Genomic DNA, 57,270 nt, shown 5'->3' on the forward strand with positions numbered 1-57,270 from the left:
TGATGTGCAGGCGCGCGTAGTTCGACAGGTACAGCATGTCGTAGCGGTTATCGGGCGAGGTCAGGTGCACGACCATGGTGAGGTCGGGCGAGCTCTTCTGCGTGGTCACGCCCAGCCGCTGCACTTCCTGCGGCAGCTTGGTCAGGGCCTGCGCCACGCGGTTCTGCACCTGCACCTGGGCGTTATCCAGGTCGCTGCCCAGCGCGAAGGTGACGGTCAGTGTCATCGCGCCGTCGCTGGTGGACTGCGAGGACGTATAGAGCATGCCTTCCACGCCGTTGATCTGTTCTTCCAGCGGCGTGGCGACGGTTTCGGCGATCACCTTGGGGTTGGCGCCGGGATAGCTGGCGCGCACGACCACGGTGGGCGGCACTACTTCGGGGTATTCGGAGATCGGCAACTTGAACAGCGAGATGCCGCCCGCGATGACGATCAGTACGGATAGGACGCCAGCCAAAATAGGCCTGTCCACGAAGAATTGGGCGATTTTCATCGGATCGGTCCTGAGAGTTCTTTAGGACAAGCCGGCCCCGGGGCGCGCCGGTGGCGCGCCGAAAGGTACCGTTGCGTTCCTTGCCCTCCGCCGCGCGAACGGCGGAGGGTGTGGCGTTGGGTCAGTCCTTGGCGGCGACCTTGTCGGCGCTGCCGCCGCCGCTCTGTGCCAGCTGCTTGCCGCTGTCGAGGCTGCGGGTTTCCATCGCCACCTTGGTCGCGTTCACTTCGGCGCCGGGGCGCACGTGCTGCAGGCCGTTGACCACCACCACGTCGTCCTTGCCGAGGCCTTCGTCGACCACGCGCAAGCCATCGAGCAGCGGGCCGGTAACGATACGCCGGTATTCGACCTTGCGGTCCTTCAGCACCAGCACGTACTTGTTGCCCAGATCGGTAGCCACCGCGCGGTCGTCGATCAGCGCACGCGGACGCTGGCTGTCGCTGCGCAGCTGCACGCGCACGTACAGACCCGGCGTGTAGCTGCCGTCGGCGTTGTCGAACACCGCGCGCAGCCGGATCGTGCCGGAGCCCGGACGCAGCTGGTTGTCGACGAAGTCGATGCGGCCGGCGTGCGGGAAGCCCTGTTCATTGGACAGCGCCATCGCCACCTTCGGCGCCACGCCACGCTCGCGGCGCAGCTGCTCGAGCTTGAGGTAGCTGTGCTCGTCCACGTCGAAGTAGGCGTAGACCGGGTTCACGCTGACCACGCTGGTCAGCACGTCGTTGCTGGTGACCAGGTTGCCCGGGGTGACCAGGGCATTGCTCACCCGGCCGTCGATCGGCGCGCGCACTTCGGTGAAGCCGAGATTGAGCTTGGCCGCTTCGAGCGCCGCGCTGGTCGAAGCGAGCTGGGCCTTGGCGCTTTGCGCGCCGGTGGTCAGGCGATCGCTTTCCTCACGCGAGATGGCGTGCTGCTCGAGCAGCTTCTGCGCGCGGGCGGCGTTGGCGTCGGCCAGGCCCAGTTCCGAGCGGGCCTGGTTGAGATTGGCCTGCAGACGATCCACTTCGGCCTGGTAGGGACGCGGATCGATGCGGAACAGCAGCTGGCCTTTCTTGACGGCGGCGCCTTCGGTGAAATGCACCGAGTCGACATAGCCGCTCACGCGGGGCCGCAGCTGGATGGTGTCCACCGCCTGCAGGCGACCGGTGAATTCGTTGGAATCGCTGACCGGGCGGATCAGCACCTGGGCGACGGTCACTTCGGGCGGCCCGCCGGCAGCGGCCTGGGCGTGGGTTTCGCCGTGGCTGCCGAGCACCGCCCAGCTGCCGGCCACGGCAACCACGGCGAGGGTGGTGAAGATCCATCGTTTCTTCATGATGCGCTCCGAGAATTAGTGAACCGATTCGTTGGATCCGTTCGAGGCGCGAGAGAATAGGTGTACTTTCTGGTATAGAAAATACCTTTCTTGTGCAATGCAGTAGTGACTCTGAGTCACGAATCAGCAGAGAATCGTCCCTATGGAAGACTTTGCCGCAATATCAGCCTTCGTCCGGGTGGTAGAAGCCAAGAGCTTCGCCGCCGCCGCCACGCAGTTGGGCATGACCCCCTCCGGGGTCAGCCGCGCGGTATCGCGACTGGAAGAACGGCTCGGCGCCCGATTGTTGTTCCGGTCGACCCGTTCCTTGCGGTTAACCGACGATGGAGCTGCGTTCCATGCGCGTTGCAAGGAGATCCTTGCCGATCTGGCGGAGGCCACCGAGGCGCTGAACTACGCCAACCGCAAGCCGACTGGCCGGCTTCGGGTGGGCATTTCGACGGCCGTGGGCCGAGCCGCCATCATTCCGCGGCTGGACGATTTCGAGCGCCGCTACCCCGATATCCGGCTGGAACTGTCCATGAGCGACGGCCCGGCGGATCTCAACGAAGAAGGCATCGATTGCGCCGTCCGCGTGGGCGAGCTCGAGGATTCCAGCCTGATCGCCCGCAAGATCGGCTACCTGCGCAACGTGGTCTGCGCCTCGCCCGAGTACCTCGCCAAGTACGGCGCGCCGCGCAGCATCGAAGATCTCAAGCATCACCGCTGCATCAACTACGTCTATCCCAACGGCCGCCCCCGCCAGTGGCAGTTCGAGACGCCCAGCGGCCAGGTCGGCGTCGACATCGATGCCCATCTGCTGATCAACGACGGCGAATCGGTCATCCAGGCCGCTGCCGCCGGCCTCGGCATCACCCAGGCCCCGCACATGCTGGTCTGCTGCATGCTCGACAAAGGCATGCTCAAGCTGGTGATGACCGACACCATCTCCACCGGCAAGCCGGTGTGGATCGTCTATCCGCAGAAGAAGCATCTGTCGGCGCGCGTGCAGGCTTTCATCGAATGGGTGCGCGAGTTGTTCGAGCGCACCAACGAGCCTGGCTACAAGAAGGGGCCGGTGGCGGTCGAGAAAGCGGAATCGTCTGAGCGCTTGAGTGCCTGATTTCGCGCACGCACATCATTTCTCGAGCGTGGTGTAGTCCTCCACCGACAGACGTCATCTGGAGTGTTTGCTAAGTTCGCTGGCCGATGTGCTGGTGCGGCCCGCTGCGCCATGTGCTCGATTCTTTTTATCGTATGGGACGGCGATCATCGTGGTTATGAATTGCCTATCGCTCTTTCGAAAGGCGCGTATCAAGAGAATCAAAATGGAGAGAAGCGATGAAATCATTGGCCATCGCTGGCATTTCATTCGTTCTTCTATGCACTACTCTCAATCAAGCGGCAGACGCCCAGGGGGGAGTGGCCAGCATGATCAGGAAGAAGGCGCCTCCTGGCATCACCGCGACGTCTTACAAATGCATCGACAGAGCCGACTTGGACGCCCTGGCCTCTGGTGCGTGTCTTTCGGCCGAGCGTGACTATCAAGACAAGCGACTAAACCACGTCTATAAGAAGTTGCTTGGCGTCATCGACGAAAAAGCACGGCCTGCTTTGATCGCTGCGGAGCGTAGCTGGATCAAGTTGCAAGACGAGGATGTAGCGTTGGAAGAAGATCTGTATGGTGGCGAGCAGGTCGACAACCTGCAAATCTCGCAGAACGAGATATTCCGGATCTGTGAGAGAGCAAATGTCCTAGAACGATATCTGAAGTTGGCGAAAGACAAAATCTAGTGCAGGCAAGGGGGGAAGGCATCGAGAATTCAAAGATGAAGTCTTGTTCTCTCAAGAATTCCGAACTGGCCAAAGCAAAAGGATCAACCGATGAAATATCGGATGGAACCCAAAGTGAGGTAATGAGATGCGAACTTTTTGCTCGGTAATCCTGGGCGCAGCCGTGCTATGGGCAAACTCATCTGCAGCAGGGCGTGCGGAGAGCGAGGCTCCAACGAAGCCGGCTTCCGTAAGCGGTCTGGCGAAAAAAAAAGACGTTGTGAAAGTGTCCAGAGCAAAGCTCGGACCTGACTACAAGAAGATCGCATCCTTCGCGGATTTCAGGAAAAAGCTTATCGCTGATGGATGGCGGCCAGTTATCAATCCGAATTGCCGAGAGGATGTGCTTGGTGCCGATTACCAAGACCGCTGTGGCAAGAGCCAGAGTGATATCGAATGCAGAGTATGCGAGCTGGTCCCGGAGCTTTTCAGATCGACCTCCGATGGCTATAGCGTGATGCATTACGTCAAGAACGGCACGCCTCTTAGCGTGACTGTCTATGGGGACATGAGAGAGTTGGATGAGCCCGGTAGTGCTGGAGGCTTTGTTGTGTTGGGTTGGGAATATACGTCAAGCATTAATGTCATTCCTTTGGATTAATTAGGTAACTGACAAGGAGCGTCTTGCATGAGCAATCCCCTGCTGGAATTGATAGGGAGCGGTGAAGGTAACTACAACTCCTACAATCGTGGAACGACCAAGGACGAAAACGGGAAAACGAAGATCATTCCTGCTAATCAGGTGGTCGATTTCTCTCAGATGACGATTGAGGAAATCCGACGGCGTCAGAGCCTGACGAAAGACGACCAGGACGTCATGTTCGCTGTCGGCAAGCATCAGCTTATCCCGGGAACACTTAAGGGGGCAGTCGATAGCCTGGGTATCGATCCATCCGCAAAGTTCACTCCTGAACTACAAGACCAGGTGTTCAACGAGTATCTGTTGCCGCGGAAGCGACCGGATATCCAGGGCTACATCACTGGAAAGGAGGATGTGACGCTCCGCGATGCCCAAAAGGCAATCTGCTCTCGGACGTGGTGTAGTCCTCGGCCGACAGACGTCATCTGGAGTGTTTGCTAAGTTCGCTAGCCGATGTGCTGGCACAGCCAACTGCGCCGTGCGATATCACTCAACTACTACATGGGACGGCGATCATGTTGACGAGAGTCGTAGTGGCAGTTCTCCTTCTCTTGGGTGCGCATGGTGCAAGCGCGCGCTCAGCGACTGATGAAGGAAAGACCTTCCCTGGAGGGATGGCGGATCAAGACGTGCAGATGCTGGTCCAAGCGATCATGAGCGATCAGTACGGAAATCACTTTGACGAAAAGCATGGCTGCTGGGCATATGAAGCAAAGGATGCCCATGGCGAATCGATCGCATATTGCATGAAGGCGGGGAAGCCAGAACAGGTCGATGTCAATGGCGTCCGGACGGTTTATTTCATGTCATACAACCGGGATGACATTAGAGGCGATGCCGACTATCGCTATGCACATTACCAGTCGGGTTTGATGGGTGCTTTCAAGGCTACTCATGACGATGACACCAACCAGTGGGTACTTCGAGCCAGCAGCAAAGATATGGAATCCGGCTCCTTGGGCTCCTGCGGTTGCAGCGATGCGGAATTTACGAAGCTGGGTCCCCACAAATACGGGTGGATTTTTGCGACTGGCGGTGACTGGCAAGGAATTCTAGTAGGCAACTACGTCATCGTCGCGGACTTCGATGGTTTGTTTTCAAATGTCAGCGCTATTCCTGATATGGAGGAACGAAATCAGGACATCAGCTATGAGGTGAGTGTCACTCGTGATACTGCTGCTCGCGAGATGTATCCCTTGGTGGTGAAGAAGATGAAGGATGGCAAACAGATCAAGCAATTCTATGTGACGTTCGACGCGACAAGGAGGATTTACAAGCTTCCGTAGCTCGATCCGGTCACTACATAAGGACATGTGCCATGAGTCAGAACAGCAGGATAGATACGCGCTGGGAGCAGGCCAAAGCGGATCTCGTCGAGGCAGCGAACATAGCTGGCATTGATCCAGGCGTTATGGCGAAAATGGCTGGCTTGGAGTCTCAATATGACTCCACCGCTCGGCCGATCAGTTCAGACGCGACGAAGAATGCCGTCCGTCAGTATGACGGCGTACTCGCAATGTCCAGTGCATATGGCTATGGGCAGATAACCAATGACACATGGACCTCCCTGCTACGGAGACACGGTGAAAAATACGGTGTAACCGATGCGTCAAGCTTGACGTCGGATCAGGCCAACTCTGCACAGTATCGAGAAGATAAGAAATTGCAGGCAGGGATGTTCGCGGAGCTCACTCGAGAGAACATCGCTTCCGTTGCGGGGCGAGGCGGAGACGACGTCTCGACCAATATCTACGCGTATCACAATCTGGGTGCAGGGACCGGCAGAGTTTTTCTGGATGCCCTGCGGAATACACCCGATGAGCGAATAGATAAGATCCTCAGCAAAGCGGTGATCGCGCACAACCCAGGCCTTTATAAGAACGGAAGTATCTCCGTGTCCGACGCCTACCAGAGGATGACGGACATACTTTCCGATTACCAAAAATACTCGGATGAAGTTAAGTGGACACCGGAGCAGGCCCGCGAAGCGTTGGCGGCATCCACCGCCGTCTCTGGCGAAGTATCAAATCCTGCTGCCGTACTTCGGCAAGGTATGCAAGGCGAAAAGGTCGGCGAACTCCAGACGAAACTTGCCGATCTTGGTTATACCGATACCCATGGAAACCGCCTCGCTTCCGACAACGATTTCGGTAAATCCACCAAAGCCGCCGTAGAGGCCTTCCAACGCGATCACAACCTGAAAGCCGATGGCGTCGCCGGTTCTGACACGTTCAAAGCGCTCGACGAACAGACCAAGGCGTTGGCCCAGGCCAACAAGAATTCCTATGAATGGTCGTGTCCGGCCCGCCTGGACGATCCCGGCCACCCGGACAATGCGTTCTATCTGAGAACGCGCGAGCTGGTTTACCAGCTTGACCAGCAGAACGGCCGCACGCCGGACCAGCGCAGCGATCAGCTTGCGTCGGCTTTGACGGTGTCCGCTCGTGAGGCCGGCCTGCAGCGGATCGACCAGGTCGCCCTCAGCGAGGACGCCGGTGCCCTATGGGGTGCCCAGCGGCCGCCCGGCGCGCGCGACCACTTCTTCGACCAGCACTGCAAGGTCGATACGGTCCAAGCTTTGAACACGCCGATGGAGCAGAGCGGCGCGCAGTGGCCGCGGGCGATGCAGCAATTCCAGGAGCACCAGGAACAGGCGTCGCAACGGCAGCAGGCTCAGCAGCAAGAGCAGGCCGCTCCGTCGATGGCAAGGTGATCCGGCCATATCTAAGTCTTTGAAGCGCCGCGACTTCAGAATTCTTCATTCGCTCTTCCGCCCCTTCATTCGCCACTGCGCTGGACTCCGCGGCACCCGCTCATGGAGTTTTTCGATGCCTTGCTGCCCACGTCTTGCCCGGTGTCTCGTCCTCGCCATTCCGTTTGCCGTCTGCTCCCTCTCGCTGAGCGCGGCTGAGTATCAGCCGCCCGTTTCGCGCGATGACGGCTGGCGTGTCGCCGATGCCCGTGTCGAGCATCTCGATACCAGCCGCTTCGCCGCCCTGGAGGCCAAGCTCGCCGATGGTGGCTACAAAGGCATCACGAGCGTCCTCGTCGCCCGCGACGGCAAACTCGTCTACGAGGCCTACTTCAATGGCGGTACCGCGGACCAGCTCAACGACGTGCGCTCGGCGAGCAAGAGCGTGACCGCATTGCTGGTCGGCGCGGCGATCGACCGCGGGCTGATCCCGAGCGTGCAGGCGAAGGTCTATGGATACTTTCCCGACAAGCAGCCCATCCAGCACGAGGACCCGCGCAAGCAGGCGATCACGCTGGAAGATCTGCTGACCATGAGTTCGCTGTGGGAATGCAACGACGAGAACGAATTCTCTTCCGGCAACGAAGAGCGCATGTACGTCAGCGAGGACTGGCTGCAGTTCGCCCTGGATCTGCCCATCAAGGGTTTCGCGCCGTGGATGACGAAGCCGCAGGACAGCCCGCATGGTCGCGCATTCTCTTATTGCACGGCCGGTGCGTTCGTCGCGGGGGCCATCGTCGAGCGCGCGGCCCGCAAGCCGCTGGCGCGGTTCGCCGCCGAGTCGCTGGAGAAGCCGCTGGGAATCGTGCGCTCGCAATGGAACGCATCGCCGCTCGGCATCGGCATGGGCGGTGGCGGCACGCGCTATCGCAGCCGCGACTTGGCCAAGCTCGGCCAGCTCGTCCTGGACGAAGGCCGCTGGCAAGGGAGGCAGGTGATGTCCGCAAAGTGGATCGACGCCATGCTCACTGTGCGCGCTGAGGCCCGCGACGACGCCGACTACGGCTATCTGTGGTGGTGTTTCCGCAAGCCGATCACGGGCATCGATGCGCCGGTATGGGCAATGAGCGGCAATGGTGGCAACTACGTGTTCGTGGTGCCGTCGCGGCGGCTGGTCGCCGTAGTCACCAGCAGCGCCTATAACCAGCGCTATGCGCATCCCCAATCGCAGGAGATCTTGCGCGAATACCTGTTGAAGGCCGCGTCGGCACCTTGACGTGCGCTACCGAGCGTCGCGCAGGTCCGCAGGTCGCCAGTCGGCAGCCAGCACCTGCGCGCGCTGTGCCGCGACGCGTCGGCTCAGCGTATCGATTGCCGCGGCATAGGCCGGTTCGCCGGCGAGTCGATGTAGCAGCGGGGACGTTTGCAGATAGGCGCGATCGCTGTAGCCGGCTTGCACGGCTGCTTCCACCGAATGCAGGGCGTCGGCGCGCAGCCCGCGCGCATCCTGCAGCATCGCCAGTTCGAGCAGGTCGGAGGGATAGCCCGCGCCTGCGGCGAATCCTTGTTGCAACTCCGCGATGTGCGCGTCCAGCCAGGCGGCTGCGGGAGGTGTCGATGCATAAAGTGCCGCCAGCGTAGCGGGCAAGCTCATCTGAGGACGCAGCTCGCTTGCCTGATCGAACGCGTGGCGCGCCGCGTCGCGATCGCCGCGCAGCAAGGCAAGCTCGCCAGTCAGCACGTAGAGATCCACATGGGGCGTATGGCGTCCCGCCGCCTGATCGAGCGCTTCCTGCGCTTCCTTGAAACGTCCTTGCAGGAACAGGTGCCGCGGCCAGGCGATGTTGGAGAAGACATTGTCCGGATACAGCTGGAAGCTCTCGCGCAGTCGCCGTTCCGCGGCATCGTCGAAGCCCAGCAACTCCAGTTCGCGCGCGATCTGCACATCGCGGAACCGCACGCGGGCGGGATCGCCGCGTAGTTCGAGGTTGGCGCGCAGCGCTTCGGCCAGCCGGCCCTGCTCCTGATAGAGGTAGGCCGCCGAAGCGCGCGCCGCGTCATTGCCGGGATCCAGTGCCACCGCCTTCTCATAGGCGCGCAACGCCGCGCCCAGCTCGCCGCGGCAATCGTGGGCATAGGCCAGCGCGGTCCAGGCATCGGCATTGCGCGGCTCGGCCTCGGTGACCGCTTGGGCTTCGCGCTGGGCGGCTTGCGCCCACTCGTAAGGAAAGTTGTACAGGCAGACCCGCGCGCTATAGGCCCGGCTCAGGCCCAGGCGCGCCGCGGTATTGGCGGGAGCGCGCGCCAGTACTTGCTGGTACAGGTTGATCGCGCGTTCGTTGTTGTCCTTCTGGCCGATGCCGGCGTAATAAGCGGCGCGGCTCAACAGAGCGCGGGTGGGATCGGCGCGGCCGGCGTCCATCGTGGTGTGATGCCACCACCAACCACCGCCCGCCACCGCAGCCACGAGCGCGGCTGCACCGACGGCCCAGATGCCAGGCCGGCGTTGCCGCGCGACGGGTTCTTGCACGACCAGCGTCTCGGCGACCACCGGCGCCTCGCACAGCTGGTAGCCGCGCCCGCGGACGGAGCGGATGTAGCGCGGGTTGCGCCCGTCGTCGCCCAGCGCCTGGCGCAGCAGCTTCACGCGCTGAGTGACGGTTTCCTCATTGACGACAGCCGGCGCCCATACCTCGGCCATCAGCGTGTCGAAATCCACCACGGCATCGCCGTGGCGCAGCAGGCAGGCCAGCAGCTGAAAGTTCAGGCCCTGCACGTCCAGCCGCGCGCCATCGCGCGTCACGCGCTGGCGGGCCAGGTCGATGTGCAGATCGAGCAAGCGGTAGTGTTGCGGCAGATCCATGCGCGTCGTCGCCGGCGAAAGGCGCGGCGACTATGTCACGGATCGGACCGGTGCGGTCAGGCCCCGGCGGGCATCAGCAGCAGCAGCGCCACGCCCAGCGCGATGCGGTAGATCGCGAACGGCGTGAAGCGGTGCGTGCGGATATAGCCCAGCAGCCATTTCACCGCGACGAAAGCGACGATGGCCGACACCACGAAGCCCACCGCCAGCGCGGTCCAGTCCTCGTGCGCGGCGCCGCCGCTCTTGACCACCTTGAGCAGCTCGTAGCCGGTGGCGGCGTACATGGTGGGAATGCCGACCAGGAAAGCGAATTCCGTGGCGGCAGCACGGTTGCTGGTGCCGGCCAGCATGGCCGCGAAAATGGTCGCGGCCGAACGCGAGGTGCCGGGGAACACGCCGGCGACGATCTGCGCCACACCGACCAGGATCGCCACTGTCCAGGTGACCTTGGTGCGGTCGACCTGGCGCGCTGCCATCTGCTCGGCGCCGATCATCCAGAAACCGCCGATGACCAGGGCCCACGCTACCGGCGTGACCGCCTCGGGCAGCTTGAAGCCCATGTGGGTGACCACGAAGCCCAGCACGGCAGTGATCATGAAGGCTACGAACAGCTTGAGCAGGTAATCGCGATTGGCCGGATCGCGCCACTGCGTCAGCAGCTGCCAGATGCGCTTCCAATAGATGAAGGTGACCGCAAGGATCGCGCCGGCCTGGATGCCCACGTTGAACAGGTCCGAGCGCTCGCCCAGTCCCAGCTTCTCGGCGATCAGCAGATGGCCGGTGCTGGAGATGGGCAGGAACTCGGTGATGCCCTCGATGATGCCGAGCAGGACGACGTTGATCAGATCGTTCACGTACGAGACTCCGGGCCACAAAGCGCCATAGCTTAAGCGCTAGCTCTCGCCTTGGGGCACGGCCGAGGCCCGCTTGCTGGCGGCCGGTTCATGCGGAGGTTCTTGCGCCATGGACTCGCGCGCGCATCGCTGGCAATGCGGGATCGATGCGTGCTGCGCGCAAGCGTTCGCGCCATCGGGTCGAGGCGCGAAGAAGGCTGGGTGCCGCACGCGAGTGCGCGGATATGACGGTGATATGACGCGACGCGCCCAGCGTGGGTGAGCGGAGCGAATCCCGGCGTGACCGCAACGCCGGGGTTCGCCTTCGACTCATGCCGACCGGCGTTTACGCCGCGATCTTCAACGCCCCGAGCGCGTCCTCGAACGCAATCTCGCCCAGGAAGCCGCCCGTGCTCTTCGCCTCGCGCTGCTGCTCGATTGCATGCGCGAATTGCACGGCCGGTTCCGCTTCCACCTTCTCGAACAAGCGCTGCAGCCGCGGAAAGTCAGCGCGGTTCACCACGTCGTGGTACGCCGTCCAGCGCGCGAGGCCCGCGAAGTAGGCATCGACGATGCCCGGCCGACCGCCGACCAGCCACGGGCGATCGCCGAGCATGGTCTCGAGCAGCGCATGCGCGCGCTGCACGCGGGCGCGGCCGTAGTCGGTGAGTACGCGCTTGGCGTCGGCATCGGTGTCGTGTTCCAGCACGTACCACAGCGACGCGAACGAACTGAAGAACGTGGTGTTGAGGAAACCCAGCACCTGATTGAAGCGGTCGAAGTCCGCGCTGCCCTGCGCGAAGCCCAGGCCGCTTCCGATGCCCAGCGTGTTGATGTGGTGGAGGATCGCGGCGCTCTCGCTGAGCGCCCGCCCGTCGGCGGTGAGCAGGGCGGGTGTTTCGCCGGCGGGATTGATGCGCTTGAAGGCGTCGCCGGAGACCTCTTCGGGCATCTGGATGCGGCACAGCCGATAGGGCGCGCCGAGCCACTCCAGCGCGACGATGGAACCGAACGAGCAGCCCGAGGGCACGCCATAGAACAGGATAGGGGTCATGCGTTTTTCTCCATGCCGGCACATCCGGCGTGGCGGAAAAGCTAATGGCGTGGACTTCGAGCCGGTAGACGGTCATAAATGGACTTATCGTCCACATATGTCGCCTTTGCATGCTCAACCTCAATGATCTGAAGTTCTTCGTCGCCGCCGTGGAGCAGGGCGGCTTCGCCGCGGCGGGACGACGCCTGGGCGTGCCCAAGTCCACCGTGAGCAAGCGTGTTGCCGAGCTGGAGAGTGCGCTGGAAACGCGGCTGATCCTGCGCACCTCGCGCAGCTTCGCGCTCACCGAGCTGGGGCGCGACTTCCATGAACACGCGCGCGCCGCGCTGATCGAGGCGGAAGCCGCCGAGGACATCGTGCGCAGCCGCGCCAGTGAGCCCAGCGGCACGGTGCGCATCACCGCGTCGGTGCCTACCGCGCAGCTCGACCTGGCGCCACATCTGCCGAGGCTGGCCGTGCTGTATCCGCGCTTGCATCTGCAGTTGGATGTCACCGACCGCTTCGTCGACATGGTGCAGGAGGGCTACGACATCGCCGTGCGCAGCCATTTCGCCCCGCTGCCGGATTCGGGACTGGTGCAGCGGCAGGTGCGGGTCGATCCGGTCATTCTGGTTGCCGCGCCTGATTACCTGGCGCGGCGCGGCGTGCCGGAAACGCCGATGGACCTGCAACAGCACGACGGGCTGCTGGTCGGCGCCGGCGCGGATCAGTGGCAGCTCGCCAATGGCCACGGCGACACGATCCGCATGGCACCGCGACCACGCATGACCGCCAATGAATCCGTGGCGCTGCTGCATGGCGCGCAGGCCGGGCTGGGCATCGTCTGCGCACCCGCGCGCATGTGCCGCGAAGCGCTGGAGGCCGGCCGGCTGCGGCGCGTCCTGCCCGGTTGGACCGCCGGCAGCGTCGCTACCACGCTGGTGATGCCGCATCGCCGCGGGTTGCTGCCGGGCGTGCGTGCGGCCGTCGAGTTCCTGGTCACGTGTCTGGCTGAGGAATGACGGCTAGGATGGCGGCTTGTTTCCGCGCGGCGATGGTGCTGCGCTGCAATGGTGCAAAACTGGTTCCGAAAAAGCGCCGACGAGGTGCAATGCGTGCGGTCGGCTTCACGCCGCGCCGACGCAAGTGGCTGATGCGGCAGGTCTCCTTGCCTTGGCATGGAGCTTGCCAAAGAGTCTGTCGTTTTCCCACATCTCTACCCACCGAGGTTCGTCATGTCCGCCCAGAAAGTGCTCGACCTGATCCAGGAACACGATGTCGAGTTCGTCGACCTGCGTTTCGCCGACATGCTCGGCAAGCATCACCACGTCACGTTCCCGGCACATGCCATCGACGAGTCGACCTTCGAGGACGGCAAGATGTTCGACGGCTCCTCGATCGCCGGCTGGAAGGGCATCAACGAGTCGGACATGATCCTGCTGCCCGACCCGGACACGGCGTACCTCGATCCGTTCAGCGGCCACACCCAGCTGGTTCTGCACTGCGACGTGCTCGAGCCGAGCACCATGCAGGCCTATGGCCGCGACCCGCGATCCATCGCCAAGCGCGGCGAGGCCTTCCTGAAGTCCACCGGCATCGCCGACACCGCCTTCTTCGGTCCGGAGCCGGAATTCTTCATCTTCGACTCCGTGCGCTGGCAGAACGACATGGGCCGCGTGTTCTACGAAATCGGCTCCGAAGAAGCCGCGTGGTCCTCGCGCTACAAGTACGAAGACAACAACACCGGCCACCGCCCGGGCGTGAAGGGCGGCTACTTCCCGGTCAGCCCGGTCGACTCGCTGGGCGACCTGCGCGCGGACATGTGCAAAGTGCTCGAGTCGCTCGGCCAGGTGGTGGAAGTGCATCACCACGAAGTGGCCAACGCGGGCCAGTGCGAGATCGGCGTGAAGTTCAACACGCTGGTGAAGAAGGCCGACGAACTGCTGACGATGAAGTACGTCATCAAGAACGTCGCCCACCAGAACGGCAAGACCGTGACCTTCATGCCCAAGCCGATCGTCGGCGACAACGGCAGCGGCATGCACGTGCACCAGTCGCTGGCGAAGGACGGCAAGAACCTGTTCGCCGGCGACCTGTACGGCGGCCTGAGCCAGACCGCGCTGTGGTACATCGGCGGCATCTTCAAGCACGCCAAGGCCATCAACGCCTTCGCCAACTCCACCACCAACAGCTACAAGCGCCTGGTGCCGGGCTTCGAGGCGCCGGTGATGCTGGCCTACTCGGCCCGCAACCGCTCGGCCAGCTGCCGCATCCCGTACGTGTCCAATCCGAAGGGCCGCCGCATCGAAGTGCGCTTCCCCGATCCGATGAACTCCGGCTACCTGGTGTTCACCGCGCTGATGATGGCCGGCCTCGACGGCATTATTAACAAGATCGACCCGGGCGCGCCGGCCGACAAGGATCTGTACGACCTGCCGCCGGAAGAAGAGAAGAACATCCCGCAGGTGTGCTCCAGCCTCGACCAGGCGCTGGAAGCGCTGGACAAGGACCGCGACTTCCTCAAGGCCGGCGGCGTGTTCACCGACGACTTCATCGACGCATACATCGCGCTGAAGATGCAGGAAGTCACCCGCTATCGCGCCAGCACGCATCCGCTGGAGTTCCAGATGTACTACGCGCTCTGACGCGCGTCGGAACGTGGGAGGGACAGAACGGGCGCTTCGGCGCCCGTTCTGTTTTTGCGTGGACGATCAGGATGCGGTCGCGGCGGCCCGCACGCGGAAGCCGAACAGAATGATCAGCGCAGCCCCCGCCAGCACCAGCGCACTGCCGCCGAACACGCCGCGCGCGCCACTGACGTCGAAGATCGCGCCGCCCAGCGCCGCGCCCAGGCTGATCGCCAGCTGCACGCCGGCCACGATCAGGCCGCCGCCGCTCTCGGCCTGATCCGGCACCGTTCGTGTGATCCAGGTGGACCACGCCACCGGCACGCCGCCGAAGGCCATGCCCCACAGCGCCACTAGCACCGCATGCGCGGTTGGCATGCGTCCGATGGTGACCAGGGCGATGGCAATCGCGCTCATCAACAGCGGCATGGCCAGCAGCATCGTGCGCAGATTGCGCTCCAGCACCATGCCGGCCAGCGACGTACCGACAAAATTGGCGACGCCGAAGCCGAGCAGGATCGCCGACAGCCCGCTCACGCCCACGCCGGTGACGTTCTCCAGGAACGGGCGCAGGTACGTGAAGAAAGCGAAGTGGCCGGTGAATACCAGCGTGCAGGCCAGCATGCCGCGCGCCATGCCGGGCCGCTGCAGCACGTCCACCAGCGTACGCAGGCTGGTGGTGCCGCTAGGCGGCATGCGCGGCAGCGTGAGCAACTGCCACGCCAGGGCCACGACGCCAAGCGAGGTGGCGAGCAGGAACACATTGCGCCAGCCGATCAGCGCGCCGAAGTAGCTGCCCATCGGCGCCGCGGCGATGGTGGCCAGCGATACGCCGGCGAAGATCAACGACAGCGCGCGCGGCACGTGTGCCTCCGGTACCAGCCGCATGGCGGTTGCCGCGGACATGGTCCAGAAACCGCCGATGGCGATGCCCAGCAGCACGCGCCCGGCCAGCACCGCGACAAGGTTCGGCGCGAACACCACCAGCAGGTTGGACAGAATCAGCAGCACCGAGAAGGCGACGAGCACCCAGCGCCGGTCGATGTTCCGCGTCACGGTCGAGATCAGCAGGCTGGTGACCATCGCCACGACCGCGGTGGCGGTCACCGCCTGGCCGGCCAGGCCCTCGCTCACGCCCAGGCTGGCCGCCATCGGCGTGAGCAGGCTGGCCGGCAGAAATTCAGCCGTGACCAGGCCGAACACGCCCAGGGTCAGCGACCACACCGCTCCCCAGGCGGGCGTGTCCCGCGCCAGGCCCGGTTCTATCTTTCCTACCTGTGCATCCATCGGATTTTCACTCCGGCTATGTTGCGATGCAGCGCAGAGTAGGAAGCTTGGCTCGGACGGTCTATGATGTGGGCTCTTTGATATTTGATCGATCGTCCGATACAGCGATGGATGCTCCGCTTCCCCCTTCCGCGCCGCACGACTTGGCCAGCGAGCTGCTGCTGGGCATGCGTCTGGTGGGCGTGCAGTACAGGCGCATCGAAGTCGCCGCGCCGTTCGGCCTGAACTTCGGCGAGGCGCCCGGCCGGGCGCAGTTCCATTTCATCGGGCGCGGCCCGGTTTATCTGCGCAGTCCGGGCGGCACCCTGCACCGCCTGGACACGGGCACCGCGGCCTTGCTGCCGCGCGGCGGCGCGCATCGGCTGCTGTCGGCGCCGGAAGCCGAAGCCGCCTGCAAGGACGTCGGCGCGCTGCACAGCACCGATCTGTGCGCGACAGTCCGCGCCTGTGCCGACGCCGAGGCACCGAGCGGCGACAGCGCGCTGATCTTCGCCGGCTGCATGGAATTCGACCTGGGCGGCATGCAATCGCTGGTTGCCGCGATGCCCGAAGTCATGCTGGTCGGCACGCTGCTGGAGCGAAATCCAGAACTGCGCGCCATGCTCGACGCGATGGAGCGCGAATCGCAGGCGCCGCGCGCCGGCTCGGCCGGCATCCTCGCGCGCCTGGCCGACGTGGTTTCGGCTTTCATCGTGCGCGGCTGGGTGGAATGCGGTTGTGGCGATGCCACCGGTTGGGTGGAAGCCTTGCGCGATCCGCGCCTGGGCAAAGTGCTGCTGGCGCTGCACCGCGAGCCGGGCCGGAACTGGACCGTGGCCGAGCTGGCCGCGCAGATGGACAGCTCTCGCTCGGTCTTCGCCGAGCGCTTCCTCGCCGTCACCGGCATGACCCCGGTGCGCTATCTCACCGAGCTGCGCATGCGTCTGGCCGCGCAGTGGATCGCGCGCGACTGCGAGCCCATCGAAAGCGTGGCCTATCGCCTCGGCTACGGTTCGATCGCCGCTTTCAGCCGCGCATTCAAGCGCACCGTGGGGCATCCGCCTGGCGCGGTGCGCGCACGCGCGCAGGCCGGCACCGCGGCGCCTTGATGCGGCACTTTCTTCACGCGCGGCGCGCGGCGAAGAAGCGCGCCGGCGCTTCGCCGAAAGCGCGCCGGAACATCGCAATGAAATTGCTCGGCGAGGCATAGCCGAGCGCATCGGCGACCTGCGTTACGCGTTCGCCGCGCGCGAGCATCGCCAGCGCGCGCGCCAGCTGCGCCTGCTGGCGCCATTGCGCGAAGGACAGGCCGGTTTCCGCCATGAAACGCCGGCGCAGCGTGCTGGCCGACATGGCGCCCCACGCCGCCCAGGCCTCGAGCGTGCGCGGATCGCCCGGATCCTCCATCAGCGCCTGCGTCACGCGTCGCAGTCGCGCATCGCTCGGCATCGGCAGGTGCAGCGGTTCGTGCGGCGCGCGACGGATCTCGTCGAGAATCACTGCCGCGATGCGCGCCTGCTCGCGCGACAGCGACGCTTGCTTGTCCCAATCCTCGGCGCGCAGCACCAGCGCGCGCAGCACATCGGACACACCGATCACACAGGGTTCGCGCGGCAGCCGCCGGGCCGGGCCGGGTGCTACCAGCAGGCTCCAGCCGGCGAGCGCGCCGCTCACCCGTACCTGGTGCGGCACACCCGGCGGCATCCAGCCCGCCCGGTGCGGCGGCAGCAGCCAGGCGCCGTGCGGCGTGCGCACGTCGAGAAAGCCGCTCTCCACGCAGAACACCTGGCCGCGCGCGTGGCGGTGCCAGTCGTATTCGCGGCTGCCGAGCCGGTATTCGCTGCCGGGCTCGTCGCCGCCGCGCAGGGCGATCAGCGCAGGGCCGGCCAGCCACTCGCTCAGGTCGGCAGGAGCGAGTGGCGAAAGAGCGTGGAGAGAAGGCGCGTCCATGATGAACAGATTTCACCATTTTTCGGTCGTTTGCCGTTACTCCGTCGCGCCCGCTCGAGCCGACCATGGACGCATCGCATCCTCAGGAGACAAGCCATGCGCCAGTTGCATATCGGCATCGCGGGCGCCGGACTCGGCGGCCTGTGTCTCGCCCAGGGTCTGGCCCGGGCAGGCCATCGAGTGGAGATTTTCGAGCGCGATCCGGCGTCCGATGGGCGCGGGCAGGGCTATCGCCTGCGCATCGATGCCGACGGTCAGCGCGCGCTGACCGCCTGTCTCGCGCCCGAAGCCGCCCGCCTGTTCCGCCACAGCTGCGCGACGCGCAACGCGACCAGCCGCTTTGTCGACCGGGATTTCCGCGTGCTCGACGAGCGGCGCCCAATCCATTGGCAACCCACGCGCGACGCGGGCGACGACGACAGCGATGGCGGCGGCGACCTCAGCGCGAACCGCCAGACCCTGCGCGAGATTCTCGGCCACGGGCTCGAGCGCGCGATCCACCATGGCGCGCCGGTGCTGGACGTCGATACCGACGCCGATAGCGCGACGGCCTTCTTCGCCGATGGCGAGCGCCGTCGCTTCGATCTGCTGGTCGCCGCCGACGGCGTGTCCTCCCGCCTGCGCGAGCGCTGGCTTCCCGCATCGGCGCCGGTCGATACGGGCACCATCACGCTCTACGGCAAGACGCCGCTGACCGCCGTGACGCTGGCGCAGCTCGATCCGGCCCTGTTCGACGGTCCGACGGTAGTGTTCGCCGACGCCGCGAGTTTGATCGCCGAGCCCATGCGCTTTCGCCGCGCGCTGCCGGAGCTGGCGGCCGAGCTCTTTCCCGGATGCCGCCTCAGCCCGGTGGACGACTATTTCTACTGGGCGTTTATCGGTCGCGCGGACCGGCTCGGCGGCACGTTGTCGCGCGAGGTCGCCGCCTCGGAGCTGGCGCGGCGCGTCGACGCCGCGGTGCGCGACTGGCATCCGGCCATCGGCCGGCTCGTTGCCCTGGCCGATCCGGCCAGCTTGAGCGCGCGGCCCGTGCTGATGGCGGAGGTGGTCCCCGTTTGGGCATCCGGCCGCTTCACGCTGCTTGGCGACGCCATCCATGCGATGAGCCCGGCGGGCGGGCTCGGTGCGAACACGGCCCTGAGCGACGCGGCGCGGCTCACTGCGTTGCTGGCGCGCGTGGAGCACCCCGACCGGGTGATCGACGCGGTTCGCACCTACGAAAACGACATGCGCGGACGCGCCGAACTGGCGCTTCGAGCCACGCGCGATGCCGCGGCGCGATTGCTGCGACCGGACGACAGCCGCTGAAAGAGATGCGGAGATCGCGGTGGTACGGGCGGTGCCCGGTCGTCTAAGGTGCACGGATTGCACACGCGATTCACCGCAGCGATCACCCGAGGAACCTGCCTGCATGACCCGCACCGCCCTGGTCATCCGCCACGTCGCTTTCGAAGATCTGGGCCTGCTGGCGCCCTTGCTCGCCGGGCGCGGCTACGAAGCGCGTTACGTCGAGGCCGGCGTCGACGCCATCGATGCCTCCATGGCCGTCGCACCGGACCTGCTGGTGGTGCTGGGCGGCCCGATCGGCGTCTACGAAACCGAGCGCTATCCCTTCCTCGTCGGCGAAAGCGCAGTGATCGCCGCACGACTGGCGGCGGGCAAGCCGACGCTCGGCATCTGCCTCGGCGCGCAGCTGATCGCACAGGCGCTCGGCGCGGACGTAGCCGCCACCGGCAAGGTGGAGATCGGATTCGCGCCGCTGACGCTCACCGAAGAAGGCCGCGCTTCCGTGCTGAAGCCCATCGACGGCGTGCCGGTGCTGCATTGGCATGGCGATCAATTCGCGATTCCCGCCTGCGCGCAGCGCCTGGCGCAGACGCCGGGCTTTCCCAACCAGGCGTTCGCGATCGGGCGGCACGTGCTGGGCCTGCAGTTCCATCTGGAAGTCGAACCCGCGCAACTGGAGCGCTGGCTGATCGGCCATGCGCACGAGCTGGCGGCGCATCGCATCGACCCGGCCACCATTCGCCGGGACGCCGCATTGCACGGCGATGCGCTGACCCGCGCCGCACGCGCCATCTTCGGCGCATGGCTGGATGGCTGCGAGGCCGGCGAGTGACGATTTTCGCCAGAGAGCTTGATGATTTCGCCCACCGGCGGTTGGCCTCCACGGACATGGCATCGCCCGCCGTGCATACTCCGCCCCTTCAGTGACTGCATCGGCGCGAGCCTATACAGGCCGTGCCAGCTCCGAGGGAGGACGAGGGATGAAACGCAAAGCCGGCAACGCACTGCGGTGCGCGATCGTATTCGGACTGGCCACCTGGGCGGGCTTCGCCCTGGCGCAGCAGGCGCCGGCGGCGCATCCCTGGAGCGACGCGAAACTCTCGCCCGACAAGCGCGCCGACCTGTTGCTGGCGCAGCTCACCCAGGACGAGAAATTCCACCTCATCCGCAGCTACTTCGCCGGCCCGCGCAAGCCGGAAGACAAGCCGGCGCCGCCGGGCTACATCGGTTCGGCCGGCTATATTCCCGCGATCGAACGCCTGGGCATTCCTGCGCTGCAGGAAAGCGACGCGGGCCTGGGCGTGGCCACCTCCGACCGCATGCGCCCCGGCGATTACGCCACGCCGCTGCCGGCCGGCCCTGTCACAGCTGCTAGCTGGGACCCGAAAGTCGCCTTCCGCGGCGGCGCGATGATCGGCGGCGAAGCGCACGCCAAGGGCTTCAACGTGCTGCTGGCCGGCGGCACCAACCTGATGCGCGAGCCGCGCAACGGCCGCAACTTCGAATACGCCGGCGAAGACCCGCTGCTGGCCGGCACCATCGTCGGCGAAGCCATTCGCGGCATCGAGAGCCAGCACGTCGTCTCCACCATCAAGCACTACGCGCTCAACGACCAGGAAACGGGTCGCACCACCATTAGCGCGCAGATCGGCGAACAGGCCATGCGCGAATCCGACTTGCTCGCGTTCGAACTGGCGATCGAGCGCGGCAAGCCCGGTTCGGTGATGTGCTCGTACAACAAGATCAACGGCGAGTGGGCCTGCGAGAACGACTACCTGCTCAACCAGGTGCTCAAGCGCGATTGGAAGTATCCCGGCTTCGTGATGTCCGACTGGGGCGGCGTGCACAGCGCGGCCAAGGCGGTGAATGCCGGCCTGGACCAGGAATCGGCGGCGGAAATCTTCGACACGCAGATCTTCTTCGATGCGCCGCTGAAGGAGGCGCTCGCCAAGGGCGAGGTCAAGCAGGCGCGCATCGACGACATGGCCCGCCGCGTGCTGCGCAGCCTGTTCGCCGCCGGTGTGTTCGAGCATCCGGCCAAGAAGGCGCCGATCGACGAGAAGGCCAACCTCGCCGTCGCGCGCGAGACGCTGGAAGCCGGCGCTGTGCTCCTGCGCAACGAGAACGGCCTGCTGCCGCTCGATGCGTCGAAGCTCGAATCCATCGCCGTGATCGGCGCGCACGCGGACAAGGGCGTGCTGGCCGGCGGCGGCTCTTCGCTGGTGAACGCCAAGGGCGGCAATGCCGTGCCGGGTCTGAAGCCCACGGACTGGCCGGGGCCGGTGATGTATCACCCCTATGCACCGCTGAAGGCGCTGCAGGCGATGGCGCCGAAAGCGAACGTGCAGTTCGCGAGCGGCGATGACGTCGCCGCCGCCACTGCCTTGGCGTCCAAGTCCAAGGTCGCCGTGGTGTTCGTGCAGAAGTGGGCCGGCGAGGCGTTCGACGCACCCGACCTGTCACTGCCGGATGGCCAGGACGCGCTCGTCGTCGCGGTAGCGAAAGCCAATCCGCACACCATCGTCGTACTGGAAAACGGCAGCCCCGTCGCCATGCCCTGGCTCGACCAGGTCGGCGCCGTGCTGGAAGTCTGGTACCCCGGCGGCGACGCCGGCACCGGCATCGCCAATCTGCTTTCGGGCAAGATCAACCCCTCCGGCCGCCTGCCCATCAGCTGGCCACGCGATGTCTCGCAACTCCCGCGCCCCGAACTGCCCGCCGCCGCGGGCGGCACGCCGCCGGACACGGTGGACTATGCGATCGAAGGCGCGAACGTCGGCTACCGCTGGTACGAGATGAAAGGCATCCAGCCGCTGTTTCCCTTCGGCTACGGCCTCTCGTACACCACGTTCGAACACGGCCCGCTCAAGGTCGACGCGAAGGGCGACAAGGTGACGGCCACGGTGACCGTGAGCAACACCGGCAAGCGCGCCGGCGCCGACGTGGCCCAGGTCTACGTGCAGGTGCCGGGCGCGAAGGCGAAGCGTCTCGCCGGTTTCACCAAGGTGTTCCTCAAGCCGGGTGAGAAGCGCGAGGTGAGCATTCCGTTGGAGCGCAAGCTGCTGGCGGATTTCGACACGGCAAAGCACGGCTGGGTAGTGCGCGGGGGCGAATACGTCGTGGTCGAAGGCGCATCGTCGGAAACGCTGGGCAAGCCCGTCAGCGTGAAGCTTCCGGCCGCCTCGTTCTGATCGCACCGTAGGTTGGGGTGAGCCGCAGGCGAACTCCAACTCCGCGCCGATGCTAGGCACCGCCCGATGGACTACACGCAATGAGATGGTTTCACGCCTCCGCTGCGGCCGTAGCGATGGTCTTGTCGGTGGCATGCAGCGCTACAAGACCGGACGACGCCAAGGTGCCGGCTAAATTCAAGCTTGTGACCAGCGTCAATGATGCTTTGGCGAGGTTTGATCTGCGCCTGGTATCCAGGGACTACAGGCCGCTGTGCTTGACAGCTGAGCAATGGCCGAGCCGGCAAGGAAAGGTCGAGTCAGGAGGAACAAGGGCTGTTCTGAGAGTGAAAGATCAAGATCTGCCAGCGAAGGACACAAATTTTGGCTACTGCCCAGGTGGATGCGGAGAATTACGCATAGAGCCGGGAAAGGACTTGTCCGGTTTCATCGGATATGCCGAGTTCGGAGACGAGAAAGCAATTGCGTCCATGACGGACAAGACATTGAAATTTGACGTCGAACCGTATGTCTGCCCCTGACGTCGGCGAGACATCGTCACGGTTGATCGCTCTGTTTGCCAGCTCCGTCGAAGAGTCGTCGTTCCGCCGCACCCGGCATCGTGCGGCGGAACGAAAAAACTTCAGAACGAATACTTCGCCGTCAGCAAGGTCGTCATGCCCGAATCCACCACGTCGGAGATCGCCAGGCTGTTGCGGCCCACGTGCGACCAGTACGTGTAGTTCTTGGTGAGGTTGGAGATCGACAGGTCGACCTGGAAGCCGTGCGGGAAGGCGTAGCCGGCGTGCAGGTCCACGCGCGTCACCGGGCGGATCCACAGGTTGTCCCACGCGGCGTTCTGGCCGAAGTAGTCGTAGGTGGCGATGTACGAGCCGGCGTAGTGGTAGCTGAGGTTCACCGAGAAGCCGTTCTTCTCGTAGAACAGTTCGGCGTTGCCCATCAGCTCCGGTGCGTTCTGGATGCGCTGGTGGCGGAAGCCGTCCATGCCCAGATCCACGCTCGTCCACTGGCGCGTGGCATTGAGGCCCACGCCGAAGCCGTCGAACGGTGCCGGCATGTCCTGGAACTTCTGCCGCCCCGCGGCTTCCACGCCGTACACCTTGCCGTCGCCGCCATTCTGCGGGCGCACGTACTGGATCGAACCGGCGTCGGCCGTGCCGGCGTTGACCGGGTTGCTGCCGGATTCGTAGATGTAGTTGGAGAGCTTCTTGTAGAACAGCGCCGCCATCGCGTGGCCGCCGTGCTGGTTGCTCCATTCGCCGGAGAGGTCGAGGTTGAGCGATTTGATCGGCTTGAGGTTGGGGTTGCCCTCGGTGATCGTGGTCAGGCCATCGGCCGACACGCTCACCTGCGAACCGCCGCCGAGCTGCACGAAGGCCGGACGCGTGTAGCTGCTCCAGATCGAGCCGCGATACACCGCGTTGTCGCCGTCGCGATAATTGACGAAAAGGCTGGGCAGCGGTTCGTCGTAATGCGTGAAGTTGCGCGCGAAGTAGCCCACCTGTTCCTTGCCGGCGGCATCGCGCGGCGTCACCCAGAAGGTGTTGCGGATGTCGGTGTGTTCGAAGCGCAGGCCCGGGATCACTTCCAGGTCGCCCCACTTGAAGTTGGCCATGGCGTAGGCGGCGCTCACCGTCTCGCGGGCGCGCTGCGTGTTGCAGTTCCAGTTGTTGATGTACAGATCGCTGCACGTATCCAGGTTGGCGTCGGTGACGTGCGAGGCGATCAGGCGCTTGAGCGCGCTCTGGTCGATGGTGGGCACGTTGTAGTCGTACACGCCCGGGAACACCGAGGAATAGCCGCCGTCGATCAGGCCCAGCGAGCCGAAGCTGCGGCCGTCGTTGAACTTGGCCGTGGTCCAGTCGCGGTTGGTGAACTCGCGGTGGGCGTCGCTGTACTTCACGCCCATCTGCACCGAGCGCAGCGGGCCGCCGTCGTCGAAGTCGTAGCGGGCGTCGAACTTCAGGCCGCCCTTCTCCTGGCCGCTGTACGACTTGGTCAGCTGGCCCGCACGGCGCGCGTACAGGGTGGCGACGCTGTTGAGCTGCGCGTTCATCGCCGGCGTCAGCATCGGGTAGGGCAGGTTGTCCGCGCCGTAGCTCATGACCATGCTGGCGCCGTACTGGAAATTGGCGGAGCTGTACTGGTCGTTGCGCGCGGAGATCTCGACGTGGTCCGGGCGATCGTTATCGCCGAAGCTGTAGAACAGGCTGGGCGAGAGCGTCCAGCCGCCGAGCGTCTTGTCGCCGCCGACCTGGAAGGTGGCCAGGTCCGCCTTCTCCGGGTTGGTCTCGTACCAGAAGCGGGTAGCGATGCGGCCGATCATCGGCTGGTAGAAGCCCGTGCTGCCCACCGGCACGTATTTGACGTTAGCCGGGATGATCTGCAGGTACGTGGTGTTCTGCGCGGTCTTGGCGTAGCCGTAGGTGGCGCGCGCGTAGGCGGTGAGGGTGTCATCCACCTTCCAGTCCAGCGAGATGTTGCCGCCGTAGCGCTTGGTGTCGCCGGACGAGGTACCGATGTTCATGCCGGTGCTCATCAGGTTGCGCACGGGGTCGAAGCCCGGCGCGTTGTCGCCCGATGCGGTGGTGCGCGCGAATTCCCACGCGCCATCGTTCAACGCAGACGAGGCGGCGGCCGCTTCGCTGTTCACGTAGTTGCGCTTGTCGTAATACGCGCTGGCGTAGACGCCGAACTGCTTTTCCTGGCCGAACTTGGTCTGGAACTCGCCGGCCAGGCCGCCGCCCAGGCCGTTGTCGCCGTAGTCACGCGCGCGGCTTTCCATGCGCCCGCTGGCGGTGACGCTGCCGCTCATCGGCGCGCTGAAATCGAACGCGGTGGGCGTGCGGAAATCGATCGTGCCGCCGATCGCGTCGCCGTCCATGTCGGCGGTGGAGGTCTTGTTGAGCACGATGGTCTGCAGGCCCGACGGCGGCAGCAGGCTCAGCTGCACGCCGCGGCTGTAGGCCATGCCTTGCGCGACGTTCACGCCGTTGATCAGGTTGACGTTGTATTCGGCATTGAGGCCGCGCACCGAGGTGAACATGCCTTCGCCGCGCGAGGCGCCGTCGATGCCGCCGAAGTAGGACTGTCCGGTATTGAACACGTTGACGCCAGGCAGCAGGCCCAGCGCTTCAGCCACGTTGTGTACAGCGGTGTACTTCAGGTCGTCCGCCGAAAGCACGTTGACTGTGTTGACCGCATCCATCTGCAGCTGGCTGGCGTCGTAGCGGTTGGCCGCCACCGTGATCTTGCCCAGCGTGGTCGCGGGAGCGGGCGCGGCGGCGCCGTCCTGCGGCGCGGCCGCGGGGACATCGCCGGCGAAGGCCGTGCCGGCCAGGGCAAGACTGGCGAGGGCAGTCGCGATCGCTCGCGACAGCAGGTGATGATTCGTCGGACGCATGCAGCGCAACTCCAGAAAGGCTCGAGTGTGGAAGGCGATCGGCCATGGAGGGGCCGAAAGGAGCCGGCGAAACTAGTGGGCGTGCGTGAAGATTACGTGGCGATCGCGTGAAAATCCCACACCAAGCTGACGCGTCCAGACGTCTAAATGACATATTGGCGATGCGCGCGTGACGTCATACGCGCGAAACATGGAATCGCAAAAATACCCCTAGATAGATCGATCAAAATCCACTGGCGGTACGACTACCCTCAAGTGACCGTGGCGGTTGCTTTCGCCGTCGACGGCGATGCGGTCGCGTCCATCGCGTTTGGCTTGGTAAAGCGCCGCGTCGGCGGCGCGGCACAGGCTCTGCAGCGCATGGCCCGAGGTGTCCGTGCAGGTCAGGCCGACGCTGACGGAAAGTGCGATGGTCAGATTGTCTTCGTGCTGCGGCGATGCCTTGATCGTGCGGCGGATGCGCTCCGCGACGACTTTGCCCTGTTCGCGCGGGCAATCGATAAGCAACACGCCGAATTCCTCGCCGCCCAGTCGCCCGAAGAGCGCACCGGCGGGCAACGCCTGCTGGCACAACGCCACGGTGTGGCGCAAGACGGCGTCCCCCCGGGCGTGGCCATGAGTGTCGTTGATCCGCTTGAAATGATCGAGGTCGATGAAGATCAGGCAGGCGGTGCCGGATCGTCGCTCCAGCGATCGCAAGGCCTGCCCGGCTTCGGCGATGAAGTGCTGGTGATTGAGGATGCCGGTAAGGCCATCCTGGCTGGAGAGCTTCTTGAAGCGCTGCTGCGAGCGGCGCAGCCGCAGCAGCCAGATCGCGAACCAGGCCAGGGCCAGCAGCAGCAAGGCGATGTAGAGCCTGCCGGTTTCGATCGTCTTGACGTCCAGCGCCTGTTGCAGGCGCAGAATGCTGTTCTGCTGGCTTAGCTTTTCCGTCTCCAAGTTCTGCAGCAGCGTGTGTTGCCGGGCTGTCTCGTATGCCACCGCTCTGGCGCTGATGTCGTCGAGATATCCCTTGTCCTGTGCTGCGTAGCGCTCGTAGTAGGCCAGCGCGGCGGTGGTGTTGCCGCGCTTCTTCTCGACCCGATAGAGCACCTCGTAGACATCCCTGAGCCACTCGTTGACGTCGCCCGGATCGCTCATCGCCACTGCGGCAAGTGCGGCTTTTCTCGCTTCGTCATCGCGACCGAGCTTTTCGTAGGCCTGGGCTCTTTGCAGTTGTGCTGACAGCATCTGCAGGTGGTACTGGTTGGCGTGGATGCTCGGTCCGATACGATCCAGCAGGGCCAGGACATCGGTCGGGCGGTTCGCATCCAGGTACAGCGTGCCCAGGATGAGCCAGAGCGCATTACCGAACACCGGCTGGCGTGCACTTTCGCAGGCATCGAGCGCGCGTTGCAGGATCGGATCGCCCAAGGCCAGGCGCTTGCCGTTGTAGAGCGCGGCAGCCTGCATGTAGAGCGGACGGCACAGCGTTTCGCCGGGCGGGATGTCGTGCTCGGCCATCTGCGCATATTGGATGGCAAGGTCGGTCTGCCCCGCGAAGTTCAGCATCTGCGAGAGATTGGTGAGCAAGGCGAAGCGCGCTCCGGGGTCCTTGACTCTCGGCAGATCGGCGGTCACGCGGTTGGCCAGCGCGAAAGCCTCCGCGTAGCGGCGGTTGGCGGCCAGGTTGCTGAGGAGCAGGGCCGACGCCTTCGCGGCGAGCGTCTCGTCGCCGCCGTGCGCGATGATGTCTTTCAGTTCGCTCTCGGCCTTGGCATGGTTGCCTTCGAACATGGTCTGCCACGCATCGAGATAGCGCAGCTGCCATTGCTCCGACGTAGTGAGGCGCGGCGCTTCGCGATGGATCTGGTCGAGCATGCGGACGAAGCGCGGATGGTCTTCGGTGCGCAGGCTTTCGGTACGGGCGAGAAACGCCGATGGATTCCCGATGGTGTCGGCGAGGGCATGGCCCGTCAGCGCAAACGCGCATGAGGCCAGTATTCCCGCGGCCCACGGTGCAATGCGTCGGTGCCGGCGGCTCATGCGATGCGCGCTACCGCATGGACGACAGCGAAGGCACAGCCGCGCCCGCAGGGCTGCGGCGGCGCATGTCGACCGTTCGCGGTGACGATGTGTACATGGCGTGATGGTAGGACACTTCCGCCCGCGCCGCGGGGCGGCAAGGGGCGTCAGTGCGGATGAGGTGGTGCTTAGCGTCGACTTAGCCCGGCCGATGCCGGCCGGGCGCGCGATGCGGCCATGGGGCGCGCGGTTCGCGTCAGATCTTCAGCGTCGTCGTGACGGGCTTGGCGAGATCGACCGTGACGCCCTTCGGGCAGGTCAGGCTTTCCTTGGTGCAGCCTTTGTCTCTTGCGCCCTGCGCGTCGTCGGCCGACATGCCGAAGAAGATCAGCGCCTCGCCGGCGGTATCGCGGGTCAGCACGAAGAACTGGTCCGTGCCGCGGTCGCCGCCTTTCGGCACCGCTTCGCAACGTGTCTTGCTCTCGCTTTCGCACAGGGCGACGGCAGCCTGCTGGGCGGCTTCGCGGCTGGCGCGGCCGGTGGCCAGCGCGCGCCGGCCCCAGGTTTTCTCGGCGGCTTGGTCGGCTGGCCGGGCCAGCGAGAAGAAGCCGCGGGCCGGGGCGTCGGACCGGCTCACTTCGAGCGTCGCCGTGCGTTGCGCATGCGCATCGAAGGTATCGATCACGCGGCAGTCGTGATCCTTCGGGCAATTGATGCGGACCTGCTTGGCCAAGGCAGCGGGATTGGAGATGTTGAGCCATAGGACACGACCGGTGTCGTCCGCGACGCGGGCGATCTGGCCGTTGCCGACGGAAACGCGCAGTTCGCACTCCGCGCCGGTATCGCGACGGCATTGAGAAAGCACCGCGTCTTCGGCGGCCTTGAAGCCGGCCTGGCCGCTGCTCAGCCAGGCGGTGTCGTCCCACTTTTCCGGCGGCGTGCCTTTCGGGCGGGCGATCGCGGCGAACGGCCGGCGTTCCGGCGACCCGGTGGGGAAAGCCTGCTTCGGAATGACGCTGTTGTCGACCACGGCCAACGTGTGGCAGCCGGAGGAGTATTTCTCGCAGGTCTTGCGCGCGTTCTTCTCGGCCCGGCCGCCGGTGCGCTCGCCTTCCACGTAGAGATTGCCGGCCGCGTCCTCGACCACGGCGATCTGCGAGAAGTTGGACCATGCCGCGGCCACTTCGCAGCCCTCGCCCATGACCTCGGTGCAGGCGTGCAGCGCATCCTTCGTGGCCGCTTCGTTGCTGCCGTAACCGGTGGCCGCCCAGAACTTGGAGGTATCCGGATGGATGATCACCGCCATGTACGTGTCCGGCAGCTTTATCTGCGGCATGTAACCCTGCGGCGCCTGCTGCGGGCTGCCGTTGTCGACCTGCTGACACAGCGGCATGGAGGCGATGCCGTTGCCGCCCTGCGACATGCCCACCACTATTTCGCCGGGGGCGCCATTGCAGTAATAGGCCTGCGCACGCGCCGGTCCCGCGGCCGACAACAGGCAGAGGCCGAGAAAGGCCAGCAGCGGAACCACGAAATGCCGGGGATGGCGTCCTTGCAGACGGCTGATTCTTTCAACACTCATTCCTTTCACTCCCTGTGGTTTGTGGCGAGCCGGTCGACCAGCCGCGCGCGATTGTAGATCCCACGTTCGACCTGGAGAAAACCGGATCAGATGAAAGCATTGCACCAATACAATGCATTGCCCATGATGGTGCAATGGACACGACATCCTGGCGCGCCTGGGCGGAGCAGATGTCGACCGGGCTGGCCCTGGTCGATGCGCGGCTGCGCGTGGCCTGGATCAATCCGGCGCTGGCCGAGTGGCTGGATACCGGGCCGCGCAGTGCGGCCGGGCAGCCGCTGGGGTTGTTGCTGCACGAGCCGGACTGGCTGGCGCAGGTCGAGCGCGCGGTGGCCGAGCAGCGGCCGGTGCAATGGCGCGGCGTGAACCTGCTGGCGGGGCGTGGCCGCGAGCTGGCGGTGGACCTCGGGCTGCAGCCGGTGGACGGGCAATGGTTGCTGGAGGTGCATGCGTTGGCGCAGCTGCCGGCGGCGACCTCGCCGTTGTCGGCAACGCTGCGCGGCTTCGCGCACGAGGTGAAGAACCCGCTGGCCGGGCTGCGCGGCGCGGCGCAGCTGTTGCAGCGCCGCGTGAGCGACGACGATCTCAAGGCGCTGGCCGGCCTGGTGATCGCCGAGGCCGACCGGCTGGCCTCGCTGGCCAATCGCCTGCTGCATCACGACGGCGCGCCGCGGCTGGGGCCGGTGAACATCCACGAGCAGCTGGAATGGTTGTGCGACCTGCTGCATGCCGAGGCGGACGCACCGCAGTTGCGCCAGGACTACGACCCGAGCCTGCCCGACGTGACCGGCGATGCCGAACGCCTGCAGCAGGTATTGCTCAACCTCGCGCGCAATGCCATCGAAGCCGGCGCGCACACGCTCACCTTGCGCACACGTGTCGAGCACGGCCTGCGCGTCGGCGAGCGCGTGCTGCGCACGGCGCTACGCGTGGATGTGATCGACGACGGTCCGGGCGTGCCCGCCGCCTTGCGCGACACTTTGTTCGAACCGCTGGTCTCCGGCCGTGCCGACGGCAGCGGCCTGGGGCTGGCGCTGGCGCGCGAAATCGCGCGCGAGCATGGCGGCGAACTGCGTTTCGCCAGCCGGCCGGGCGACACCGTGTTTTCGCTGTACCTGCCGCTGGAGCGCCCGCATGAGTGAAGAGATCTGGATCGCCGACGACGATCGCAACGTGCGCTTCGTGCTGGCCGAAGCGCTGCGCGACGCCGGCCTGGCGGTGCGCGAGTTCGGCGATGCCGCCGCGGTACGCGAAGCGCTGCGCACGATGCGGCCCGCGCTGCTGCTGACCGACGTGCGCATGCCCGGCGAAGACGGCCTGGCCCTGCTGAGTGAGCTGAAGGCGCGCGGGCTAGGGCCGGTGATCGTGATGAGCGCGTTCACCGACGTCGCCACCACGGCGGCGGCCTATCGCGCCGGCGCTGCCGATTACCTCGCCAAGCCGTTCGACCTGGACCAGGCGGTCGCCGCGGTGCAGCGCGCACTGGCCGATGTGCCGGCCGCGGCGGCACCTCCTCCTGTGCCGGTGGCACCACCGCACGCGCTGCTGGGCGAAAGCCCGGCGATGCGCGAAGTGTTCCGCCTGATCGGTCGCGTCGCGGCGAGCGAGTTGAATGTGCTGATCACCGGCGAGACCGGTACCGGCAAGGAACTGGTGGCGCGCGCGCTGCATGAGGAAAGCGCGCGCCGCGACAAACCATTCGTGGCACTCAATACCGCGGCCATTCCCAGCGAATTGCTGGAAAGCGAGTTGTTCGGCCATGAAGCCGGCGCGTTCACCGGCGCGACGCGGCGTCATGCGGGTCGCTTCGAGCAGGCCGAGGGCGGCACGCTGTTCCTGGACGAGATCGGCGACATGCCGCTGGCGCTGCAGACGCGCCTGCTGCGCGTGCTGGCCGGCGGCGAGTTCTACCGCGTCGGCGGGCGCGAGCTGATCCGCTGCAACGTGCGCATCGTCGCGGCGACGCACCAGGATCTGGATGCACGCGTGGCGGCGGGGCTGTTCCGTGCCGATCTCAAGCACCGCCTCGACGTGGTGCGCATCGAGCTGCCGCCGCTGCGCCAGCGGCGCGCCGACGTTCCGCTGCTGGCGCAGCACTTCCTTGCCGCCGCGGCGCAAGAGTTGAAACTGCCGCCGAAGCGTTTCTCCAAGGCCGCACTGAAGGCAGTCGCCCAGCGGGATTTTCCCGGCAACGTGCGCGAGCTGGAAAATCTGTGCCGACGCCTGGCGGTGATCGCGCCCGGCGCGGAAATCCTGCCGGCGGACCTCGGCGGCGCCGCGGCCGCGCCGGCGCTTGGCGACTGGACCGATGCGCTGCGCGAATGGGCGGCGCAGGCGCTGGCCGATGGCGAGAGCGATATCCACACCCGCGCCCGCGAAGCGCTCGACCATACCTTGCTGCAGGCCGCACTGGCGGCGCACGGCGGCCACCGCCAGCATGCGGCACAGGCGCTGGGCGTGGGGCGCAACACGCTGACCCGCAAGCTCGGCGCATCGCGCGTGCGTCGGCCGACCAAGCAACCCTGAAGAACGATCCGGAGCCGATCCATGTCCGTTGCCGTACGAGCCGCCGACCGCGGCGACATCGCCCACATTGCCGCGTGGAACCTGGCCATGGCCTGGGAGACCGAGCGCAAGCGCCTCGACCCGGGAGTCCTGGAGCGCGGCGTGACGGCGGTCTTCGACGAACCGCGCCGCGGCTTCTATCTGGTGGCCGAACGCGCTGGCGTTCCGGTGGGCTGCCTGCTGGTGACGTTCGAATGGAGCGACTGGCGCGGCGGAGATTTCTACTGGATACAGAGCGTGTACGTGGTGGAAGAGGCGCGCCGCGGCGGCGTATTCCGCGCGCTGTACGACGCGGTCACCGAACGCGCGCGCAGCGCCGGCGCGGTCGGCGTGCGGCTCTACGTGGAAACCGAGAACGAGCGCGCGCAGCGAACGTATGCGGGACTGGGCATGGAACGTTGCCACTACTTCATGTACGAAGTGGCGCTGTAGCTTGCAGCCGGGGGCTCTGCGCCCATCTCGCTCTATGCGGTCAGGCTGACATTTCCGGTTGCAGCAGCCGTTCGAACTCGACCGCCGGCATCGGCGCGCCGTAGAGAAAACCTTGCAGCAGCCGGCAGCCGGCCTGGCGCAGGTAGTCCGCCTGCTCGAGCGTTTCCACGCCTTCGGCCACCACGCTCATTTCCAGGTTCTGTGCCATGGTGATGATGGCGTCGGCGATGGCGGCGCTGTCCGTGTCGGTGGCCACGTCGCGCACGAAGGTGCGCGGGATCTTCAGCACGTCGATTGGGAAGTGCTTGAGATAGGACAGGCTGCTGTAGCCGGTGCCGAAATCGTCCAGCGCCAGGCTGATGCCCAGTTCCTTCAGCTGCTGCATCAGCGCGCGGCTGTGGTCGCCGCCGGACATCACCATACGTTCGGTCAGCTCCAGCTCGATCAGCCCGGGCGGCAGGCCGCTTTCGCGCAGGATGTCGCGCAGCGCGTCGTGGAAGCCGGGCTGCAGGAACTGCGGCGGCGCCACGTTCACGGCGATCGATACGCCGCGTCCGGCGCGGTGCCAGGCGGCGGCCTGGCGGCAAGCCTCCTGCAGCGCCCATTTGCCCAGGGGGCCGATCAGGCCGCTCTCTTCGGCGACCGGCACGAACTGGTCGGGCCGGTAGATCTCGCGGCCGTCCACCTGCCAGCGCAGCAGCGCCTCGGCGCCCACGACCGCGCCGGTGAGCGCATCCACCTTGGGCTGGTAATGCAGCTGCAGTTCGCCGCGACGCATCGCCGCGCGCAGGTCGCGCTCGATGCGCATCTGCGCGGCGGGACGTTCGGTCATCGCGGGAGTAAAGAGCCGGTAGCTGTTGCGGCCTTGCATCTTAGCCTCGTACATCGCCGTGTCGGCGTGCCGGATCAGGCCTTCGGCGTCTTCGGCGTTGTCAGGATAGAGGCTGATGCCGGCGCTGAAGCTCATCGCGAACTCGGCCAGCTCGGGCGGCGGCTGTTCGTGCCAGCGGCGCATCAGCAGTTCGCAGGTCTTGGCTGCCTCCAGTGCGTTGTCCACATGGGGCAGCACCACCATGAACTCGTCGCCCGCGGTGCGGCTGACGATGTGGTCGCCGCCCAGCAGGCCGCGCAGATGCGCGGCGAACAGGCGCAGCAGCTGGTCGCCGGTCTGGTGGCCGAGCGAATCGTTGATTTGCTTGAAGTGATCGAGATTGATGAAGACCAGCGCGGCGCGTCCCTGCCGCCGCCGTGCCGCGGCGATCACTTGCGCCAGCCGCGATTGCAGCAACTGCCGGTTGGGCAGGCCGGTCAGCGTGTCGTGCTGGGCCATGTGCGCCATCTTCAGCACCAGCGCGCGGGTGGCGCTGACGTCATGGAACACCAGCACGCCGCCGATCACATTGCCGGCGTGATCATGGATGGAGGCGGCGGAATCCTCAATCGGCGTGCGGAAGCCGTTGCGATGCTCCAGCATCGCGTTGCCGCGCAGCTCGACGATGGTGTCGCGCCCGATCGCTTCGCGCAGCGGATTGCGCAGCAGTTCGTCGGCGTCGCCGTCGAGCAGGCGGAACACCTCTTCGATCGGCCGGCCCAATGCCTCGTGATGGCGCCAACCAGTCATCGCCTCGGCGATGGGGTTGAGGGAGGTGACGCATAGCTGCAGATCGGTGGTGATCACCGCGTCGCCGATCGAGCGCAGGGTGACCTCGGCCAGCTCACGCTCGCGGAACAGCGCTTCTTCGTAGGCCTTGCGCTGGCTGATGTCCTGGATCTGCGCCACCGCATGGAATGGCGTGCCGTCCGGCGCGCGCACCAGCGATACGCTCAGCAGCACGTGCACCACGCCGCCGTCGCGGTGGAAGTAGCGTTTCTCCAGCTGATAGGAGTCGCGCTTGCCTTCCATCAGTTCGCTCGCCAGTTCCGCGCTCTTGGCCACGTCGTCCGGGTGCGTGAGTTCGCGGATATTGAGTTGCAGCAGCTCGGACTCGCGGTAGCCGAGCATGTGGCACAGCGCGGCGTTGACGCGCAGCAGGCGCCCGTCCGGCGCCACCAGCCCCATGCCGATGGCGGCGTGCTGGAAGGCGCCGAAGAAGCGCTGCTCGCTCTCGCGCAGGCGCGTTTCCAGCGCATGGCGTTCGGTGATGTCGATAAGCACGGCAAAGACGCCGCAGACCTCGCCGTTGGCGTCGAAGTCGGGCTGGAAACTGCCGTGTACGTAGCAGCGCGAGTGGCCGCTGAACATCTCGCCCTCGTAGACCGAAGGGTGACCGCGCAAGGCCTGCTCCAGGCAAGGCCCGGCCTGGAGCAGGCTGGTCTCGTCCAGCAGCTCGGTGACGCGGCGGCCGATCAGGCGGTCCGGGTCTACGTCCAGCCAGGACTGGTGCGCGGCGTTGGCGAAGCGGATGCGGTGCTCGCGGTCGATGTAGGTGATCAGCGCCGGTGCGCCGTGCACGACACGAACGGGCCAGTCGGGCTCGGTCGACACCGTCCCGGCCTGCAGTCCGGATTGGAACCGCTGGATGCCCATACCGTCCTTCCGTCACCCCTGTAGGACGCTAGAGCCCGCATCATGCGCCAACTCGCGCCATGCGGGCAGGGGCAATGCGTGAAGGAATCGTCAGTGCAGCGCCTGGGCCGGCGCGGCCAGGCGGCCCTGTTCATCGAGCACGATACGGCCCAGTGCATGCAGCTCGGCCGGGATGCCGGATCGCTCAGCCAGCGCGGCTACCAGGGGGCCCAGCGCGCGCGGTTGCAGCGGATAGCCATGGGCCAGCACCCGGGCGCGGCCGCCCTCGCCACGCTGGGCCAGGGTGACCGCGACCACGCCCAGCCCGGGCGCTTCGTGCGCATGCAGGCGCGCCTCTCCGTAAGCGGGGTCGAGGGTGCCGAGTACTTCCACCAGGTAACCGGGTTCGGCCGCGGTGGCGGTGGCGTAGGCCGAATCCAGTGCCAGGCCGATGCGGTGCGCATCCAGCAGGGCGGCGTACTGGCGCAGTTCGAACAGCACGCCGGCCAGCTCGTGGGCGCGCTCGGCCGGCGTGCCGGGATGCGCGGCGATCCAGTCCGACGGGGATTGCACGGCCACCTTGCCGTCCGCGTAGCGCAGCGCGAGGCCGCGAGCGGTCAGCGTGTCTTCCGTGCGGTACGGCGTCAGCAGCGCGCATTCCAGCAGGCTCCACAGCGCGGCGAGATTGACGTGCTCGTACTGCACGCAGGTCATCGCGAGCAGGTCGTTGCGGCTGAGATAGCGTGCATGTTCCAGGTGTGCGCCCAGCGTGCGCATCAGCCAGTCTGCGGTGCGCGCGCCGGCTTCGCCGCGGCCGACCAGTTCCACTTCCAGCCGCTCGGCCAGCGTGTCGGCCAGGGATTCCGGCGCGAGCAGGCTCAGTGGCAGCAGGCGCATCGGGCCGTCGGCGTAGGCGGGGTCCGGCTCCAGCGGTTGCGCCGGCATGCGACCGTCGTGCGTGCCGAAGGCGACGACGTTGTCCAGGTGGCCGCGCGGTACGCGGCGCGCGAGTTCGTCCAAGGTCGCCCATGCGGGAAAGCCGGGGCGCAACAGTTCCACCGCGTCGAACAGCGCGCCCGCCACGGCAAGGCGGCATTGCTCCACCTCGGGCACCAGGGCGTGAAGGTCGGCGGCGGCCAGCGCGGCCAGTTCGGCCGCTTCGTCGCGGCTCAGGGTGGCTCGGTTCGGCGCTTCGCCGGGAGACAGTTCCAGCGCCAGCACGATGGGCAGGGCGACCAGCGACGAGGCTTCCACGTATGCGAACCCGAACGGCAAAGAACCGAAAGTCTAGCATCCGATCCGGCGGGCTTTCGCCGGGTAGCGCCGCGCGCTAGCCTTGACGGCTCAGGCCTCGCTGGACCCTCTAGGACATGGAAAACCCCCAGAAGCGCGTCGGTGTGATCGGCGGCATCCGCATTCCTTTCTGCCGCAACAACACCGCGTACGCCGACGTCGGCAACTTCGGCATGTCGGTCAAGGTGCTCGGCTCGCTCGTCGAGCGCTTCCGCCTGCATGGCGAGGAGCTGGGCGAGGTGGCCATGGGCGCGGTGATCAAGCATTCCTCGGAATGGAATCTGGCGCGCGAAGCGGTGCTTTCCTCCGGCCTGGCGCCGACCACGCCCGGCATCACCACCGCGCGTGCCTGCGGCACGTCGCTGGATAACGCCATCATCATCGCCAACAAGATCGCCACCGGCCAGATCGAGGCGGGCATCGCCGGCGGCTCGGATACCACCAGCGACGTGCCGATCGTGCTGGGCGAGCGCTTCCGCAAGCGCCTGCTGGCGATCAACCGCGCCAAGGGCTGGCAGGACAAGATGGCCGCGTTCACCCGCGGCTTCTCGCTGCGCGAACTGAAGCCCTCGTTCCCCGGCGTGGCCGAGCCGCGCACCGGCATGTCGATGGGCGACCACTGCGAGCGCATGGCCAAGGAGTGGCACATCGGCCGTGAGGCGCAGGACCAGCTCGCGCTGGACAGCCACAAGAAGCTGGCGGCAGCCTACGAGGCCGGCTTCTTCGAGGATCTGGTCGTACCGTTCCGCGGCCTGAAGCGCGACGGCTTCCTGCGTCCGGACTCCACCATGGAGAAGCTGGCTGCGCTGAAGCCGGCATTCGACAAGATCTCCGGCCATGGCACGCTCACGGCGGGCAACTCCACCGGCCTCTCCGACGGCGCCGCCGCGGTGCTGCTGGCGAGCGACGAATGGGCGGCCAAGCGTGGCCTCAAGGTGCAGGCATACTTCCGCGACGCCGAAGTGGCCGCGGTCGACTTCGTGCACGGCGAGGGCCTGCTGATGGCGCCCACCGTGGCGGTGCCGCGCATGCTGGCGCGCCATGGGCTGACCTTGCAGGACTTCGATTTCTACGAGATTCACGAGGCTTTTGCCGCACAGGTGCTGTGCACGCTGCGCGCCTGGGAAAGCGAGACCTACTGCCGCGATCGCCTGGGTCTGGACAAGCCGCTGGGCAGCATCGATCCCGCCAAGTTGAACGTGCACGGCTCCAGCCTCGCGGCCGGCCACCCGTTCGCCGCCACGGGTGCGCGCATCGTCGCCACGCTGGCCAAGCTGCTGGAACAGAAGGGTTCGGGCCGTGGCCTGATCTCCATCTGCACCGCCGGCGGCATGGGCGTCACCGCCATCCTCGAGCGCTGAGGCGCCCACGCCAAGCCATGTTCCGCCTGCGCACCACCACGGGGTTGAGCCTGCTCGCGCTGGCCATCGGCGTGGTGGGCACCGCGTGGCTGAGCGACCTGACCGCCGGCTGGACCGGGCCGGACCGCGTCGCCGCCAAAGTCCGCGCCGAGGTGCCGGCGCCTCGGCGCGCCCGCGCGGCGAGTCCCGTACCCGTCCGGCTACCGGCACCGGCCCACGTCACGCACCTGCCGCCGGTGGAATCGGCGCAGGCGGCTACCGCGCCGGCCGAAGATGAAACACCTACGCTGACGCCGATCGAGATGCCCTCGGCGCCGGCGTCGTTCTTCGCGCGACGCGTGGCGCGCGAGGGGCGCGTGGTGCTGCGCCTGTCGGTGGACGGCCAGGGCAAGGTGATGCATGCCGCAGTGGATCAGTCCAGCGGCGATCCGGCGCTCGACCAGGAAGCCGTGCAGACCGTGCAGAGCTGGCGCTTCGCCGTGCCGGCCGGTCATCCGGAAGGCATCAGCGGAAATCTGCCGATGCGCTTCGACGCCGGGGCCTGAGCGTCAAGGCGTCGCCTTAAAGAATCCCGTTGGCGCCCGAGCCGAACGCGGTGATCAGCCGCGTATAGATCAGCTTGGGCGAGATCGCGACTTCGGGGAAGTCGCCCACCGGCTGATAGCAGCTGAAGAAGTTCGGATCGCTGGGCCGCATCGGCGTGCAGCCTTGCTTGAGCTCGTAGCTGGTGGCGTAGCGGTACGGCCAGAAATCGAACAGTGGCAGCGCGGCCGAGAGATCGCCGATGGCCGCGTTCAGATCCGACAACAACGGGATCGAGCGCTGGCGCGGCGCGATCACCCAGGCGTTCTCCGGCTGCGTGTCGCGCATGATCGCCATGCGCAGCTGCTGCGCGAAGGCAGGGTCGTACACGATCACGCCGGCCTCGGTGTTGTAGTGGTCCGAGCGCGGATCGAAGTTGTGCGAGCCGACCATGGCGAAGCGATCGTCCACCACGATGGATTTGGCGTGCAGGCCGAAGCGCCGGCCGGGGCTGATCAGCGGCGCGGGCCGATTGCGCTTGCCGCCGCGACCCAGCAGAGCGCTGCGCGTTTCGGTACCGACGAAGCGGCGCTTGCTGGCCGGTCGCTCGCCGCCGGGGCCGTCGTCGGCGCTGGCGTAGGCGTTGTCCTGCGCCGGACCCAGGGCGCGCGGCTTCATCTCATAGATCTCGAAGCCGTAGCCGGTGAGATAGCGTTTGCGGTGCTTGTACGACATCGCGTACACCGCGAAGGCGTCGGTGGAAGCGAGGGAGTTGGTGGAGACCACGATGCGCGGCGGATCTTCACCCTTGTGCAGCCGATCGAAAATCTTCCGCGCGCGTTTGCTCATCACCAGGTAGGGCGTCTGCAGTACCACTTCCTGCTTGGCCGAGCCGACCATGCGCATCACGTTGGCGGTGAACTCGCGCGCCTGGCGCTCCTTCGGCTGCTCGGTCTTGGCAGGGAAATCGCTGAAGAACTCCACCGGTGACGTGGTGCGCAGGGTCGGCGCCACCAGATATTCGTCCAGCCAGTCCGGATCCTCGGCTTCTTCCTGCACGCGCGCCACGCGCTCGGGGTGCAGGTAAGTGGGATCGCGCCACGGCGTGGGCGTGCCGTCGGTCAGCAGGCGATAGATGTCGCGCAGGTGCGTCAGCGGTACCGAGCGCTTGTGTGTCCAGAAGCGCTCGAAGCTCTCGCCCATCGCCTGTGCGGCCGGGCCGCCGACCATGACGTCGCGATCGACATAATCGAAGTCGTTGTCCCAGTCGAAATAGCGGTCCTGATAGTTGCGCCCGCCGGTGATGCCGATCGCGTCGTCCACCAGCAGGACTTTGTTGTGCATGCGCTGGTTGAACTTGAAGAAGCAGCACATGATCCCGGCGGCGAACTCCACCGGCGAGGTCTCGGCCTCGTGGAAGGTCGGGTTGTAGAGGCGGATCTCGAGATTGGCGTGCGCGCGCGCCAGGCGGGTCAGCCAGACGTTGTCGTTGAAGGAGAACAGCTGGTCGGCCAGGATGCGGACCTTCACGCCGCGCCGCGCCGCGCGCACCAGCTCGTCGAGTACCAGCTGGCCGGCGTCGTCCTGGTCCCAGATGTAGGTCTGAATGTCGATCGAGCGCCGCGCCGCGCGGATGAGGTTGATGCGCGCGACCAGCGCGGGTTCGCTGTCGTTGAGCAGGGTGACCACGTGCACCGGCTGCTGCGGCGTGGAGGCGGCGATGGCGTTGCCGGCGGCCTCGAGCAGTGGCGAGGACTGGGCGCAGCGGTCGGCTCGGTCGCAATCGACGCGATGGTCGGTCTGCGCCGCCACCATGGCGTCAGCGCGCCGGATCTTGGCGGCCGACAGGGTGCATCCCGGCAGCAACGCCGCGGCAAGCATGAGTATGAGAACGCGGATCCGGCGCGATGGCATCGCGTGATGATACGGAGCACCAGCCTGCTTCGTCGCGGGGGCGGCTGGTATCCGCGCCCCGGACAGCCAGCGTCGATTCATGGCGCCGCGGCGTGCTCGATCGCGATGACCAGGCCGAGGCGGACCTGGTCGGACAACGCGGTGCGATGGCCGGTCATGCCGAAATCGCTTCGCTGGATGTCGCCGCGCACTTCGATGCGGCAGTCCTGCGGCCGCTCCAGCGGGCAGGGCGAGGGCAGCAGTTCGAAATGGGCCGGCCGCGATACGCCGCGCAAGGTGAGCGTGCCGAACAGCTTGCCGCCGCGCTCCAGCGCCGCTACCGGTACGGGTTCGGAGACGAAACGGATGCTGGGATAACGCTCCACGTCGAAGAACTCCGGCGCCAGGACCCAGCGGCGGAAGCGCTCGGAGGACATGTGGATGCTGTCCACGGCGATGCGCGCATCGACCACGGCCTGGTCGCGCTTTGCGCTCAAGGTCACGTCGCCGTCGATGCGCTCGAAGCTGCCGGTGACCTGGCTGAGCCATAGCAGACGCACACCGAACTCCGCATGCGAGCGCATGGGGTCGATGCGGTAGTCCGCGGCGTGGAGCGTGGATGCCGCGGCGAGGGCGAGAGCGAGGGGAACGGCGGCGCGCCAGCGTCGGCGCCCGCGATTCATGGCGACCAGAAGGCTTCCAGGCGGGCGTGGCCCGGTTCGAAACCCTCGTCCGAATGGAATACCGCGATGCCGGCGGGCGGCATGCCGCGGTATTCGTCGGAGCGTCCCTCGGCGAGCAGCGCGACGAGGCGCTCGATTCCGGGGTTGTGGCCGACCAGCAGGACCGAATCGGCGTCGCCGTGATCGTCGAGCAGAGCCAGCAGCTCGCCCTGCGTGGCCTCGTAGATGTCTTCGCAGAGTTCCGGTTCCGGCGCGCCCTGGACTTCGGCCAGCGCGAGCGTCGCGGTGGCGCGGGTGCGCTCGGAGGGCGAGCAGAGTACGCGGCCCGGCCGCTGCTGACCGTGCTTCTTCAACCATTGCTCGAGCCAGCGGCCCGCGGCGCGCGCCTCCTGTTCACCCCGTCCGCTCAGGCGGCGCCCCAGGTCGTCTCCGCCGGGCTGTGCAGGCAGGGCTTCGGCATGGCGCAACAGGATGAGTTCTCGCATGGACGGCTCCGAATGGCAGTTGCGCGCTAGGGTGGCTCAATGCTGGCGTTTGATCCAGCGCAGAAGTTGCTTCCAGTCCTCCTGGTGGTTGCGCACCTGCTCGGAGGAGTAGTCGAAGATGCCCTTGCCCAGGGCGGTCAGGAGCACATAGGCCTGGCTGTCGCGCAGCTGCGCCACCAGCGGGAACGGCGAATGGCCGGCCAGTTCGTCCATCGCGTCCTGGCTGGCGCGGGTCCACGGCTTGAGTCGATTGCCCACCACCGCGACCGGCAGCTTGCCGCGCTTGATGCGCGGGATCTCCTGCAGGTGCTGGAGGAAGGCCAGCGTGGCGTCCAGGTCGAAGGTCGAAGGCAGTGCCGGTACGAGCACCACGTCGGCCTTCTCCAGATACGGTTCCAGCTCGCGTTCGTGCGAGCCGGCCGGAGTGTCGATCAAGGTGCGCTGGGTGTCTTCGGGCAGTTTCTCCAGCGCCCTGCGCCCGCCCTCCACCGCCAGCACGCCCGGCACGTTGGTGTCGGCGCGGCGCGCGGCCCAGCGGAAACTCGAACCCTGGCGATCCGCGTCGACGATCGCCGTGTGTTTGCCGTCCTGCGCCCAATGCGAAGCCAGCTGGGTCACCAGCGTGCTCTTGCCGCAACCGCCTTTGCTGCTTGCTACCAGCACCGTCAGCATGCGTCGCCCCTGCGTCCAAGGTGGACCCAAGGGTACATGGGTTGGGGGAACGGGCAACAGGGACGGGAGGACGGAACGGGCGCCTCAGCCGTTCCCTGCGGAAGGCGCCGCGCTCGCGGCCGGATGAGGATCCCAGTCGGCCGGCGCATCGGTCGGCACCTTGTAGTCGCGCAGCGCGGCCAGCACCAGGCTCATCTCGGTGCCGCCACTGCGAGCCAGGGCGAGCAGGTGCTGGGTGAGCGCCAGGTCGCCCTGGGCACGGGCGGACAGCTGGGCGAAGTTCTGCACCTGCCAGACCAGATTGCGACGGGCGCGCCTGGCTTCTTCCTGCTGGGTCGCGTCGGCGGCCAGCACTTCGCGCAGATGCAGACCCAGCGAGCGGGCCAGCGGGCTGGAACCCCATTCGAGCAGGCGCCCGAGCTTGAGGCAGTCATCCTTGAGCGCGGCGTCATCGCCGGCCTGTTCGCACAGCTTGGAGGTGGCTTGCAGGCCCGGTTGCGGCTGGGTGGCGGCCAGGCCGAACACCAAGGTGAGCTGCACGCCGGCAGCGCCGGTGGGCGAGGCCGGATTGATGGTCGCCGGCGGCGGCGGCAGCACGCTCACATTGGCAGCCAGGGCCTTGAGGCTGGCGCCGGTGTAGTCGTCGTAGAGCTTGGCGGCGGCGGCCTTGGCCAGATCCTCGCGCGCCGCGTCCCGTTTGCCGTTGTGGCTGTCCTGGCCGAGCTTGAGCAGCCAGACGGCGGCATTGTCGGGAGCCTGTTCCACCAGCTTGGCGAGCGCGTCGGGGTTGGGGCAGGCATCGGCCTTGGCGTCGCAGTCGCTCAGGCGCAGCCACGTCACCGCCGGAGTGGCGTCGTCGGCTTTGGCCGCGCGCTCGATCAGGGCGTGGAAATCGCTGTACTTGGGCTGGTTCGGCAGGGGGCGTGACAGCAAGGCCGCGCCGAGCAGCGGCATCGCGTCGGCGCGCGGGGCCAGCACGCTGACCAGGTCGCGCTGGAAGGCGAGCAGGGCATCGTTGCGCGCATCGTCGTTCTTGCGGGCTTCGGTCTTGGCCTTGGCATCCGCCTTGGACGGCGACTTGGCGGCGAAGGCCGGCGTGATCGTCAAGGCGCCGGCGAGGGCCAGGGCGAAATAGCGCCATCCGCGCATGCTGTTCTCCGTCCGCAAGAAAGCGGCCAGCATACTTACTCCGCATTAAGCCTGCCTGATCTGCCGTGCGGGCACGGCAGGCACGGCGCGCCACGCTTGCTAGCATGGCCCCTTCGTCGCACGGGCGCGTTTGCACGCCCCGCGCCGCACAGGAGAAAAGCAAGTGAATCAGATTGCGATCTTGGCCGACGGGCGCGCGCCCTGGTTCGTGGGCTGGGGCACCCTGGCGCTGATCAATGCCGGTCTGGCCCAGGGCAAGAACCGCAGCGGTCTGGCGTGGTTCCTGCTGTCGCTGCTGCTTGGGCCGATAGCGACGCTGGTGCTGGTATTGCTGCCGAAGGTGCGCTCCACGCTGTTCTGAGCGCGCGGCCACGTCCGGCTCGGACCTGGCCTCTCGAAAACAAAAAGCCCGCCCCGCGGCGACCGCGAGGCGGGCTTCGCGCGAGCGGCTTATTCGCCCAGCGCTTCCTTCATGAATTCCGGCATCGCCAGCGCGCCCTTGTGGATCTCGGCGTTGTAGTACCTGGTGGCGAAGTTCTTGCTGAGCGCGCCGCGCTCGCGGAAGCCGGCCAGATCGCCGCCCTTGCGCACCATGGTGCAGCTCCACCAGCCGGTGGGATAGCACGGCTGCGGGAACGGCAAGGTCTTGACCGCGCTGAAGCCGGCGGTGCGCATGGCCGCGCGCATGGACTTGATCAGCTCGATGTGCGCCAGCGGCGATTCGCTCTGCTGCACCAGGATGCCGCCGTGGCGCAGGGCCTTGTAGCAGCTGGCGTAGAAGGCGGCATTGAACAGGCCTTCGGCGGGTCCGACCGGATCGGTCGAGTCGACGATCACCAGGTCCAGCGATTCCGGCTCGGCCTCGGCCATGTACTTGATGCCGTCGATGAACAGCAGTTCGGCGCGCGGATCGTTGTTGGCCTCGCACAGTTCCGGGAAGTACTGCTCGGCCAGGCGCGTGACGCGCTCGTCGATCTCCACCTGCACGGCCGATTCGACTTCCTCGTGCTTGAGCACCTCGCGCAGCGTGCCGCAGTCGCCGCCGCCGATGATCACAACGCGCTTGGCGCGCGCATGGGTGAACAGCGCCGGGTGGGTCATCATCTCGTGGTAGAGGAAGTTGTCGCGGCTGGTGAGCATCACGCAGCCGTCGATCACCATCAGGTTGCCCCAGTCGGTGGTCTGGTAGATCTCGATGGTCTGGAAGGGGGTTTTCTCGGCATGAAGCAGCTTCTCCACGCGATAACCGATGGAGGAGCCGGAAGCCTGATGGGCTTCGGTGAACCAGCTGGGCTGCGACATGGCGTGTGTTCCTGTTCCTGACGTCACGGGGGGCAAAGAGACGCAATTGTAGCGGTTCCGGGCCCCGACGTAGCGGGCGCGGATGCCGCACATGGTCACATTCGACCATTACAATAGACGGCCGTCCCGTCGCGACTGGTCGTCCGCGGGCCGTTAGAGTCCGTTCCGGCCCCGCGGCGTGCGAGGCTTCCGGCCGGCGGGCTTCTTCCTCGTCAAGGCTCGCCGCTGCGACGACATGACCTCCGGGCGCCCGCGCGCGCCCGCCGCCACAAGGAAATACCGTCCATGTCGAAGCACTGGAACATCGAGGCCGCCCGCCACACCTACGCCGTCCCGCACTGGGGTGACGGTTATGTGGACGTAGACGCCAACGGCCACATCGTGATGCGCCCCCGCGGCGCCGGCGGTCCGGCCCTGTCGCTGCCGGCCATTGTCGAGCGCGCCCGCGCCGAAGGCCTGCGCCTGCCGTTGCTGGTGCGCTTCCCCGACATCCTGGCCGACCGCCTGGCGCGCCTGCAGGGTGCCTTCGCCAAGGCGATCGGTGAATGGAACTATGCGGGCGGCTACACGGCCGTCTATCCGATCAAGGTCAACCAGCAGCGTGGCGTGGCTGGCGAGCTGGTGGCCGCCGGCGAACACGGCTTCGGCCTGGAGGCCGGCTCCAAGCCCGAGCTGATGGCGGTGCTGGCGATGGCCCGGCCGGGCTCCATCGTGGTGTGCAACGGCTACAAGGACCGCGAGTACGTGCGCCTGGCGCTGATCGGCCGCAAGCTCGGCCTGCGCGTGCACATCGTGATCGAAAAGCTCTCCGAGCTGGACCATGTGTTCGCCGAAGCCAAGGCGCTCGGCGTGGAACCGCTGCTGGGCGTGCGCGTGCGCCTGGCGTCGATCGGCGCCGGCAAGTGGCAGAACACCGGCGGCGACAAGGGCAAGTTCGGCCTGTCGCCGAACCAGGTGCTGACTCTGGTGCGCCGCCTCGACGAGGCCGGCCTCAAGCACACCTTGAAGCTGCAGCATTTCCACATGGGCTCGCAGATCTCCAATGTGCGCGACATCGCCGCGGGCATGCGCGAGGCGACGCGCTACTACGTGGAGCTGATCCGCATGGGCGTGCCGCTGGAGATCGTCGACGTCGGCGGCGGCCTCGGCGTCGACTACGAAGGCTCGCGCTCGCGCAGCCACAATTCGATCAATTATTCGATCGAGCAGTACGCCGCCACCATCGTGCAATCCCTGGCCGAAGCGGTGGCCGAGGAAGGCCTGGCCGCACCGCACATCGTCACCGAGGCCGGCCGCGCGATGACCGCGCACCACGCGGTGATGGTGGTGAACGTCACCGAGGTGGAAGAAGTGCCCGCCGGCGCCATGCCGGCCGCGCGCGAGGACGAGCCGGCCGTGCTGCGCCGCCTGCGCGAGACCTACGAGGAGCTGGACACGCGTCCCGCGCTGGAGCTGTTCCACGAGGCCCAGCACCATCTTGCCGAAGGGCAGACCCTGTACGCGCTCGGCCAGCTGGCACTGGAGGATCGCGCGCGGCTGGACGAGATGTACTACGCCATCGCCAACGCGGTGCGCGTGCGCCTGCTGCCGGCCGAGCGCTCGCACCGGCAGGCGCTGGACGAGCTGGACGAGAAGCTGGTGGACAAGTACTTCGTCAACTTCTCGGTGTTCGAGTCGGTGCCGGATATCTGGGCGATCGAGCAGATCTTCCCGATCGCGCCGATCGCCCGCCTGGACGAGGCTCCGACGCGCCGTGGCGTGATCGTGGACCTCACCTGCGATTCCGATGGCCGCATCGATCATTACGTCGATGCCGAGGGGGTGGACGTGAGCTTGCCGCTGCACGCGCTGCGTGAGGATGAGAGCTACCGCCTGGGCATCTTCATGGTGGGCGCGTATCAGGAGACTCTGGGCGACATCCACAATCTGTTCGGCGACACCGATGCGGTGAACGTACGCGTCGACGGCGACTCGTATGTTTTTGCGCACCGCCGTCGCGGCGACACCACTGACTTGATGCTCGATTACGTCGGCTACGACCTGGAGGCCTTGCGTCGCAGCTATCGCGAACGCATTGCCGCGGCGGGCGTCGAAGGCGAACAGGCCGAGCGCCTGTTTGTCACATTGAACGACGGTTTGACCGGCTATACCTATTTGTCGGAAGGTGCGCACTGAAAGCTCGTCATGCCGGTGCAGTCCGGCATGAAGGTCCTGCGAGTTGTCCCTTCGTCGCATGGATGCGACACCCGAGCTGTGCCAGCCTTGGTCGTCCCCCGGATCCCCCATCGAAGGAGTGGTTATGGCAGCAAGTCTCGAAGGCAAGGTCGCATTGATCACCGGTGCCGCGAGCGGCCTGGGCAAGGCCATCGCGGAGCTTTACGCGAAGAACGGCGCCGCCGTGGCGATCGCTGACATCAACCAGCAGGCGGCTGACGCCACCGCCGCGGAGATCGCCGCCGCCGGCGGCAAGGCCATCGGCATCGCCATGGACGTCACCGACGAAGCGGCGGTGAATGCAGGTACCGACAAGGTCGTAGAAGCTTTTGGCGCCCTGGACATCCTCATTTCCAACGCCGGCGTGCAGATCATCAACCCGATCGATCAGTTCGCCTTCGCCGACTGGAAGAAGATGCTGGCGATCCATCTCGATGGCGGCTTCCTCACCACCAAGGCCGCGCTCAAGCACATGTACAAGGGCGACCGCGGCGGCACCGTGATCTACATGGGCTCGGTGCATTCGCACGAAGCGTCCAAACTGAAGTCCGCCTATGTCACCGCCAAGCACGGCCTGCTGGGCCTGGCGCGCACGCTGGCGAAGGAGGGCGCGGCCCACAACGTGCGCTCGCATGTGATCTGCCCCGGCTTCGTGCGCACACCGCTGGTGGAAAAACAGATTCCCGAGCAGGCCAAAGAGCTTGGCATCAGCGAAGAGGAAGTGATCAAGAACGTGATGCTGAAGGACACCGTCGACGGCACCTTCACCACCGTCGAGGACATCGCGCAGACCGCGCTCTTCCTCGCCGCGTTCCCCTCGGCTGCGCTCACCGGCCAGTCGGTCGTGGTCAGCCACGGCTGGTACATGCAGTAAGCGTTGCGCGCCCGCCCGGCGCTGTTCGGGCGGGCGCAGTTCTTCGATTGCATGCAGCGTGCGCCAGCCGGCGCGCGCCAGACGGGATTGCCAAGAGGATGGCTCGATGAAGATCGCCGACGTCAAGGCCAACGCGTTCGCCATGCCGTTGACCAGTCCCGCGTTTCCGCGCGGGCCCTATCGTTTCGTCAACCGCGAGTTCCTGGTCATCACCTATCGCACCGACCCCGACGCCCTGCGGGAGGTGGTGCCCGAGCCGCTGGAGATCGGCGAGCCGCTGGTCAAGTACGAATTCATCCGCATGCCCGACTCCACCGGCTTCGGCGACTACACCGAATCGGGGCAGGTGATACCGGTGAGCTTCTGCGGGCAGCACGGTGGCTACGTGCATTCGATGTATTTGAACGATCATCCGCCGATCGCCGGCGGCCGCGAACTGTGGGGTTTCCCCAAGAAGCTCGCCAGCCCGGTACTGGAAACCGAGATCGACACGCTGGTCGGCACGCTCGATTACGGCAAGGTGCGCGTGGCCAAGGCCACCATGGGTTTCAAGCATCGCGAAGCCGAGCGCGACGCGGTACTGGCCTCGCTGGCGGCACCCAACTTTCTGCTCAAGATCATCCCGCATGTGGACGGCACCCCGCGCATCTGCGAACTGGTGCGCTACTTCACCACCGACGTCGTGCTCAAAGGCGCATGGTCCGGCCCGGCCGCGCTGGAGCTGCATCCGCATGCGCTGGCGCCGGTGGCCGACCTGCCCGTGCTGAAGATCGAATCGGCGGTGCACTTCATCACCGACCTCACGCTCGGACTGGGCACGGTGGTGCACGACTATCTGGCGGAGGCTTGAACCCCATGGGCAACGACACGCAAGCGGCGACCGCCGCGGCAAGCATGGCCAGGATGGTGCGCGAGTCCTATGCCACCGTCGCTCTGGTGCTGCAGGGCGGCGGCGCGCTGGGTGCCTACCAGGCCGGGGTCTACGAGGCACTGGCCGAGGCGGATCTGCGGCCGCGCTGGATCGCCGGCATTTCCATCGGCGCGCTCAACGCGGCGATCATCGCCGGCAACCCCATCGGCCATCGCGTGGCGAAGCTGCGCGAGTTCTGGGAGACGATCTGCAAGCCGCCGTTCCTGCCGGCCACGCCGGCATTCGACAGCAGCGGCTGGCCGCTGCCGCTGCAGAACGGCTTCAGCGGCTTCGCCGCCTGGCGCGCGCTGCTCGAGGGGCAGGCCGGTTTCTTCTATCCACGCGTGCCGCCGCCGTATCTGCCCTTCCAGCGCGCGGCCGACCCCGCCGGCGTGAGCTGGTACGACACGCGGCCGCTGCGTTCCACGCTGGAGCGACTGGTAGATTTCGACCGCATCAACGATCCACGTTCCATGCGTGTTTCGGTGGGTGCGGTGAACGTGCGTACCGGCAATTTCGCCTACTTCGACAACACCCACGGCAAGCTGAAGGTCGAGCACTTCATGGCGTCGGGCGCGCTGCCGCCCGGCTTCCCCGCGGTGGAGATCGATGGCGAGTTCTACTGGGATGGCGGCATGGTCTCCAACACGCCGCTGTACAAGGTGCTTTCCGAGCGGCCCTGCCACGACGCGCTGATTTTCCAGGTGGACCTGTGGCGGGCGGTGGGCGAGCTGCCGCGCGACCTGGCGGGCGTGACCGAGCGCTCGAAGGAAATCCAATACTCCAGCCGCACCCGCCTGGTCACCGAATACATGCGATTGAATCAGGAGCACCAGCGGTTGCTGCACGACCTGATGGAACTGGTGCCCGTCGAACGGCGGGGCGACCCGGCCTTCCTGCGCGCGCAGGCGCAGGCCTCGGGCGCGCTGACCAACCTCGTCCACCTGATTTATCGAGACAAGCCCTACGAGGGCCACTACAAGGACTACGAGTTCAGCATGACTAGCATGCGCACGCACTGGCAGAGCGGCCTGGCGGACATGCGGCACACGCTGGCTCACCCGAAGTGGCTCGAACCGCCGACGGCCGATCGCCCGTTCGTCACCCACGACGTGCATCGCGCCTGAGCCAGGAGGACGGACGGGCTACTATAGGCCATCCGCTCACGCGGGCGGCCTCACCCTTCTCCTGGAAATTCCCCGATGACCCTCAAGGCAGCTTTCGTCGGTCTCGGCGCCATGGGCGCGCCGATGGCCGGACATCTGAAGTCCAAAGGCCTCCTGCACGCGGTCGCCAACCGTACTCAGGCCAAGGCCGATGCGCTGGCGCGCGAGCTCGGCGTCGCCGCGCCGTCGCTGGCCGAACTGGCCGCGCAGTGCGATGTGATTGCCCTGTGCGTCACTGCCGACGCCGACGTGCTCGCCAATATCGAAGCCATGCTTCCTCACCTCAAGCGCGGCGCGATCGTGGTCGACCACTCCACGGTGTCGCCGGAAACCGCCAGGCGAGCCGCCTCGCGACTGGCCACCGTGGGCGTCGATTTCCTCGACGCGCCGGTGTCCGGCGGCGTGGAGGGCGCGAAGAACGGCAAGCTGTCGGTGATGGTGGGCGGCGATGCCGCGGTGCTGGAGCGCGCCCGACCCGTGCTGGAAGCTTATGCGCTGCGCGTGACGCATCTGGGCGGCGTCGGCGCCGGCCAGGCCACCAAGGCGGTGAACCAGGTGCTGGTGGCCGGCATCGCGCAGGCGGTGTGCGAAGGCCTGGCGCTGGGCGAAGCGCTGGGCCTGGAGCCGGAACGCCTGCTGCCGACGCTCGGCGCGGGCGCGGCCGGCAGCTGGTTCCTCGAGAAGCGTGGCGCCACCATGTTGCGTAATGAGTTCAGCGTGGGCTTCAAGCTGGCGCTGCTGCACAAGGACCTGGGCATCGTGCGCGGCATCGCCGCGGATGCCGGGACCGACCGCACGGTGATCGAGAAGTCGCTTGCCGACTATGCCGAGCTGATGAGCCAGGGCTATGGCGACGACGACATCTCGGCGCTGATCCGGCTCAAGCGCAAGGCGCGCTGAGCGCCGCCGCGACGGTACGAGGCACGGATGCCGATGATGAGACGAGCAACACCGTGGCGCCATGCGCTGGCCGCGCTGGCGCTTTGCGCGGCGGCGCATGCCGATATCGACCCGCCGCGACCGAAGGACCCGCCGTCGCCGCGCCTCATCCCGGTCTGCGTCAGCGTTCATGAACTGCTGTGCGGCCTGCTCGACCGCGCCGGCCGCTGGGTGATCGAGCCGAGCTATTCGGCGCTGTATCCCGAAGGGCGTGGCGGCTGGTACGCCGAGCGCCGCAGTGGCCTGGTGGGCGTGCTCGACGCGCAAGGCAAGGTGCTGGTCGAGCCGCGTTTCCAATATATCGGTCCATTCGTGGGCGGGCTGGCGCGGGCCAGCCTGTGGGACCGCGACAAGAACGGCTATATCGATGAGCAAGGCGATTGGGCCATCCCAGGCCAGTATTTCCTGGCTGGCGATTTCGTCGATGGCATCGCGGTGGTCGGGCAATGGATAGGCAGCCCCGACGATGGCCATGCCGACATGCGCTACATCGATGCGCAAGGCAAGCCGGCGTTTTCCGGCAGCTGGACCGACGCCGAATCGTTCCGCTTCGGCATGGCGGTCGTCGGCCGCGGGCCGTCGGTACGTACGGAAAGCAATATCGATCAGGCCGAGGCGGCGCTGATCGACCGGAAGGGAAACTACCTCCTGCCGATGGCGCGGCGTTCGATGCTCACGCCGGTCGCGCCCGATCGCGTGATCGAACAGACCGCTACGCGCCGCGCGCTGCTCGACAGCCATGGCAAGGTACTGTTCGAAGTACCGGCCGATGGCTCTCTCAATGACGCAGGCGGCGGTCGGCTCACCTACCAGCTCAAGGATGACGGACGCTTCGGGCTGATCGATGCGCTCAGCGGCAAGGTGCTGGTGGATGCGTCGCACGGCTGGCTCGGGTCGCCGGACTTCGCCGACGGCGTGGCCTGGGCGGAAGCGGGCGACAGTTACGGCGAACGTCGTATCTTGATCGATCGGGAAGGCCGCACGGTACTGGGTCCCATGCCGTACGACGGCGTGATGGATTTCGCCGCCGGCGTGGCGGCCGTCGGGCGCAACGGCAAGTGGCAGCTGATCGACCATCGTGGCCAGGCGAGAACCCCGGCCGATTACGACAGTTTTTCGGCGGCCTGGGAGGATGGCCGGCAGTCGCCGCGTTTCGGCGACGTATGGATTGGACACCGCGGTGAGCGGAAGGACTGGATCGCTGCAGATGGCCAGCTCATCGCGCGTATCGAACCACAGGCCTGCGGCATCGAGGCGGTGTTCGACGGTGCCGGGAAGGCTATCTGGCCGCGCGACGTCGAAGCCGCTTGCGCGGTTTACCGGGAAGAGCGCCCGGATGCCCCGGCCAAGGTCGACGTGCCGGCGGCGCGCCTGGAAGCCGCGCGCCTGGAACGTGCTCGCGAGGTCCTTCAATGGCTGGGGGACGTCGACCAGCGCGACGTGCCGTTCCGGCGTCCTTCCGCCAAGGAGCGGCTGTCGCGCCGTGAGCTGTTGTCACGTGCGCCCTGGCAGCGCGGCCCTGCACGGATCGCGCTGGGCGAGGGCGTCAGTCTCGATCTGCCGGAGGGCTATCGCTACCTGCCGCCGGAGTACGCGCCGGCGGCGATCGAAGCCTCCGACGGCATGTTGCCGCCTTCGCCCGAGCATCTGCCGGTGGCGCTGCTGGCCACTGACGATGTCAGCGTGGTGCTGCGCGTGGCGGTGACCACGCCCGGCCATGTACGTATCGGCGGTCTGCCGCTCGACGCGGCGGTGCTATCGCGACGGATGAGCAGCAACGTCACCGGCTTCGCCGGCACCGCAGCGAATTATGCGCACCATTCGGTGGAATGGCTGGTGGTACCGCGCTGGAACGATGATTCGAAACAACTCGATTGGGCCTACGCGGACTTCGTGACGTCAGGCGGCGCGTATGGCCGGCTGTATACCGCCAATACCCTGCTGTTCGGCCGCCGGCAGATGGTCGCCATGCAGAGTGTGAGCGCGAGCTTGTATGGCAAGCACGTCGCGCTTGTCGCGCAGGATGCGATGGTCACGCTGGCGCGTGGCGTTCGCTTTGCGACCGGCGAGCGCTACGAGGACGCCGCAGTTGGCGAGGCGGTCGCCCCGCTCGATCTGACCGGCTATATCACCACCGGGACGGAGGCGCCGGCCGAACCGAGCCCGCCGGCATCCGCGCCATCCTCAGCGAATGACGAGGCCGAAGCGCCGGCCTCGGACGACGGGCCACGCGTTTTCATCGGCCTCTTTGTCAGCGTCGTGGTGGGATCGTTGCTGCTGGCTTTGTGGGTGTCGCGCCGGAAGCGGCCCTGATTCTTCAGGGCGCCGCGCGCAAGGATTGCGCCAGCGCGTGCGACTGCGCGCGCAGCTGGATTTCCGTCGCGGGCGCCAGGCCCAGAGGCGCGGAAAGCGCTTCGAAGCGAATGCGCACCGCACCCAGATTCTGCGGTCCCGCCAGCAGTTCGCTGATCGCCATGGCGGCGACGGCGCGTCCGTCGTCCTGGCCGGCGTAGCTCATGGCCAGCCCGTACCAGTTCGCGGGATCGTCGGGCGCCGTCCATGCGGCTTGCGTATAAAGCAACTGTCCTGCTGGCCGGCCGCCATGGAGCAATTCGAGCGTGCCAAGCTCGGCGGCGGCGAAGCTGGCATAAGGATCGGCATCGATGATGGCTCGTAGCGCGACGCTGCGGCGCGCGCGATCGGCATCGCCGGCCATGGCGGCGTAGTAAGCCGAGAGACTGGCCGCCTGCGCGCGGGGCACGGCGGCGGCACGCTGCCGGAAGCTGTCGAAATAGGTGCGGAAGGCGCCGGCATCGGCCAGCCGGGCCTGGCTCAATACGCCCTGGATGTCGCTTTGCATCGCGGCCGGCTGGGGGCGCTGCGCCACCGGCTGGATGACCGGTGCGGTCACCGTCGTCGTGGAGCTCGTCATCGTGGTCGTCATCGTCGATGTCGTCATCGATGTCGTCGTCGTTGGCGGCGCGTAGGTGGCAGTGTTATGCGAGCAGCTGCGCAGCATCAGCCACAAGAGCAGGCAGGGGACGACGATGGTGAACAGGAGGTTCCATCCGCTGGATGGCGTCGTCGTGATGCCAGGCCGCGTCGCGGCGGTGGCGGCGTGTCGTGGCGAGACCTGGGCCTGCACCCGCCTGGGCCGCTGCGGACGGGGCTGGCGCCGTGCGCGCTCGAGCAGGCCGGCGCGGGCGCAGGCCGGACAATCCAGTCCGGCGAAATGCTGGTGCTTCGAATCGCGCCGGCACGGCACCAGCCGTCCGCTCGAAGGCCTCGCGTACGCGCTCAGGCCGTCGGCCCACTCGGCGGCCGTCGGGCGCACGCGCGACTGGAACGCACGATCGAACAGCGTGCGCAGCTCATCCGGCAGCAACGCATGGCAGCTGGCGGGGCTGGGTGCCATGTCCGGATGCGCCTGGCGCCCATAGGCGTAGCAGCCGGCACGGATGCGGCCGGGAATATCGGTAGGCACGCGCTCGGAGCGCGGCTGGCCGGTGTAGGGATGAATGCCGAAATTCAATAGCTGGAAGATCACCACCGCCAGCGCGAACAGGTCCTGCGCCAGCTCGCCGCGCGCATCGAGGCCGTTGGCCTGGAACTCCGGCGCGAGATAGTCGGGCGTGTATTGCTGCGCGTGGAAGCGTTCGCCGCCGGGGCCGTGAATGCTGAAGCCGTCGCAATCGAGCAGCGCGATGTACAGCGAATCGCGATAGAAGCGCAGGTTGACCGGTTTCAGATCCACCACGTAATGCTGTTGGCGGTGCAGCGCGGCGAGCACCGAGGCAAGGTTGGCGGCGAGCGTGATCTTCGCGCCCAAGGCGGTGGGGAGACCCTTGGCGAGCGCCTGGCGCTCCTGCAGCACGGGCTCCAGTTCCTCGGTGGCGGCGATATCCAGCAGCGGCATCAGAAAGCCGAGGAAGCGGCGCCGTCCATCGCGGGCCTGCGCCGTGGGCCAGGCAATCTGTACGTAGCGGCGGCCGTGCTCGACGCGATCCGGCAGATCCGGCACCAGCGTCAGCATGGCCTCGACCTTGCGCTCGTAGACGGCGCGGTCGATGGTCGGGTGATAAAGCTTGGCGACGCTGTCGCCACGGCGCGGCAACAGGTACACGCTGCCGGCGCCGCCGCTCTTGATGAGCTTGCCTAGCGCGAACGTTTCGCCATCGGCCTGGATGCTGCCTTCGCGCTCCTGCTTCATGCGCGTCAGGCGCGCAGCGCGACCAGCAGGGTCTTGTCGTCGCCAGTGATCCGGTAGGTGCGCGGATCGTCCAGCGTGGCAAGCAACGCGGCGTTGCCGGCGTCTTCTTCAGCGCCGGCAAGGAAGCGCTCGACCGGGTCGGCGAACGGCGTGTAGACGTCCTGTCCGCCCTTGGCGAGCGCGAACGGCATCGCGCCGTCGGTCATCAGCAGCACGCTGCGCATGGGCGCGACGATCGGCGTGATGCGCAGGTGCTCGCGCCACGTGCTGCCGGTGAGGAAGAAGGTCTCGTTGGCATATTCGCCGTTTTCCGGCGAAGACAGCGTGCGGCTATCGGTATGTCTTGCCACGCCGGCGCCGTCGCCGAGATGAAAGAACCAGCCACCGTCGGGCCGCGCGACGACGCCGACTACCGTCGCGGCGAAGTCCGCCAGCGCGCGGCCGGTGGCCGTGGCGTGCGCTTCGAGTGCAGTGCGTTGCATGGCAAGGAGGTCGCCGATCCATGTTGCGAAACCGCTGTGGTCGTCGTGTGCCGGCAGTTCGCTGGCCCGCTCGACCAGGGCTCGCACCACGTCCTGCGCGATGCGCTGTGCGCCGACATCGCTGGCCGCGGCCGAACCGGCCCCGTCGCACACTACGCCGAACAGCAGCTCGCCGTGCACGGCATGGGCCGAGGCATCCTGGCAGGGCTGGCCATTGCCCATATGCGCGCTGCCGCGTGCCGAGGCGGCGAAGACGCGCCAGCTCATCGTGGAACCGCTCATGCTCAGACCGTCAGGGTGGACCAGCTGTCGGTCGAGGGCAGCTGCACCTGGCCGCCGGCCTTCGATTGCGAAACCACCTGCATGCTGGTGCTCAGCCACAGGAACAGTTCCTTGAACTGCAGGCCGGCGAGGCGCTTCACGCCGTTGGCGCCGCGCGAGGAGAAAGCGCCGAGCGTGTCTTCGTGCGTATCGGAGCCGACCGCGATCGGGAAGACGGCGACCTTGTGCGCCTGCTCGGCATCACGGCAGCGCTGTGCGGCTTCTTCCCAGCGATCGGTGGGAGCGCCGTCACTCATCAGGAACAGCCAGGGGCGGGTGTAGGCGATGCCGGACTGCTTGTAGCGCTGCTTTTCGGCTTCGATCTCGTCAAGCGCCAGGTTCACCGCCTGGCCAGTAGGCGTGGTACCGCCGGCTTCCAGCACCGGCGCGCTGAAATCCATCGCGTCGCACCAGTCACCGACCACTTCGGCGCTGTCCAGGCCATGGAAGCGCACCACCAGCAGGCGTACCCGCTTGGCGGCGATCACGTCGTTCTTCAGTTCCTGCTCCAGCAGGCGCAGGCCCTCGTTGAGCTGCTCGACCGGGGTGCCGGCCATGCTGCCGGAGCAATCCAGCACCAGCACCAGCGGGGTGCGCTGCTCGGTGTTGTCGACCAGGGAAACGTCGGGGATGGCCAGGGTGTTCATCACGGATCCTTGTGGATAAAGCGATGCAGGGCAGTCTAGCAGGCGAATCCCGCTGGAAATTTTTCACTGGGCCGATATGCGAAAAGCCGCGCAGGGCGCGGCTTTTCGTGACGATCGATGGTGTCGATGCTGCCGTTCAGCGGCCTTCCTTCAGCGCGATGGCATTGAACCCGGCGGAACTCAGGCGCTGCTTGGTCGACTCCAGCTCGGTGGCTGACTTGAACGGGCCCAGGCGTACGCGGTTGTAAGTCTGGCCGTTGACGTTGACCGACGCGACGTTGGCCACGAAGCCCTGCAGGGCAAGCTTGGCCTTGAGGCTTTCCGCATCCGAGGCGCTCGGGAACGCACCCACTTGCAGCAGATAGCCGCCGCCACCGGCGGCCGGCGGCGGGGCGGCGGCCGCCGGTGCTGCGGTGACGTTCTCGGTGACCGCGGCGGGCGCATTGGCCGCGGCGGCGCGTTGCGCGGCCGCCTGCTGCTGGGCCTGTTGTGCCGCGGCGGCCTGGGCCTGGGCCTGCTGCTGAGCCGCCTGTTTCTGCTGCTCGGCGCGGGCCTGGGCGCTGATCTCGGCATCGGGGATACGCACTTCCTTCTCGGACAGCACGGAGTAGAAGTCGAACTGCGGCTTCTTCGGCGCTGCCGCCGATTCGGCGCCGGCCGGCTCCACGGCGCCAGCGTCGCTGCCGTGCTGGGCGGTGGCCTGCGGGTTCGGCTGGGGCGCTTCGCCCGGGCGGGCGCCCATCGGCAGCTTGCCGCGCATGGCGAACATCAGCAGCGCGCCGACCGCGATGCCGACGATGGCCCAGCCCCAGGCCGGAAACCCGCCGCTGTTGTTGCGCACGGCCTGACGGCCTTTGCCCTTGCGTGCTGCCATTTACATCTTCTCCGGGGCACTGAGTCCCAGCAAATCCAAACCGTTACGGATGACCTGGCGCGCCGTCACCGCAAGGGTGATGCGCGCATCGCGCAGCCCGGCGTCGTCCACGATCCATTTGTGCTCGTGATAGTAACTGTGCAGGGCGCCGGCGAGATCGCGCAGATACTGGGCGATCAGGTGCGGTTCCAGATTGTTCGCCGCCGCTTCGACGACCTCCGGATAGCGCGACAGCTCCACGAACATGGCTTGCTCGTGCTCGGAGTCAAGCCGGTGGAAGCTGGCGACGCCGGCGGCGGTGTCCACCGGCGGCAGGCCGCGCTCGGCCAGTTCCTCCAGCACCCGGCACACGCGGGCGTGGGCGTACTGGATGTAGTAGACCGGGTTGTCGTTGCTTTGCGAGCGGGCCAGGTCGATGTCGAACACCAGCTGCGAATCGGCCTTGCGCGAGATCAGGAAGTAACGCGTCGCATCCTTGCCCACTTCGTCGATCAGGTCGCGCAGGGTGACGTAGCTGCCGGCTCGCTTGGAGATCTTCACCTCCTCGCCGCCGCGCATCACGGTGACCATCTGGTGCAGCACGTACTCCGGCCAGCCCTTGGGGATGCCGCAGTCCAGCGCCTGCAGGCCGGCCTTCACGCGCGCCAGGCTGCCGTGATGGTCCGAGCCCAGCTCGGTGATGGCGCGCACGTAGCCGCGCTGCCACTTGCTGCGGTGGTAGGCCACGTCCGGCACGAAGTAGGTATAGGTGCCGTCGGACTTGCGCATCACGCGGTCCT

At 66.6% G+C, this 57,270-nt stretch carries 49 protein-coding genes (2 of these 49 only partly in view); 26 read left to right on the plus strand and 23 right to left on the minus strand.

All coding sequences use genetic code 11. From position 1 onward, the window contains the following. Together ACNR9O_RS21195 and ACNR9O_RS21200 are read right to left on the minus strand one after the other, a co-directional pair. Positions 1-493: the 5' end (the start) of an efflux RND transporter permease subunit gene (locus tag ACNR9O_RS21195; RefSeq protein WP_473685037.1), read on the minus strand. 2,705 nt of this gene lie to the left of the window's left edge; only the first 493 of its 3,198 coding nucleotides appear in the window; it begins with the start codon at positions 491-493; the stop codon falls past the left edge of the window. A gap of 121 nt (positions 494-614) precedes the next feature. Then, positions 615-1,808 (minus strand): efflux RND transporter periplasmic adaptor subunit, encoded by a 1,194-nt coding sequence (locus tag ACNR9O_RS21200; protein ID WP_473685035.1) that lies wholly within the window; start codon positions 1,806-1,808, stop codon positions 615-617. A gap of 142 nt (positions 1,809-1,950) precedes the next feature. Between ACNR9O_RS21200 and ACNR9O_RS21205 the strand changes: the two genes are divergently transcribed. The 7 genes from ACNR9O_RS21205 to ACNR9O_RS21235 all read left to right on the plus strand — a co-directional run bounded on the left by ACNR9O_RS21205 (position 1,951) and on the right by ACNR9O_RS21235 (position 8,228). Then, the gene (locus ACNR9O_RS21205; RefSeq protein ID WP_473685033.1) at positions 1,951-2,910 is read left to right on the plus strand and encodes a LysR family transcriptional regulator; all 960 of its coding nucleotides are present in this window, start codon (positions 1,951-1,953) and stop codon (positions 2,908-2,910) included. 218 nt (positions 2,911-3,128) lie between these two features. Beyond that, positions 3,129-3,581, plus strand: coding sequence for a lysozyme inhibitor LprI family protein (locus tag ACNR9O_RS21210; protein ID WP_473685031.1), 453 nt, complete (start codon positions 3,129-3,131; stop codon positions 3,579-3,581). Positions 3,582-3,708: 127 nt separating this feature from the next. After that, a complete protein-coding gene (locus ACNR9O_RS21215) occupies positions 3,709-4,221 on the plus strand; it encodes a hypothetical protein (protein ID WP_473685029.1) in 513 nt (170 codons plus the stop codon). A gap of 27 nt (positions 4,222-4,248) precedes the next feature. After that, the gene (locus ACNR9O_RS21220) at positions 4,249-4,701 is read left to right on the plus strand and encodes a hypothetical protein (protein WP_473685027.1); all 453 of its coding nucleotides are present in this window, start codon (positions 4,249-4,251) and stop codon (positions 4,699-4,701) included. 92 nt (positions 4,702-4,793) lie between these two features. Beyond that, a complete protein-coding gene (locus ACNR9O_RS21225) occupies positions 4,794-5,546 on the plus strand; it encodes a hypothetical protein (protein ID WP_473685025.1) in 753 nt (250 codons plus the stop codon). A gap of 32 nt (positions 5,547-5,578) precedes the next feature. After that, complete coding sequence (locus tag ACNR9O_RS21230; protein ID WP_473685023.1) at positions 5,579-6,973, plus strand: XVIPCD domain-containing protein; 1,395 nt, start codon at positions 5,579-5,581, stop codon at positions 6,971-6,973. Between the two features lie 115 nt (positions 6,974-7,088). Beyond that, entirely contained in the window at positions 7,089-8,228 is a 1,140-nt protein-coding gene (locus ACNR9O_RS21235; RefSeq protein WP_473685021.1) for a serine hydrolase domain-containing protein, read from the plus strand. Positions 8,229-8,234: 6 nt separating this feature from the next. Here ACNR9O_RS21235 and ACNR9O_RS21240 read toward each other — a convergent pair whose 3' ends face one another. The 3 genes from ACNR9O_RS21240 to ACNR9O_RS21250 form a co-directional block, all read right to left on the minus strand. Then, positions 8,235-9,815 carry a winged helix-turn-helix domain-containing protein gene (locus ACNR9O_RS21240; protein ID WP_473685019.1) on the minus strand — a complete coding sequence of 527 codons (1,581 nt, stop codon included), beginning with the start codon at positions 9,813-9,815 and terminating at the stop codon, positions 8,235-8,237. A gap of 56 nt (positions 9,816-9,871) precedes the next feature. Beyond that, complete coding sequence (locus ACNR9O_RS21245; RefSeq protein ID WP_473685017.1) at positions 9,872-10,669, minus strand: undecaprenyl-diphosphate phosphatase; 798 nt, start codon at positions 10,667-10,669, stop codon at positions 9,872-9,874. Positions 10,670-10,994: 325 nt separating this feature from the next. Further along, complete coding sequence (locus ACNR9O_RS21250; RefSeq protein ID WP_473685015.1) at positions 10,995-11,702, minus strand: glutathione S-transferase family protein; 708 nt, start codon at positions 11,700-11,702, stop codon at positions 10,995-10,997. A gap of 110 nt (positions 11,703-11,812) precedes the next feature. On the opposite strand from ACNR9O_RS21250, the gene ACNR9O_RS21255 reads away from it, so the two are divergent. Then, positions 11,813-12,703 carry a LysR substrate-binding domain-containing protein gene (locus ACNR9O_RS21255; RefSeq protein WP_473685013.1) on the plus strand — a complete coding sequence of 297 codons (891 nt, stop codon included), beginning with the start codon at positions 11,813-11,815 and terminating at the stop codon, positions 12,701-12,703. A gap of 213 nt (positions 12,704-12,916) precedes the next feature. Continuing rightward, positions 12,917-14,326: a type I glutamate--ammonia ligase gene (gene glnA, locus ACNR9O_RS21260; RefSeq protein ID WP_473685011.1), complete on the plus strand. Its 1,410-nt coding sequence runs from the start codon at positions 12,917-12,919 to the stop codon at positions 14,324-14,326. 66 nt (positions 14,327-14,392) lie between these two features. Here glnA and ACNR9O_RS21265 read toward each other — a convergent pair whose 3' ends face one another. Next, positions 14,393-15,595 (minus strand): MFS transporter, encoded by a 1,203-nt coding sequence (locus ACNR9O_RS21265; protein ID WP_473685009.1) that lies wholly within the window; start codon positions 15,593-15,595, stop codon positions 14,393-14,395. A gap of 107 nt (positions 15,596-15,702) precedes the next feature. On the opposite strand from ACNR9O_RS21265, the gene ACNR9O_RS21270 reads away from it, so the two are divergent. Continuing rightward, on the plus strand, positions 15,703-16,683 hold the full coding sequence (locus ACNR9O_RS21270) for an AraC family transcriptional regulator (RefSeq protein ID WP_473685007.1): 981 nt from the start codon (positions 15,703-15,705) through the stop codon (positions 16,681-16,683). Positions 16,684-16,696: 13 nt separating this feature from the next. Here ACNR9O_RS21270 and ACNR9O_RS21275 read toward each other — a convergent pair whose 3' ends face one another. Continuing rightward, positions 16,697-17,524: an AraC family transcriptional regulator gene (locus tag ACNR9O_RS21275; protein WP_473685005.1), complete on the minus strand. Its 828-nt coding sequence runs from the start codon at positions 17,522-17,524 to the stop codon at positions 16,697-16,699. Between the two features lie 96 nt (positions 17,525-17,620). Here ACNR9O_RS21275 and ACNR9O_RS21280 point away from each other — a divergent pair, with 96 nt between their 5' ends. The 4 genes from ACNR9O_RS21280 (at position 17,621) to ACNR9O_RS21295 (ending at position 22,523) form a co-directional block, all read left to right on the plus strand. Further along, the gene (locus ACNR9O_RS21280; protein WP_473685003.1) at positions 17,621-18,832 is read left to right on the plus strand and encodes an FAD-dependent oxidoreductase; all 1,212 of its coding nucleotides are present in this window, start codon (positions 17,621-17,623) and stop codon (positions 18,830-18,832) included. Between the two features lie 103 nt (positions 18,833-18,935). Beyond that, positions 18,936-19,643, plus strand: coding sequence for a glutamine amidotransferase (locus ACNR9O_RS21285; RefSeq protein ID WP_473685001.1), 708 nt, complete (start codon positions 18,936-18,938; stop codon positions 19,641-19,643). A 148-nt stretch (positions 19,644-19,791) separates the two neighbouring features. Beyond that, the gene (locus tag ACNR9O_RS21290) at positions 19,792-22,002 is read left to right on the plus strand and encodes a beta-glucosidase (protein ID WP_473684999.1); all 2,211 of its coding nucleotides are present in this window, start codon (positions 19,792-19,794) and stop codon (positions 22,000-22,002) included. 80 nt (positions 22,003-22,082) lie between these two features. Next, the gene (locus tag ACNR9O_RS21295; protein WP_473684996.1) at positions 22,083-22,523 is read left to right on the plus strand and encodes a hypothetical protein; all 441 of its coding nucleotides are present in this window, start codon (positions 22,083-22,085) and stop codon (positions 22,521-22,523) included. Between the two features lie 101 nt (positions 22,524-22,624). On the opposite strand, the gene ACNR9O_RS21300 is transcribed toward ACNR9O_RS21295, so the two are convergent. The 3 genes from ACNR9O_RS21300 to ACNR9O_RS21310 all read right to left on the minus strand — a co-directional run bounded on the left by ACNR9O_RS21300 (position 22,625) and on the right by ACNR9O_RS21310 (position 28,991). Continuing rightward, positions 22,625-25,420, minus strand: coding sequence for a TonB-dependent receptor (locus ACNR9O_RS21300; protein WP_473700829.1), 2,796 nt, complete (start codon positions 25,418-25,420; stop codon positions 22,625-22,627). A 195-nt stretch (positions 25,421-25,615) separates the two neighbouring features. Continuing rightward, on the minus strand, positions 25,616-27,430 hold the full coding sequence (locus tag ACNR9O_RS21305) for a GGDEF domain-containing protein (protein ID WP_473684992.1): 1,815 nt from the start codon (positions 27,428-27,430) through the stop codon (positions 25,616-25,618). 235 nt (positions 27,431-27,665) lie between these two features. Beyond that, positions 27,666-28,991 (minus strand): DUF4189 domain-containing protein, encoded by a 1,326-nt coding sequence (locus tag ACNR9O_RS21310; protein WP_473684990.1) that lies wholly within the window; start codon positions 28,989-28,991, stop codon positions 27,666-27,668. Positions 28,992-29,125: 134 nt separating this feature from the next. Between ACNR9O_RS21310 and ACNR9O_RS21315 the strand changes: the two genes are divergently transcribed. The 3 genes from ACNR9O_RS21315 to ACNR9O_RS21325 are packed head-to-tail and all read left to right on the plus strand — an operon-like array spanning position 29,126 to position 31,988. After that, positions 29,126-30,133: a two-component system sensor histidine kinase NtrB gene (locus ACNR9O_RS21315; protein WP_473684988.1), complete on the plus strand. Its 1,008-nt coding sequence runs from the start codon at positions 29,126-29,128 to the stop codon at positions 30,131-30,133. Further along, complete coding sequence (gene ntrC / locus ACNR9O_RS21320; protein WP_473684986.1) at positions 30,126-31,517, plus strand: nitrogen regulation protein NR(I); 1,392 nt, start codon at positions 30,126-30,128, stop codon at positions 31,515-31,517. Before ACNR9O_RS21315 ends, ntrC begins: the two co-directional genes overlap by 8 nt. A 21-nt stretch (positions 31,518-31,538) precedes the next feature. After that, entirely contained in the window at positions 31,539-31,988 is a 450-nt protein-coding gene (locus tag ACNR9O_RS21325) for a GNAT family N-acetyltransferase (RefSeq protein WP_473684984.1), read from the plus strand. Between the two features lie 40 nt (positions 31,989-32,028). On the opposite strand, the gene ACNR9O_RS21330 is transcribed toward ACNR9O_RS21325, so the two are convergent. Then, positions 32,029-34,515, minus strand: coding sequence for a sensor domain-containing protein (locus tag ACNR9O_RS21330; protein WP_473684982.1), 2,487 nt, complete (start codon positions 34,513-34,515; stop codon positions 32,029-32,031). A 90-nt stretch (positions 34,516-34,605) separates the two neighbouring features. Next, entirely contained in the window at positions 34,606-35,748 is a 1,143-nt protein-coding gene (locus tag ACNR9O_RS21335) for a hypothetical protein (RefSeq protein WP_473684980.1), read from the minus strand. Positions 35,749-35,864: 116 nt separating this feature from the next. Here ACNR9O_RS21335 and ACNR9O_RS21340 point away from each other — a divergent pair, with 116 nt between their 5' ends. Continuing rightward, entirely contained in the window at positions 35,865-37,148 is a 1,284-nt protein-coding gene (locus tag ACNR9O_RS21340; RefSeq protein ID WP_473684978.1) for an acetyl-CoA C-acetyltransferase, read from the plus strand. Positions 37,149-37,165: 17 nt separating this feature from the next. Continuing rightward, entirely contained in the window at positions 37,166-37,693 is a 528-nt protein-coding gene (locus ACNR9O_RS21345) for an energy transducer TonB family protein (RefSeq protein WP_473684976.1), read from the plus strand. 16 nt (positions 37,694-37,709) lie between these two features. Here ACNR9O_RS21345 and ACNR9O_RS21350 read toward each other — a convergent pair whose 3' ends face one another. The 5 genes from ACNR9O_RS21350 to ACNR9O_RS21370 form a co-directional block, all read right to left on the minus strand. Then, on the minus strand, positions 37,710-39,551 hold the full coding sequence (locus ACNR9O_RS21350) for a phospholipase D-like domain-containing protein (protein WP_473684974.1): 1,842 nt from the start codon (positions 39,549-39,551) through the stop codon (positions 37,710-37,712). A gap of 110 nt (positions 39,552-39,661) precedes the next feature. Then, positions 39,662-40,246 (minus strand): YceI family protein, encoded by a 585-nt coding sequence (locus tag ACNR9O_RS21355; protein WP_473684972.1) that lies wholly within the window; start codon positions 40,244-40,246, stop codon positions 39,662-39,664. Continuing rightward, complete coding sequence (locus ACNR9O_RS21360) at positions 40,243-40,731, minus strand: SixA phosphatase family protein (protein WP_473684970.1); 489 nt, start codon at positions 40,729-40,731, stop codon at positions 40,243-40,245. Before ACNR9O_RS21360 ends, ACNR9O_RS21355 begins: the two co-directional genes overlap by 4 nt. 36 nt (positions 40,732-40,767) lie before the next feature. Continuing rightward, positions 40,768-41,403 carry a nucleotide-binding protein gene (locus ACNR9O_RS21365; RefSeq protein WP_473684968.1) on the minus strand — a complete coding sequence of 212 codons (636 nt, stop codon included), beginning with the start codon at positions 41,401-41,403 and terminating at the stop codon, positions 40,768-40,770. 84 nt (positions 41,404-41,487) lie between these two features. Beyond that, positions 41,488-42,552, minus strand: coding sequence for a hypothetical protein (locus ACNR9O_RS21370; RefSeq protein WP_473684966.1), 1,065 nt, complete (start codon positions 42,550-42,552; stop codon positions 41,488-41,490). Between the two features lie 163 nt (positions 42,553-42,715). Between ACNR9O_RS21370 and ACNR9O_RS21375 the strand changes: the two genes are divergently transcribed. Then, complete coding sequence (locus ACNR9O_RS21375) at positions 42,716-42,913, plus strand: hypothetical protein (protein WP_473684964.1); 198 nt, start codon at positions 42,716-42,718, stop codon at positions 42,911-42,913. 89 nt (positions 42,914-43,002) lie between these two features. Here ACNR9O_RS21375 and speE read toward each other — a convergent pair whose 3' ends face one another. Beyond that, a complete protein-coding gene (speE, locus tag ACNR9O_RS21380) occupies positions 43,003-43,854 on the minus strand; it encodes a polyamine aminopropyltransferase (RefSeq protein WP_473684962.1) in 852 nt (283 codons plus the stop codon). Between the two features lie 285 nt (positions 43,855-44,139). Here speE and speA point away from each other — a divergent pair, with 285 nt between their 5' ends. The 6 genes from speA (at position 44,140) to ACNR9O_RS21410 (ending at position 52,270) form a co-directional block, all read left to right on the plus strand. Beyond that, the gene (speA, locus tag ACNR9O_RS21385; RefSeq protein ID WP_473684960.1) at positions 44,140-46,029 is read left to right on the plus strand and encodes a biosynthetic arginine decarboxylase; all 1,890 of its coding nucleotides are present in this window, start codon (positions 44,140-44,142) and stop codon (positions 46,027-46,029) included. A 124-nt stretch (positions 46,030-46,153) separates the two neighbouring features. Continuing rightward, complete coding sequence (locus ACNR9O_RS21390) at positions 46,154-46,942, plus strand: 3-hydroxybutyrate dehydrogenase (protein WP_473684958.1); 789 nt, start codon at positions 46,154-46,156, stop codon at positions 46,940-46,942. Between the two features lie 106 nt (positions 46,943-47,048). After that, the gene (locus ACNR9O_RS21395) at positions 47,049-47,792 is read left to right on the plus strand and encodes an acetoacetate decarboxylase (protein WP_473684956.1); all 744 of its coding nucleotides are present in this window, start codon (positions 47,049-47,051) and stop codon (positions 47,790-47,792) included. Positions 47,793-47,797: 5 nt separating this feature from the next. Continuing rightward, positions 47,798-48,979, plus strand: coding sequence for a DUF3734 domain-containing protein (locus ACNR9O_RS21400; RefSeq protein WP_473684954.1), 1,182 nt, complete (start codon positions 47,798-47,800; stop codon positions 48,977-48,979). Between the two features lie 30 nt (positions 48,980-49,009). After that, positions 49,010-49,918 carry an NAD(P)-dependent oxidoreductase gene (locus ACNR9O_RS21405; RefSeq protein WP_473688345.1) on the plus strand — a complete coding sequence of 303 codons (909 nt, stop codon included), beginning with the start codon at positions 49,010-49,012 and terminating at the stop codon, positions 49,916-49,918. A 36-nt stretch (positions 49,919-49,954) separates the two neighbouring features. Continuing rightward, complete coding sequence (locus tag ACNR9O_RS21410) at positions 49,955-52,270, plus strand: DUF2167 domain-containing protein (protein ID WP_473684952.1); 2,316 nt, start codon at positions 49,955-49,957, stop codon at positions 52,268-52,270. Between the two features lie 4 nt (positions 52,271-52,274). Here the strand turns inward: ACNR9O_RS21410 and ACNR9O_RS21415 are convergent, their stop codons facing one another. The 5 genes from ACNR9O_RS21415 to argS all read right to left on the minus strand — a co-directional run. Then, complete coding sequence (locus ACNR9O_RS21415) at positions 52,275-54,167, minus strand: hypothetical protein (RefSeq protein ID WP_473684950.1); 1,893 nt, start codon at positions 54,165-54,167, stop codon at positions 52,275-52,277. 5 nt (positions 54,168-54,172) lie between these two features. Beyond that, complete coding sequence (locus tag ACNR9O_RS21420; RefSeq protein WP_473684948.1) at positions 54,173-54,931, minus strand: PP2C family serine/threonine-protein phosphatase; 759 nt, start codon at positions 54,929-54,931, stop codon at positions 54,173-54,175. Between the two features lie 2 nt (positions 54,932-54,933). After that, positions 54,934-55,617: a vWA domain-containing protein gene (locus ACNR9O_RS21425; RefSeq protein WP_473684946.1), complete on the minus strand. Its 684-nt coding sequence runs from the start codon at positions 55,615-55,617 to the stop codon at positions 54,934-54,936. Between the two features lie 136 nt (positions 55,618-55,753). Further along, the gene (locus tag ACNR9O_RS21430; RefSeq protein ID WP_473684944.1) at positions 55,754-56,491 is read right to left on the minus strand and encodes an SPOR domain-containing protein; all 738 of its coding nucleotides are present in this window, start codon (positions 56,489-56,491) and stop codon (positions 55,754-55,756) included. Continuing rightward, positions 56,492-57,270 carry the 3' end of an arginine--tRNA ligase gene (gene argS, locus ACNR9O_RS21435; protein WP_473684942.1) on the minus strand. It continues 913 nt past the right edge of the window, so only the last 779 of its 1,692 coding nucleotides appear in the window; its start codon lies beyond the right edge, outside the window — the gene reads right to left on this strand; it ends in the stop codon at positions 56,492-56,494. It lies immediately after the preceding gene.

The sequence above is a fragment of the Dyella sp. CR10 genome (assembly GCF_055814425.1).

Coding starts and splice junctions, on each gene's coding strand:
- ACNR9O_RS21200 (WP_473685035.1), bottom strand. CDS start 1,808: ATGAAGAAACGATGGATCTTCACCACCCTCGCCGTGGTTGCCGTGGCC.
- ACNR9O_RS21205 (WP_473685033.1), top strand. CDS start 1,951: ATGGAAGACTTTGCCGCAATATCAGCCTTCGTCCGGGTGGTAGAAGCC.
- ACNR9O_RS21210 (WP_473685031.1), top strand. CDS start 3,129: ATGAAATCATTGGCCATCGCTGGCATTTCATTCGTTCTTCTATGCACT.
- ACNR9O_RS21215 (WP_473685029.1), top strand. CDS start 3,709: ATGCGAACTTTTTGCTCGGTAATCCTGGGCGCAGCCGTGCTATGGGCA.
- ACNR9O_RS21220 (WP_473685027.1), top strand. CDS start 4,249: ATGAGCAATCCCCTGCTGGAATTGATAGGGAGCGGTGAAGGTAACTAC.
- ACNR9O_RS21230 (WP_473685023.1), top strand. CDS start 5,579: ATGAGTCAGAACAGCAGGATAGATACGCGCTGGGAGCAGGCCAAAGCG.
- ACNR9O_RS21235 (WP_473685021.1), top strand. CDS start 7,089: ATGCCTTGCTGCCCACGTCTTGCCCGGTGTCTCGTCCTCGCCATTCCG.
- ACNR9O_RS21240 (WP_473685019.1), bottom strand. CDS start 9,815: ATGGATCTGCCGCAACACTACCGCTTGCTCGATCTGCACATCGACCTG.
- ACNR9O_RS21250 (WP_473685015.1), bottom strand. CDS start 11,702: ATGACCCCTATCCTGTTCTATGGCGTGCCCTCGGGCTGCTCGTTCGGT.
- ACNR9O_RS21255 (WP_473685013.1), top strand. CDS start 11,813: ATGCTCAACCTCAATGATCTGAAGTTCTTCGTCGCCGCCGTGGAGCAG.
- glnA (WP_473685011.1), top strand. CDS start 12,917: ATGTCCGCCCAGAAAGTGCTCGACCTGATCCAGGAACACGATGTCGAG.
- ACNR9O_RS21265 (WP_473685009.1), bottom strand. CDS start 15,595: ATGGATGCACAGGTAGGAAAGATAGAACCGGGCCTGGCGCGGGACACG.
- ACNR9O_RS21270 (WP_473685007.1), top strand. CDS start 15,703: ATGGATGCTCCGCTTCCCCCTTCCGCGCCGCACGACTTGGCCAGCGAG.
- ACNR9O_RS21275 (WP_473685005.1), bottom strand. CDS start 17,524: ATGGACGCGCCTTCTCTCCACGCTCTTTCGCCACTCGCTCCTGCCGAC.
- ACNR9O_RS21280 (WP_473685003.1), top strand. CDS start 17,621: ATGCGCCAGTTGCATATCGGCATCGCGGGCGCCGGACTCGGCGGCCTG.
- ACNR9O_RS21285 (WP_473685001.1), top strand. CDS start 18,936: ATGACCCGCACCGCCCTGGTCATCCGCCACGTCGCTTTCGAAGATCTG.
- ACNR9O_RS21290 (WP_473684999.1), top strand. CDS start 19,792: ATGAAACGCAAAGCCGGCAACGCACTGCGGTGCGCGATCGTATTCGGA.
- ACNR9O_RS21295 (WP_473684996.1), top strand. CDS start 22,083: ATGAGATGGTTTCACGCCTCCGCTGCGGCCGTAGCGATGGTCTTGTCG.
- ACNR9O_RS21305 (WP_473684992.1), bottom strand. CDS start 27,430: ATGAGCCGCCGGCACCGACGCATTGCACCGTGGGCCGCGGGAATACTG.
- ACNR9O_RS21310 (WP_473684990.1), bottom strand. CDS start 28,991: ATGAGTGTTGAAAGAATCAGCCGTCTGCAAGGACGCCATCCCCGGCAT.
- ACNR9O_RS21315 (WP_473684988.1), top strand. CDS start 29,126: ATGGACACGACATCCTGGCGCGCCTGGGCGGAGCAGATGTCGACCGGG.
- ntrC (WP_473684986.1), top strand. CDS start 30,126: ATGAGTGAAGAGATCTGGATCGCCGACGACGATCGCAACGTGCGCTTC.
- ACNR9O_RS21325 (WP_473684984.1), top strand. CDS start 31,539: ATGTCCGTTGCCGTACGAGCCGCCGACCGCGGCGACATCGCCCACATT.
- ACNR9O_RS21330 (WP_473684982.1), bottom strand. CDS start 34,515: ATGGGCATCCAGCGGTTCCAATCCGGACTGCAGGCCGGGACGGTGTCG.
- ACNR9O_RS21340 (WP_473684978.1), top strand. CDS start 35,865: ATGGAAAACCCCCAGAAGCGCGTCGGTGTGATCGGCGGCATCCGCATT.
- ACNR9O_RS21345 (WP_473684976.1), top strand. CDS start 37,166: ATGTTCCGCCTGCGCACCACCACGGGGTTGAGCCTGCTCGCGCTGGCC.
- ACNR9O_RS21350 (WP_473684974.1), bottom strand. CDS start 39,551: ATGCTTGCCGCGGCGTTGCTGCCGGGATGCACCCTGTCGGCCGCCAAG.
- ACNR9O_RS21355 (WP_473684972.1), bottom strand. CDS start 40,246: ATGAATCGCGGGCGCCGACGCTGGCGCGCCGCCGTTCCCCTCGCTCTC.
- ACNR9O_RS21360 (WP_473684970.1), bottom strand. CDS start 40,731: ATGCGAGAACTCATCCTGTTGCGCCATGCCGAAGCCCTGCCTGCACAG.
- ACNR9O_RS21365 (WP_473684968.1), bottom strand. CDS start 41,403: ATGCTGACGGTGCTGGTAGCAAGCAGCAAAGGCGGTTGCGGCAAGAGC.
- ACNR9O_RS21370 (WP_473684966.1), bottom strand. CDS start 42,552: ATGCGCGGATGGCGCTATTTCGCCCTGGCCCTCGCCGGCGCCTTGACG.
- speE (WP_473684962.1), bottom strand. CDS start 43,854: ATGTCGCAGCCCAGCTGGTTCACCGAAGCCCATCAGGCTTCCGGCTCC.
- speA (WP_473684960.1), top strand. CDS start 44,140: ATGTCGAAGCACTGGAACATCGAGGCCGCCCGCCACACCTACGCCGTC.
- ACNR9O_RS21390 (WP_473684958.1), top strand. CDS start 46,154: ATGGCAGCAAGTCTCGAAGGCAAGGTCGCATTGATCACCGGTGCCGCG.
- ACNR9O_RS21395 (WP_473684956.1), top strand. CDS start 47,049: ATGAAGATCGCCGACGTCAAGGCCAACGCGTTCGCCATGCCGTTGACC.
- ACNR9O_RS21400 (WP_473684954.1), top strand. CDS start 47,798: ATGGGCAACGACACGCAAGCGGCGACCGCCGCGGCAAGCATGGCCAGG.
- ACNR9O_RS21410 (WP_473684952.1), top strand. CDS start 49,955: ATGAGACGAGCAACACCGTGGCGCCATGCGCTGGCCGCGCTGGCGCTT.
- ACNR9O_RS21415 (WP_473684950.1), bottom strand. CDS start 54,167: ATGAAGCAGGAGCGCGAAGGCAGCATCCAGGCCGATGGCGAAACGTTC.
- ACNR9O_RS21420 (WP_473684948.1), bottom strand. CDS start 54,931: ATGAGCGGTTCCACGATGAGCTGGCGCGTCTTCGCCGCCTCGGCACGC.
- ACNR9O_RS21425 (WP_473684946.1), bottom strand. CDS start 55,617: ATGAACACCCTGGCCATCCCCGACGTTTCCCTGGTCGACAACACCGAG.
- ACNR9O_RS21430 (WP_473684944.1), bottom strand. CDS start 56,491: ATGGCAGCACGCAAGGGCAAAGGCCGTCAGGCCGTGCGCAACAACAGC.